The sequence below is a fragment of the Vibrio harveyi NBRC 15634 = ATCC 14126 = KCTC 12724 genome (assembly GCF_001591145.1).
GTDB classification, from domain to species: domain Bacteria; phylum Pseudomonadota; class Gammaproteobacteria; order Enterobacterales; family Vibrionaceae; genus Vibrio; species Vibrio harveyi.
On sequence record NZ_BCUF01000013.1, the window covers coordinates 1 to 57,671 of the forward strand.

At 45.3% G+C, this 57,671-nt stretch carries 46 protein-coding genes and 1 other annotated feature (1 of these 47 running past the window's edge); of the genes, 26 read left to right on the forward strand and 20 right to left on the reverse strand.

Annotated elements, in window-relative coordinates; all coding sequences use genetic code 11:
- The first annotated feature begins 20 nt into the window (after positions 1–20).
- From mutT to carB, 4 genes are all read left to right on the forward strand, one after another.
- On the forward strand, positions 21–419 hold the full coding sequence (mutT, locus tag VHA02S_RS08850) for an 8-oxo-dGTP diphosphatase MutT (RefSeq protein ID WP_009697612.1): 399 nt from the start codon (positions 21–23) through the stop codon (positions 417–419).
- A 113-nt stretch (positions 420–532) separates the two neighbouring features.
- Positions 533–1,342, forward strand: a complete 810-nt coding sequence (dapB, locus tag VHA02S_RS08855; RefSeq protein WP_009702641.1) for a 4-hydroxy-tetrahydrodipicolinate reductase — start codon at positions 533–535, stop codon at positions 1,340–1,342.
- 481 nt (positions 1,343–1,823) lie between these two features.
- Positions 1,824–2,978 carry a glutamine-hydrolyzing carbamoyl-phosphate synthase small subunit gene (gene carA / locus VHA02S_RS08860; protein ID WP_005447811.1) on the forward strand — a complete coding sequence of 385 codons (1,155 nt, stop codon included), beginning with the start codon at positions 1,824–1,826 and terminating at the stop codon, positions 2,976–2,978.
- Positions 2,979–2,994: 16 nt separating this feature from the next.
- Complete coding sequence (carB, locus tag VHA02S_RS08865) at positions 2,995–6,228, forward strand: carbamoyl-phosphate synthase large subunit (protein ID WP_005447814.1); 3,234 nt, start codon at positions 2,995–2,997, stop codon at positions 6,226–6,228.
- A gap of 80 nt (positions 6,229–6,308) precedes the next feature.
- On the opposite strand, the gene VHA02S_RS25785 is transcribed toward carB, so the two are convergent.
- Positions 6,309–6,701: a hypothetical protein gene (locus tag VHA02S_RS25785; protein WP_169786522.1), complete on the reverse strand. Its 393-nt coding sequence runs from the start codon at positions 6,699–6,701 to the stop codon at positions 6,309–6,311.
- A gap of 622 nt (positions 6,702–7,323) precedes the next feature.
- Positions 7,324–7,752: a DUF1240 domain-containing protein gene (locus VHA02S_RS08880; RefSeq protein ID WP_038899019.1), complete on the reverse strand. Its 429-nt coding sequence runs from the start codon at positions 7,750–7,752 to the stop codon at positions 7,324–7,326.
- Positions 7,753–8,176: 424 nt separating this feature from the next.
- On the opposite strand from VHA02S_RS08880, the gene VHA02S_RS08885 reads away from it, so the two are divergent.
- Positions 8,177–8,956 (forward strand): TSUP family transporter, encoded by a 780-nt coding sequence (locus tag VHA02S_RS08885; RefSeq protein WP_009697613.1) that lies wholly within the window; start codon positions 8,177–8,179, stop codon positions 8,954–8,956.
- On the opposite strand, the gene VHA02S_RS08890 is transcribed toward VHA02S_RS08885, so the two are convergent.
- From VHA02S_RS08890 to gltB (VHA02S_RS08935), 10 genes are all read right to left on the reverse strand, one after another.
- Positions 8,892–9,752, reverse strand: a complete 861-nt coding sequence (locus tag VHA02S_RS08890) for a LysR family transcriptional regulator (RefSeq protein WP_017190088.1) — start codon at positions 9,750–9,752, stop codon at positions 8,892–8,894. The genes VHA02S_RS08885 and VHA02S_RS08890 overlap by 65 nt on opposite strands.
- A 125-nt stretch (positions 9,753–9,877) precedes the next feature.
- On the reverse strand, positions 9,878–10,498 hold the full coding sequence (locus VHA02S_RS08895; RefSeq protein WP_017190089.1) for a TRIC cation channel family protein: 621 nt from the start codon (positions 10,496–10,498) through the stop codon (positions 9,878–9,880).
- A gap of 77 nt (positions 10,499–10,575) precedes the next feature.
- Positions 10,576–11,400 (reverse strand): vitamin B12 ABC transporter substrate-binding protein BtuF, encoded by an 825-nt coding sequence (gene btuF, locus VHA02S_RS08900; RefSeq protein WP_038899018.1) that lies wholly within the window; start codon positions 11,398–11,400, stop codon positions 10,576–10,578.
- Positions 11,400–12,353, reverse strand: a complete 954-nt coding sequence (locus tag VHA02S_RS08905; RefSeq protein WP_009697615.1) for a cobalamin biosynthesis family protein — start codon at positions 12,351–12,353, stop codon at positions 11,400–11,402. The genes btuF and VHA02S_RS08905 overlap by 1 nt, the downstream gene beginning before the upstream one ends.
- 14 nt (positions 12,354–12,367) lie before the next feature.
- Complete coding sequence (gene mtnN / locus VHA02S_RS08910) at positions 12,368–13,063, reverse strand: 5'-methylthioadenosine/S-adenosylhomocysteine nucleosidase (RefSeq protein ID WP_005447825.1); 696 nt, start codon at positions 13,061–13,063, stop codon at positions 12,368–12,370.
- A gap of 65 nt (positions 13,064–13,128) precedes the next feature.
- Complete coding sequence (locus VHA02S_RS08915) at positions 13,129–13,557, reverse strand: DUF1499 domain-containing protein (RefSeq protein WP_038899017.1); 429 nt, start codon at positions 13,555–13,557, stop codon at positions 13,129–13,131.
- A gap of 91 nt (positions 13,558–13,648) precedes the next feature.
- Positions 13,649–15,061, reverse strand: coding sequence for a glutamate synthase small subunit GltD family protein (locus VHA02S_RS08920; protein ID WP_009697616.1), 1,413 nt, complete (start codon positions 15,059–15,061; stop codon positions 13,649–13,651).
- A gap of 20 nt (positions 15,062–15,081) precedes the next feature.
- Complete coding sequence (gltB, locus tag VHA02S_RS08925; protein ID WP_038899016.1) at positions 15,082–19,545, reverse strand: glutamate synthase large subunit; 4,464 nt, start codon at positions 19,543–19,545, stop codon at positions 15,082–15,084.
- 452 nt (positions 19,546–19,997) lie between these two features.
- Complete coding sequence (locus VHA02S_RS08930) at positions 19,998–21,467, reverse strand: glutamate synthase subunit beta (RefSeq protein ID WP_038899015.1); 1,470 nt, start codon at positions 21,465–21,467, stop codon at positions 19,998–20,000.
- Positions 21,467–26,017 (reverse strand): glutamate synthase large subunit, encoded by a 4,551-nt coding sequence (gene gltB, locus VHA02S_RS08935; RefSeq protein ID WP_038899014.1) that lies wholly within the window; start codon positions 26,015–26,017, stop codon positions 21,467–21,469. Before gltB (VHA02S_RS08935) ends, VHA02S_RS08930 begins: the two co-directional genes overlap by 1 nt.
- A 554-nt stretch (positions 26,018–26,571) precedes the next feature.
- On the opposite strand from gltB (VHA02S_RS08935), the gene mnmL reads away from it, so the two are divergent.
- Both mnmL and VHA02S_RS08945 read left to right on the forward strand, forming a co-directional pair.
- A complete protein-coding gene (mnmL, locus tag VHA02S_RS08940) occupies positions 26,572–27,516 on the forward strand; it encodes a tRNA modification radical SAM protein MnmL/YtqA (RefSeq protein ID WP_038899013.1) in 945 nt (314 codons plus the stop codon).
- A 50-nt stretch (positions 27,517–27,566) separates the two neighbouring features.
- Positions 27,567–29,312, forward strand: coding sequence for a sensor domain-containing diguanylate cyclase (locus VHA02S_RS08945; protein ID WP_009697620.1), 1,746 nt, complete (start codon positions 27,567–27,569; stop codon positions 29,310–29,312).
- 39 nt (positions 29,313–29,351) lie between these two features.
- Here VHA02S_RS08945 and VHA02S_RS08950 read toward each other — a convergent pair whose 3' ends face one another.
- Positions 29,352–29,546, reverse strand: a complete 195-nt coding sequence (locus VHA02S_RS08950) for a hypothetical protein (RefSeq protein ID WP_005447847.1) — start codon at positions 29,544–29,546, stop codon at positions 29,352–29,354.
- On the opposite strand from VHA02S_RS08950, the gene arcB reads away from it, so the two are divergent.
- Both arcB and VHA02S_RS08960 read left to right on the forward strand, forming a co-directional pair.
- On the forward strand, positions 29,536–31,905 hold the full coding sequence (gene arcB / locus VHA02S_RS08955) for an aerobic respiration two-component sensor histidine kinase ArcB (RefSeq protein ID WP_038899012.1): 2,370 nt from the start codon (positions 29,536–29,538) through the stop codon (positions 31,903–31,905). The two genes, VHA02S_RS08950 and arcB, sit on opposite strands and share 11 nt — an antisense overlap.
- Before the next feature lies 1 nt (position 31,906).
- Positions 31,907–32,356, forward strand: coding sequence for a hypothetical protein (locus VHA02S_RS08960; RefSeq protein WP_005447850.1), 450 nt, complete (start codon positions 31,907–31,909; stop codon positions 32,354–32,356).
- Positions 32,357–32,460: 104 nt separating this feature from the next.
- Here the strand turns inward: VHA02S_RS08960 and arcA are convergent, their stop codons facing one another.
- Entirely contained in the window at positions 32,461–33,177 is a 717-nt protein-coding gene (gene arcA, locus VHA02S_RS08965; protein ID WP_005447851.1) for a two-component system response regulator ArcA, read from the reverse strand.
- Positions 33,178–33,538: 361 nt separating this feature from the next.
- On the opposite strand from arcA, the gene VHA02S_RS08970 reads away from it, so the two are divergent.
- Both VHA02S_RS08970 and VHA02S_RS08975 read left to right on the forward strand, forming a co-directional pair.
- Complete coding sequence (locus VHA02S_RS08970; RefSeq protein WP_005447853.1) at positions 33,539–33,946, forward strand: DUF3293 domain-containing protein; 408 nt, start codon at positions 33,539–33,541, stop codon at positions 33,944–33,946.
- Between the two features lie 54 nt (positions 33,947–34,000).
- The gene (locus VHA02S_RS08975; RefSeq protein WP_005447855.1) at positions 34,001–34,483 is read left to right on the forward strand and encodes a putative 4-hydroxy-4-methyl-2-oxoglutarate aldolase; all 483 of its coding nucleotides are present in this window, start codon (positions 34,001–34,003) and stop codon (positions 34,481–34,483) included.
- On the opposite strand, the gene VHA02S_RS08980 is transcribed toward VHA02S_RS08975, so the two are convergent.
- A complete protein-coding gene (locus VHA02S_RS08980; protein ID WP_005447857.1) occupies positions 34,480–34,950 on the reverse strand; it encodes a hypothetical protein in 471 nt (156 codons plus the stop codon). The two genes, VHA02S_RS08975 and VHA02S_RS08980, sit on opposite strands and share 4 nt — an antisense overlap.
- 441 nt (positions 34,951–35,391) lie before the next feature.
- Positions 35,392–35,508: a sequence feature (Thr leader region), on the forward strand.
- 53 nt (positions 35,509–35,561) lie between these two features.
- Here VHA02S_RS08980 and thrA point away from each other — a divergent pair.
- From thrA to VHA02S_RS09000, 4 genes are all read left to right on the forward strand, one after another.
- Positions 35,562–38,021, forward strand: a complete 2,460-nt coding sequence (gene thrA / locus VHA02S_RS08985) for a bifunctional aspartate kinase/homoserine dehydrogenase I (RefSeq protein ID WP_005447860.1) — start codon at positions 35,562–35,564, stop codon at positions 38,019–38,021.
- Positions 38,022–38,041: 20 nt separating this feature from the next.
- A complete protein-coding gene (thrB, locus tag VHA02S_RS08990; protein WP_009702445.1) occupies positions 38,042–38,998 on the forward strand; it encodes a homoserine kinase in 957 nt (318 codons plus the stop codon).
- Positions 38,995–40,275, forward strand: a complete 1,281-nt coding sequence (thrC, locus tag VHA02S_RS08995; protein WP_038899011.1) for a threonine synthase — start codon at positions 38,995–38,997, stop codon at positions 40,273–40,275. The genes thrB and thrC overlap by 4 nt, the downstream gene beginning before the upstream one ends.
- Positions 40,276–40,414: 139 nt before the next feature.
- Positions 40,415–41,074: an NADPH-dependent FMN reductase gene (locus VHA02S_RS09000; protein ID WP_038899010.1), complete on the forward strand. Its 660-nt coding sequence runs from the start codon at positions 40,415–40,417 to the stop codon at positions 41,072–41,074.
- 111 nt (positions 41,075–41,185) lie between these two features.
- On the opposite strand, the gene grcA is transcribed toward VHA02S_RS09000, so the two are convergent.
- A complete protein-coding gene (gene grcA / locus VHA02S_RS09005; protein WP_005434930.1) occupies positions 41,186–41,563 on the reverse strand; it encodes an autonomous glycyl radical cofactor GrcA in 378 nt (125 codons plus the stop codon).
- A gap of 326 nt (positions 41,564–41,889) precedes the next feature.
- On the opposite strand from grcA, the gene nfo reads away from it, so the two are divergent.
- The 3 genes from nfo (at position 41,890) to VHA02S_RS09020 (ending at position 44,551) form a co-directional block, all read left to right on the forward strand.
- Positions 41,890–42,777 carry a deoxyribonuclease IV gene (nfo, locus tag VHA02S_RS09010; RefSeq protein ID WP_005447864.1) on the forward strand — a complete coding sequence of 296 codons (888 nt, stop codon included), beginning with the start codon at positions 41,890–41,892 and terminating at the stop codon, positions 42,775–42,777.
- A 399-nt stretch (positions 42,778–43,176) separates the two neighbouring features.
- Complete coding sequence (gene ung, locus VHA02S_RS09015; RefSeq protein ID WP_038899376.1) at positions 43,177–43,857, forward strand: uracil-DNA glycosylase; 681 nt, start codon at positions 43,177–43,179, stop codon at positions 43,855–43,857.
- A 142-nt stretch (positions 43,858–43,999) separates the two neighbouring features.
- Positions 44,000–44,551 carry a hemerythrin domain-containing protein gene (locus tag VHA02S_RS09020; protein WP_005447874.1) on the forward strand — a complete coding sequence of 184 codons (552 nt, stop codon included), beginning with the start codon at positions 44,000–44,002 and terminating at the stop codon, positions 44,549–44,551.
- A gap of 229 nt (positions 44,552–44,780) precedes the next feature.
- On the opposite strand, the gene VHA02S_RS09025 is transcribed toward VHA02S_RS09020, so the two are convergent.
- The gene (locus VHA02S_RS09025; RefSeq protein ID WP_005447876.1) at positions 44,781–44,966 is read right to left on the reverse strand and encodes a DUF3545 family protein; all 186 of its coding nucleotides are present in this window, start codon (positions 44,964–44,966) and stop codon (positions 44,781–44,783) included.
- 722 nt (positions 44,967–45,688) lie between these two features.
- Between VHA02S_RS09025 and VHA02S_RS09030 the strand changes: the two genes are divergently transcribed.
- The 3 genes from VHA02S_RS09030 to VHA02S_RS09040 all read left to right on the forward strand — a co-directional run bounded on the left by VHA02S_RS09030 (position 45,689) and on the right by VHA02S_RS09040 (position 48,855).
- Positions 45,689–47,125: an alanine/glycine:cation symporter family protein gene (locus VHA02S_RS09030; protein WP_005447878.1), complete on the forward strand. Its 1,437-nt coding sequence runs from the start codon at positions 45,689–45,691 to the stop codon at positions 47,123–47,125.
- Positions 47,126–47,241: 116 nt separating this feature from the next.
- Entirely contained in the window at positions 47,242–48,018 is a 777-nt protein-coding gene (gene yaaA, locus VHA02S_RS09035) for a peroxide stress protein YaaA (RefSeq protein ID WP_005447880.1), read from the forward strand.
- Positions 48,019–48,219: 201 nt separating this feature from the next.
- The gene (locus tag VHA02S_RS09040) at positions 48,220–48,855 is read left to right on the forward strand and encodes an alternative oxidase (RefSeq protein ID WP_005447882.1); all 636 of its coding nucleotides are present in this window, start codon (positions 48,220–48,222) and stop codon (positions 48,853–48,855) included.
- A gap of 60 nt (positions 48,856–48,915) precedes the next feature.
- On the opposite strand, the gene srmB is transcribed toward VHA02S_RS09040, so the two are convergent.
- Both srmB and VHA02S_RS09050 read right to left on the reverse strand, forming a co-directional pair.
- Positions 48,916–50,139, reverse strand: a complete 1,224-nt coding sequence (gene srmB, locus VHA02S_RS09045; protein ID WP_005447883.1) for an ATP-dependent RNA helicase SrmB — start codon at positions 50,137–50,139, stop codon at positions 48,916–48,918.
- Between the two features lie 107 nt (positions 50,140–50,246).
- Positions 50,247–50,966, reverse strand: a complete 720-nt coding sequence (locus VHA02S_RS09050) for a tRNA1(Val) (adenine(37)-N6)-methyltransferase (protein WP_005447885.1) — start codon at positions 50,964–50,966, stop codon at positions 50,247–50,249.
- Between the two features lie 330 nt (positions 50,967–51,296).
- On the opposite strand from VHA02S_RS09050, the gene brnQ reads away from it, so the two are divergent.
- Positions 51,297–52,610: a branched-chain amino acid transport system II carrier protein gene (brnQ, locus tag VHA02S_RS09055; protein ID WP_009697628.1), complete on the forward strand. Its 1,314-nt coding sequence runs from the start codon at positions 51,297–51,299 to the stop codon at positions 52,608–52,610.
- A gap of 92 nt (positions 52,611–52,702) precedes the next feature.
- Here brnQ and fldB read toward each other — a convergent pair whose 3' ends face one another.
- Positions 52,703–53,221: a flavodoxin FldB gene (gene fldB / locus VHA02S_RS09060; protein WP_005447890.1), complete on the reverse strand. Its 519-nt coding sequence runs from the start codon at positions 53,219–53,221 to the stop codon at positions 52,703–52,705.
- Between the two features lie 158 nt (positions 53,222–53,379).
- Between fldB and xerD the strand changes: the two genes are divergently transcribed.
- From xerD to prfB, 4 genes are all read left to right on the forward strand, one after another.
- Positions 53,380–54,297, forward strand: a complete 918-nt coding sequence (gene xerD / locus VHA02S_RS09065; protein WP_005447892.1) for a site-specific tyrosine recombinase XerD — start codon at positions 53,380–53,382, stop codon at positions 54,295–54,297.
- A gap of 61 nt (positions 54,298–54,358) precedes the next feature.
- Positions 54,359–55,147, forward strand: coding sequence for a bifunctional protein-disulfide isomerase/oxidoreductase DsbC (dsbC, locus tag VHA02S_RS09070; RefSeq protein WP_026000319.1), 789 nt, complete (start codon positions 54,359–54,361; stop codon positions 55,145–55,147).
- 46 nt (positions 55,148–55,193) lie between these two features.
- On the forward strand, positions 55,194–56,933 hold the full coding sequence (gene recJ, locus VHA02S_RS09075; RefSeq protein ID WP_005447894.1) for a single-stranded-DNA-specific exonuclease RecJ: 1,740 nt from the start codon (positions 55,194–55,196) through the stop codon (positions 56,931–56,933).
- Positions 56,934–57,106: 173 nt separating this feature from the next.
- Positions 57,107–57,671, forward strand: a protein-coding gene (gene prfB, locus VHA02S_RS09080; RefSeq protein ID WP_100208484.1) for a peptide chain release factor 2 whose coding sequence is annotated in 2 segments (ribosomal slippage) — positions 57,107–57,181 and positions 57,183–57,671 — 1,098 coding nt in all; it runs 534 nt beyond the window's last position. Because the reading frame shifts where the segments join, the coding sequence is not laid out codon by codon here.

Consider the following 57,671-nt stretch of genomic DNA (forward strand, 5'->3'; position numbering starts at 1 on the left):
TAGAGCTAGGAACGAATCTAATGAAAAGAATTCATATTGTTGCGGCAATCATCTTTAACCAAGATAAATCGCAAATCTTCATCACTAAACGTCCAGATGACAAACACAAAGGAGGATTCTGGGAGTTCCCTGGTGGCAAAGTAGAGCAAGGTGAAAGTGTTGAGCAAGCGATGATTCGTGAGCTGGAAGAAGAGATTGGTATCACAGTGACAGAGCAATCCCTATTTGAACACTTGGAATATGACTATCCAGAAAAGTCTTTGAAGTTTGATTTCATGACAGTATCTCAGTTCGATAACCAACCTTATGGTCGCGAAGGTCAAGAAGGACGTTGGGTTGATGTTGCTGCATTACTTGATTACACCTTCCCAGAGGCAAACGTACCGATTCTAGAGCGAGTGATTAAAGAGTTTTCTTAACTCGCTGCGAACTATCTTGTGGTTAACACGGGATATTGTTAGTTTAAAAAGATTCGGCGAAACGAAAGAGGACGAGGCAAGCCTCGTTTATCCAGAGAAGGAGAGAAAGCGCAATGGTTCGTATTGCAATTGCAGGAGCTGCTGGCCGCATGGGTCGCAACCTAGTTAAAGCATCACATTTAAACTCAGAAGCATCCGTGACTGCGGGATCTGAACGTCCAGAGTCTTCGCTAGTTGGCGTAGATGTTGGTGAGTTGTGCGGTGAAGGTAAGTTTGATGTCTTTCTGACGGATGATTTAGCAAAAGAGGTCGACAACTTCGATGTTGTTATCGACTTTACGGCTCCAGTGAGCACGCTAGCGAATCTAGAGCTTTGCAAACAACATGGCAAGAGTATCGTCATTGGCACGACTGGCTTTAGCGAAGAAGAGCGTGAATTGATCGATGCTGCTGCGAAGCAAGTGCCAGTTGTGATGGCTCCTAACTATTCAGTCGGTGTGAACCTTGTCTTTAAGCTTCTCGAGAAAGCGGCCAAAGTGATGGGGGATTACTGTGATATTGAGATTGTTGAAGCGCATCACCGCCACAAAGTTGATGCTCCGTCTGGTACCGCGATTGGTATGGGGGAAGCGATCGCAGGAGCGATGGGCAATAAGCTAAGCGATGTTGCCGTTTACGCTCGTGAAGGTATTACGGGTGAGCGAACAAAAGATGAAATTGGTTTTGCTACGATCCGTGCTGGGGATATTGTAGGTGAACATACGGCTATGTTTGCTGACATTGGTGAACGCGTTGAGATTACTCATAAAGCGACCGACCGAATGACCTTTGCTAATGGGGCGGTAAAAGCCGCAGTTTGGTTGCATGCTAAGCCAGCAGGTTTTTATACCATGACTGATGTTCTCGGGCTTAATGAACTGTAAATACATAATTATTCGCCGGCGTAAGCCGGCTTTTTTGTTTTTGGAGAAAATTATGTAAACAAAATGGTTCCATAAGGTCGCAAGATTTCTCATAGTTTTATTATTGTTTTGTGTGCTTGGTGTGTAAAAATAGCTGTAAGCTCTAAAAGTTGTAGTTGAATTTGCGGGATGAACGTTTGCGCAAAAATCTCACAAAATTTTGTGATCTTCAATAAGTTCAAATTTGTAAAATTCACAAAAAAGTCATGGTAAGTGATCTGTAGATAGCTAAAACTTACTTTTTTAGGGCTTTTTCTGTTGAAACGTCATTACTCGCTAGAAAGTACCAATTTATTTTTCAATGTGTGTTGACAGTTTCAAAGTCCGTCTTTAGAATACCGCCAATTTGTCAAAAATACCTGTTTATGTAAATTATCAAGGTAAAGGAAGGCAAATTTGCAGCTTAATTTATTTTTTATGCATTTTTATTCTGGAGGTTGTCTTGGGTAAATTAGCACTGTTAGTCCTAGAAGATGGGACAGTGTTCCGCGGTGTTTCCATTGGAGCAGATGGTATTTCCGTTGGTGAAGTTGTTTTTAATACCTCGATGACGGGGTACCAAGAAATTCTCACTGATCCTTCCTATTCTCAACAAATCGTTACTCTTACTTATCCTCACATTGGCAATACCGGAACCAATTCCGAAGACGAAGAATCTTCTTCAATCCACGCACAAGGCCTTGTGATTCGCGATCTCCCTCTTATCGCTTCTAACTTCCGTAATGAACAATCCCTTTCTGATTACCTTAAGTCGCAAAACATCGTCGGCATTGCAGACATCGACACGCGTAAGCTAACTCGTATCCTGCGTGAAAAAGGTGCTCAAAACGGTTGTATCGTAGCTGGCTCTTCTATAAACGGAGAGAATCTAGACGAAGCTTTGGCACTAGCGAAAGCAAAAGAATTCCCTGGTTTGAAAGGAATGGATCTTGCGAAAGAGGTTACAACAAAAGAAGCGTATCAATGGAAACAAGGTTCGTGGACGCTTGAGGGTGGACTTCCAGAAGCGAAAGACGACAGCGAATTGCCATATCACGTTGTTGCCTACGACTTCGGCGCAAAACGTAACATCCTGCGCATGTTGGTTGACCGAGGCTGCCGCCTAACGGTTGTTCCTGCTGAAACTTCAGCAGAAGAAGTTCTGGCTCTAAACCCAGATGGCGTTTTTCTATCAAACGGCCCTGGTGACCCAGAACCATGTACTTACGCGATTGAAGCGACAAAAGTATTCCTAGAAAAAGGCCTGCCAATCTTTGGTATCTGTCTAGGCCACCAAATCCTTGCGCTAGCATCGGGTGCACAAACAGTGAAAATGAAGTTTGGTCACCACGGCGCAAACCACCCAGTAAAAGATTTGGAGCGTAATGTTGTGATGATTACGTCGCAGAACCACGGTTTTGCCGCAGACGAAGCAACACTACCTGAAAATCTACGTGCTACTCACGTATCGCTATTTGATGGCTCTCTACAAGGTATTCACCGTACAGACAAGCCAGCATTTAGCTTCCAAGGTCACCCTGAAGCGAGCCCAGGTCCACACGACGCGGCACCGCTATTTGACCACTTTATCGAACTAATCAAAAAACACAGCGCTTAATTCGGAGTAGTAGATAATGCCAAAACGTACTGACATTCAAAGTATTCTTATTCTTGGTGCTGGTCCGATTGTTATCGGTCAGGCATGTGAGTTTGACTACTCTGGCGCACAAGCGTGTAAAGCACTGCGTGAAGAGGGTTACCGAGTTATCCTAGTGAACTCTAACCCTGCAACCATCATGACTGACCCAGACATGGCGGATGCAACTTACATCGAGCCAATCCAATGGGAAGTGGTTCGTAACATCATCGCGAAAGAAAAACCGGATGCAGTACTACCTACAATGGGTGGTCAAACTGCATTGAACTGTGCTCTAGACCTAGAGAAATACGGCGTTCTAGAAGAGTTCGGTGTTGAGATGATTGGCGCAACGGCTGATGCAATCGACAAAGCGGAAGACCGCTCTCGTTTCGATAAAGCGATGAAGTCTATCGGCCTTGAGTGTCCACGTGCGGATACTGCTAAAACGATGGAAGAAGCTTACGCTGTACTCGATATGGTTGGCTTCCCTTGTATCATCCGTCCATCATTTACTATGGGGGGTACTGGTGGCGGTATCGCATACAACAAAGAAGAGTTCGAAGAAATCTGTCGTCGCGGTCTAGACCTGTCGCCAACTAACGAACTTCTAATCGATGAGTCTCTTATTGGTTGGAAAGAGTACGAGATGGAAGTGGTTCGCGACAAAGCGGACAACTGTATCATCGTATGTGCGATTGAAAACTTCGATCCAATGGGCATCCACACGGGTGACTCAATCACGGTTGCACCAGCGCAAACACTAACAGACAAAGAATACCAGCTAATGCGTAACGCATCTCTAGCGGTACTGCGTGAGATCGGTGTTGAAACTGGTGGTTCTAACGTACAGTTTGGTATCAACCCGAAAGATGGCCGCATGGTTATCATCGAGATGAACCCACGTGTATCTCGCTCTTCTGCTCTAGCTTCAAAAGCAACAGGTTTCCCAATCGCTAAGATTGCAGCGAAACTGGCTGTTGGCTTTACACTAGACGAGCTAATGAACGACATTACTGGTGGCGCTACACCAGCATCATTCGAACCAACCATCGACTACGTAGTAACTAAGATTCCTCGCTTTAACTTCGAGAAATTTGCAGGTGCTAATGACCGTCTAACGACGCAAATGAAGTCAGTTGGTGAGGTAATGGCAATTGGTCGTAACCAACAAGAGTCACTACAAAAAGCACTTCGCGGTTTAGAAGTTGGCGCGACTGGTTTTGACGAGATGGTTGACCTAGATGCACCAGACGCACTGACGAAAATTCGTCATGAGCTGAAAGAAGCAGGCGCAGAGCGTATTTGGTACATCGCGGATGCATTCCGTGCGGGTATGTCAGTCGATGGCGTATTCAACCTAACGCAAATCGACCGCTGGTTCCTAGTTCAAATCGAAGACATTGTGAAGCTTGAGCAAGAGCTAAAAGCAAAAGGTTTCGCTGGTCTAAACAAAGAAGAACTTAACAAGCTGAAGCGTAAAGGTTTTGCTGATGCGCGCCTATCTAAGATTCTAGGTGTTGCGGAAAGCGAAATCCGTCGTCTACGTGACCAGTACGATATTCACCCAGTGTACAAGCGTGTTGATACGTGTGCGGCTGAGTTCTCATCTGATACAGCTTACATGTACTCATCTTACGATGACGAGTGTGAAGCTAACCCAACAGACAAAGACAAGATCATGATTCTAGGCGGTGGTCCAAACCGTATCGGTCAAGGTATTGAATTTGACTACTGTTGTGTACACGCATCGCTAGCACTACGTGAAGATGGCTACGAAACTATCATGGTTAACTGTAACCCTGAGACTGTTTCAACAGACTACGATACATCTGACCGTTTGTACTTCGAACCAGTAACACTGGAAGACGTCTTAGCAATCGCACGTGTTGAGAAACCAAAAGGCGTTATCGTTCAGTACGGTGGTCAAACACCACTTAAACTGGCTCGTGCACTTGAAGCAGCTGGCGTGCCAATCATCGGTACTAGCCCTGATGCAATCGACCGTGCAGAAGACCGTGAGCGTTTCCAAGTTGCTGTCGACCGTCTAGGTCTTCTACAGCCAGAGAACGCGACAGTAACGACGATGGAGCAAGCAGTAGAGAAATCTCGTGAAATCGGTTACCCACTGGTTGTACGTCCTTCTTACGTGCTTGGTGGTCGTGCGATGGAAATCGTATACGACGAGCAAGATCTACGTCGCTACTTCAACGAAGCAGTAAGCGTATCAAACGAATCTCCAGTACTACTAGATAGCTTCCTAGACGACGCAGTTGAAGTCGATATCGATGCTATCTGTGACGGTGAGCGTGTGGTTATCGGCGGTATCATGGAGCACATCGAGCAAGCGGGTGTTCACTCAGGTGACTCAGCATGTTCTCTTCCTGCATACACGCTAAGCCAAGAAATCCAAGACGTAATGCGTGAGCAAGTTGAAAAGCTAGCGTTTGAATTGGGTGTTCGTGGTCTGATGAACACGCAGTTCGCGGTTAAGAACAACCAAGTATACCTAATCGAGGTTAACCCTCGTGCAGCGCGTACGGTACCGTTCGTATCTAAAGCAACTGGTGCGCCAATCGCTAAGATTGCTGCGCGTGTAATGGCGGGTCAATCGCTAGAGTCTCAAGGCTTTACGAAAGAAATCATCCCACCGTACTACTCTGTAAAAGAAGTTGTACTGCCATTCAACAAGTTCCCAGGTGTTGATCCACTGTTGGGTCCTGAAATGCGCTCTACTGGTGAAGTTATGGGTGTTGGTGCGACGTTTGCAGAAGCTTACGCGAAAGCAGAATTGGGTTGTGGCAACATTTACCCAGAAGGTGGTCGTGCACTTCTTTCTGTTCGTGCAGGTGACAAAGAGCGCGTTGTGGACCTAGCGTCTAAGTTGACAAAACTTGGTTACCAGTTGGATGCAACACACGGTACAGCTGTCATTCTTGGTGAAGCGGGCATTAACCCACGTCTAGTAAACAAAGTACACGAAGGTCGCCCTCACATTCTTGACCGTATTAAGAACAACGAGTACACCTACATCGTAAACACGGCTGCTGGTCGTCAAGCGATTGAAGACTCTAAAGTTCTGCGTCGCGGTGCACTAGCTGAGAAAGTGAACTACACGACAACGCTAAACGCTGCATTCGCGACTTGTATGGCACACACGGCAGATGCGAAGAGCACAGTAACTTCGGTTCAAGAGCTACACGCAAAAGTGAAAGCTAGCCTAGAAGCGTAATAGATAAAAATCAGTAAGCCGAAAAATAGGGCTTATATGACAACCTCATTGCCCGCTCATTTGAGCGGGCTTTTTTGTCTTTAAGGTTGCTTAAAATGGAGAGAATTGAAGTGCGCTAAGAAAGCCTGATAGAGCGGACTTTTGTACAGCATCAAACTAATGGCTGAAAGTAACGTCCCTAAAGATGAAGAAATAGCACTGCCATTTGCAATAACAAAATTAGAGCTACAAGTAACCAGAATAAATGCAATAGTGATCAAATTTACCTTAGCTGCAATACTCAAGCCTTTGCTAATCGTTAGAATGTTTGGAACACATATTACTATTGCAGTTATTGTACCGAAGAGAATTAAGTAAATATCAACCCCAATTCTTCGCTTGATAGAAAACCATTCATTCCAGATGTTTAGGCTTATTGCTAGACCTGCAGTCAAGCATAGATATAAAGCAATAGGGAGAAACCATTTAGTCATGCGACCCTCTTTAATTCTTAAGTTGAAACTTGATATGTATCCGATTTCGAGAGTAATTTATAAGGAGTCGCGCTCCATACATTAAACTCTATTTTTTATTTTGTATGATCTTTTCTCCAATAAAAAATTGTAAGTTGATTCGTCTTTGCTAAATATATAGTTATTAGACTTAGCAAATACATCAGCTAAGATAATTGCAGGGTATAATGATAAAAAAGTAGTTATGGAGAGTGCTAAAAAAATCTCACTTGATTTTTTGAATTGGCCCTTAGTCAAAAAGTTGTTTGATATAATTGAGATAACTAGTATTCTCAAGCATTCAAAAAGAATGAAACTCGCTCCAAACATATATACATATACTTGATCAAAGGTTGCTATTTCACTTTTGGTGACTATATTGTCATAGAAGTCGACGATACCTTTAAATGAGTATACAAATAGAGAGATTGATGATGTGAGTAAGAGTATCAAGTAGAATAATGCTTGCGTTCTATCGTAGTTACCATGCTTCATCATAATACCCATTTACTCATGTGTTAATATTCCATTTCTAGTATCACAACCTATTCTTATCGAATGTAGAGGATGATTACTCCAAATAATATTGGTTTTCTAATTCTTATCACTTTATATAAACGTAGTTCTTATCATACAGCCAGGATTGACTTAATTTTTCTGAGTATTTATATCCATTTTCTAGTGCTACTTTTTCTAAATAGTAGCTAACAGGGTATGGTGATATTATAGATGTGAAGAATATTATAAAAAATATTTTTAATGTCACTTCATTTGTTTCTTTGGAGAATTTTTTATCTCTAATTAATGCAACTAAAGAGTAGCAGGAGAAAAATATAAATAATATTGACCCAGAAGTTAAGGCTATGGATGAACGTGAAAAGTTCACACTTCTCTCTTCAGTCTCTATGTTTCTGATGAAATTAAATATTTCATTAAATGACATGTGTATCATTGAAACTCCTAACGTGGAGAAAATTATAGCGGATAGAAATATATATGTTTTGTTTTCTAACCTTTTTTTGTTGTTATTCATTTTAAAGACATCTCCTCATCCAGTTTTGATTTTTATAAATTATTTAATTTAAATTTCCAATGTCCTCATTAAGGTTTGAGCTTTGTCATATTTTGAATGGTTTCTTAACTTAGAGATTAAAATTCATATAAGAATATATTTTTCTAGATAATTTATCTTGAGAAGTTACTATGATACATAGCGTTTTATTTTTATGGATTAATAATTATTTTGCATCAATTAATTGATGGGGATAAGGCATATTTGTTATTTAATGGGCGGAGTTAAAAGTCTTTGTGTAATAATCTATTTTGTTATTTATTGTTTTTTAAGTTAAATGATGAAAATGTGGAATAGGTTAGTGTCTTGAGTTTCCTTTTGTGCGTTTGCTTGGCAGTGCTATCGTTGCTCCATCTTGGTTACAAATATTTACAAGGACGCACAAGTGGAAGTTACGTTCGAAATCTTAATTGCATTGTTTTTTGTCGCATCTGCTGCGGGATTTATTGATGCGATGGCTGGTGGCGGTGGTCTCTTGACGCTCCCTGCTTTGTTGGCCGCAGGGTTAAGTCCTACTCAGGCATTGGCGACCAACAAACTCCAAAGCTCGTTTGGAAGCTTTTCTGCCAGTTGGTACTTTGTGCGTAATGGTATTGTTAGCCTGAAAGAGATGCGCTTAGCGATTCTATGTACCTTTATTGGTTCTGCCATTGGTGCAGAGGCTGTGCAGTTTATCGATGCCGGTGTGCTCACTAGTCTTATCCCAGTCTTGCTGATCGCGATTTCTCTCTACTTTTTGCTTTCTTCAACCTCGAAAGCGGCTGAAGGTGAACCCAAGCTTTCTGAAGCGATGTTTGCTTTGTGTGTTGGTGGGGGTGTAGGCTTCTACGATGGTTTCTTTGGACCAGGCACTGGCTCTATCTTTGCTCTTTGTTTTGTCGCACTAGGTCACTTTTCATTGGTTGATGCGACTGCCCGCACTAAGATTCTTAACTTCACCTCAAACATTGCGGCGCTATTGTTCTTTATTCTTGCTGGTTTACCTGTGTGGGAAATCGGCCTTACCATGGCCGTAGGTGGCTTTATTGGTGCTCAGCTTGGTGCCAAAGTTGTCGTCACCAAAGGTCAAAAATGGATTCGACCTTTAGTCATTACCATGTCTATGTTGATGGCGACAAAACTTCTTTGGCAACAACATCACCAATGGTTTCTATCACTGTTTTAACTCTTGGCGACTGGTACACGTTCTGCCTAACGCAGATATGAATTGGTCGAATCAAAGAGGTCAGTGGCTCAAACATAAAGCAGTTATCGCCAGGAATCTTCAACGCTCTGACGATTGATAGCGGGATTAATGCAGGAGCTGCTCCTCCCAGTGCGAGTTGGGCTGCCGCTGTGTAGGCATCCATTTCCATCAATGGCTTAATACCGATTTTCTCTAATGCTGGCAGTTGGTAGCTATTGGATGGATTGGTTAAATCATTTGTGATTACTTTTTTCGGGAGCGTATACAGTGGTTGATCACTAACGAGGAAAAAAGGCTCATCACATAAGTGGAAAGCCATCAAACCATGATGCGGTGGCAATAGCCCTGCACAAAGCCCAACGGTCGCTTTACCGGATTGAACTCGCTCAACGATTCTAGGGCTGTGGTTAGTGGTTATGGTTAAGTACTGGTCTTGTTTGAGGTAATCACCAATCGTTTTCCCGAGATAACCTGCAATGAGAGACTTTGAGCTATCGAGGGTGATTAAAGACGTATCTTCTAGTTCTTGCTGTTCATAGATAAGACCACGTAACTCATTAAAAGAGGGACCAATATTTTCGATCAAAGCCATGCCATCAGGTGTGAGTTTTATGGTTCTACCCGATGGTTCGACAAGTTTCTTTCCCAGTTTTTTCTCTAGATTCGCGATACGTTTACTCACCGCAGATTGGCTGATATACAGCAAACTCCCTGTGCGGCTCATGGTTTTCGCTTTGCTTAAAACTAATAGTGTTTCGATGCCTTCCAGTAACATGTCTATCCATGAATGTTGGGAATAATAGCCTTAATATAACTAAGCTCAGAATCAGAAGCGACTGACGTTTACCAAAAAAAAGAGCCGTCGGTTATGACGGCTCTTTTCAATCAATAAGTTGAACATTATCGATTTATGGCGAAGGTTGGCAGTGATAAGTGCCAGCGAATCGCCCCAAGGCGAATAATCAATGTTGAAACGACGCCTGCAAGTAGGGCGAAAGAGTGGTCATGACCCATGCTCAATGCGGTCGTGTGAAAAATACCACCGATGATGCATGCTGTTGCATATACTTCGCTTCTCAAAACCATCGGCACTTCACGTGCTAGCACATCGCGAATGATGCCGCCGCCACAGCCAGTAATGACGCCCATGATAACTGCCACCATGCCGGATGCATTGTAAGCTAGGGCTTTTTCAACACCGATACCAACAAATACTGCCAAACCAATTGCGTCACATACAGGGAGGACCCACCAAGGTAGACGTTTAGGGCGACGAACTAAAATCATGGTTAATAAACAGGTAATGAAAATTACCCATAGATAGGTCGTGTCAGTAATCCAGAATACAGGAGTAGCGCCAAGCGCCATATCACGAATAGTGCCACCGCCAATAGCAGTCACACTACCGAGCACGATTACACCGAAAGGATCCATCTTTAATCGGCCTGCGAGTAAAACTCCAGAAACCGCAAAGACAGCAGTACCGAATAAATCGATCATATAAAGCAGCATGGAGTCCATGTTACTTGGTACCTTATAAACAAATTGTGGGGGAACAGAAATGGGACGGAAATTGTACGGGATTTCCAACGAAAACGTTAGCGTTTTTGCCGAACGCTTTCAAAGTGTTCACACACCTCTGTGATCGCGTTTAAGGTTCTTGGGGTCGGGCGGTTGATCCAATCGGAATTAAGTGACCAAACATGACCATTTTTTAATGCAGGGATGTCGCTCTTCCATTCTGCCCACATTCCATCATTACTCATGGCATGGCGAGAGGTAAACAGTACTTCAGGCTGGCGAGTAATCACTTGCTCGATGCTGACTTGTGGGTAAGGGGCACTGCCTTTGGCAAAGATATTTTCACCACCACAGAAGGTGAAGACTTCACTTGGCCAGTTCTTGCCCGCAACGGTGATGATCGGTTTTTCACTCAACTGATAGAAGTAGCTAACTTTATCTTCGGTATTGTACTTTTCTTTTAACGCTTCTAACTGTGCACGAAAATCTTCAGCGGCTTTTTGTCCTACTTCCGGCTTCTCACTGTATCGGCTGAGTTGTTCAATATTCTTGGCAATATCCTCTAACGTTCCTGTTGTTGAGTAGTAAATCGGAATGCCAAACTGCTTGAGTTTATCAAGTTCTTTGGCTGGATTACCTGCAGGCCAAGCGATAACTAAATCGGGTTGAAGGGCGATGATGCGTTCGAGTTTAATGCCTTGATAGTTTGATACTTTTTCTAGGTCTTTGGCTTGCTCGGGGTAGTCACTCATCTCACTGACCGCAATCAGCTTGTCTCCAAGACCAGCTGCATAGGCGATTTCTGTTGCATGTGGCGCTAAGCTGATGACTCGTTGAACAGGTTCATTGGCAAAAGAAACAGCAGAGAAGATAAGAGGAAGGGCAAAGCAAAGTTTTTTCATCATAGTCCTTGATAAATGAATCCGAGAATTAGGCTTTGGATAACTATCCAAGCAAAGATACGCCAAACTATCAGTGTTTGGATTTGCGCTAGATGAATGGCTGATGGTGCAATACGCCCCCCAAGTTTTGCACGTTCGGCTCGCAGTCCTTGATACAAAGCTGGACCACCAAGTGACAATTGAAGCTTGTTACCAATCGAGCACAACAACCATGCCGGTCCAGGAAGCGGCCAAGATTTCGCTTGTTGAAGCATAGCAGTTGAAACGCTTGATACGTTTTTACCCGCACCAATAAACATCGCGAATAAGCGTAATGGAATGATTTCTAGGACCGCCGTTAATTGAATAACTGGTTTGCCAAATGGTGAATATTGACGTCGACTAGGAGACCATGCTCGAGCTAACTCAGCAGTAAGACGATACATCAACGCGCCAATTCCACCAGTTACTCCATACCAAAACAGCACACACACTACGTTACGTCCGTAACCCATGATGATGGTTTCTGCTCCAGCTTTACCAATGCCTAGTAGCGATAAGCTCTCTGTATCGCGGTTCAGGTAAGGCTTGAGTAGTGCTCGGCATTGTACTTTATTCTCATTCGACATTGCGGTGACGAGTTGTTTAGCAAGTGATTCATTGTTTCGCCAGTCAAGAGCAATCAGCAGTAATGCCAGCTCAAATAGCGGCGCTTGCCAAACTAAAGGCTTCATCGCGAGCAGTAATATCAAGCAAGGCACAAGCATAAGAAGAAGAGCGAGTCCGCCAGAGATGATACTTTGCGAGTAGTTGTGGTTGTTATTGACCTTGTTAGCCAGTTGCTCGGCGAATTTATGCCAAAGCGTCACTGGATGCGCAGCGTGCGGTATGGGGAGCAGGAGATGGAATAATAATGCGCCCCACATGACGAGGAGCGCACCATTGGCATAAAACTGCTGAAAGGTTTCTTCCATGAAATTCGACAGACTTACTTAGTCAGTTCCAACATTTTGAATACCATTTCTGAAGAGCTTTTCGCCGCTAGCGGTAAGAACTCTTCGAAGCTCATTGGTGATTCTTTGTCTGCTACGTCAGAGATAGCGCGCACAACAACAAACGGCGTGTTGAATTGGTGACAAGTTTGAGCGATAGCAGATGCTTCCATTTCTACAGCGATAACTGAAGGGAAGTGTTTACGGATAAACTCTTGGCGTTCTGCCGTGCAAACAAACGCATCACCAGTACAGATCAGACCGCGAACTGCGTGAGTGTTTTCCATTTGAGCCAGTGCTTTTTCAGCAAGGTCCATTAGCTTCTCATCTGCTTTGAATGCCGCTGGTTGACCTGCCATTTGCCCCATTTCGTAGCCAAACGCGGTTACGTCTGCATCGTGGTGACGAACTTCTGTTGAGATAACAACGTCGCCTAGGTTTAGGCTTGAGTCGAAACCGCCCGCAGAGCCAGTGTTGATAACCACATCTGGTTGGTATTCGTCTAGCAGAATGGTTGTACCAACTGCTGCTGCTACTTTACCGATGCCAGATTGAAGCAGTACCACATCAACGTCGTTAATCTGACCAGAGAAAAACGTGCAACCTGCTTTGTTCACTGTTTGGCAGTTTGTCATTGCTTCTTTCAGGATGGTGACTTCTTGTTCCATCGCACCGATGATACCAACTTTCATAACACTCTCTTTCGATAAAAATTTAAGTTGGCGAGAGTATACCACTCTGCACCAATATGTGGTCGTTATTTGATTAACTCAGCATTCACCAGCAGTGAACGTAATTGTTCAGCACGCTTACGGTTCACGCCAAAGTCTGAATAGCCAACACGAGATTCTGAGCGAACAATTAGCTGATCGCCTTCTACCTTAAGTTCTAAATCGTCCACAAAGCGCATGATTTTAGATGTGCACTCTACGCGTATGTAGTTGCCTTCTTTCACCGCTGTTTTCGCACCTGGCAGTTCAAGCGCAATTTGCTCAATAGCATCGATGTTCGCTGAATCAGTCAGGGTGAATGGCGTTAGGTTGTATTCTGCACGCGTATCTTGAGTGGAGACGCAGTTTGGTTTGTCACCACAAGGTGATTGAGAACGATCCGTCATGGTTGTGACTCCTTGGCTACAAGCGGTTAAGCCGAGCAAAGTGATGGAAAGGAGAGCGGCTTTTTTCATTGTATTTACTCTTATAATTTTGCTTCTAATTATATGGATACAAAAGAAAAAGGATCCAATAATAGGATCCTTTTTGTGATGTTAGCTGTGATTAAACTTCGAGGTAATCGAGAATGCCTTCTGCTGCTTTTCGTCCTTCATCAATTGCAGTGACGACTAGATCAGAGCCTCGCACCGCATCGCCACCCGCGAAGATCTTTTCATTGCTGGTCTGGAATTGGAACTCTTGTTTCGCAGGGGCTTTGATACGACCCCATTGATCCAAATCGACATCAAACGGAGCTAACCAGTCCATTTTGTGTGGCTGGAAACCAAACGCCATGATCACGACGTCTGCCGGTAGAACGTGTTCGCTGCCTTCGACGGGCTCTGGACGGCGACGACCCGCTTCATCAGGCTCACCAAGAGCGGTTTTCACCACTTTGACACCCGAGACCTTACCTGACGCATCGACTTCAATTCCTAAAGGCTGAAGGTTGAACATAAACTTCACTCCTTCTTCTTTGGCGTTTTTCACCTCGCGGCGAGAGCCGGGCATATTGGCTTCATCACGACGGTAAGCACATACCACGTTTGACGCGCCTTGGCGAATAGAGGTACGAACACAGTCCATCGCGGTATCACCACCGCCGAGTACAACTACGCGCTGCTTTGCCATGTCGATAAAAGGTTGGTCGTGCTCCAAGCCCATGACCTTGTAAGTATTTGAAATCAAGAATGGCAGAGCGTCGTAAACACCCGGCGCACCTTCATTTTCTAGTCCCGCACGCATGTACTTGTAAGTACCAACCCCCAAAAAGACGGCATCGTACTCATCAAGCAGCTCTTGCATCTGCACATCTTTACCTACTTCGACATTCATCTGGAACTCTACGCCCATCTCGGTGAAGACGCGGCGGCGGTTTTCCATCACGCCTTTTTCAAGTTTGAACGAAGGGATACCGAAGGTCAGTAGGCCGCCAATTTCAGGGTAGCGGTCAAACACCACAGGTTTCACGCCATTGCGCACTAAGATATCAGCAGCAGCCAAGCCTGCTGGACCTGCACCAATGATGGCAACCTTTTTATCGGTCCACTCCACCTTAGACATGTCAGGCTTCCAGCCCATTTCGAAGGCTTTGTCGGTAATGTATTTTTCAACGTTACCTATAGTGACGGCGCCAAAGTCCTCATTGAGAGTACAAGAGCCCTCACATAGACGATCTTGTGGACACACTCGACCACAAACTTCAGGCAAGCTGTTAGTTTGGTGCGATAGCTCTACGGCTTCGAGGATACGCCCTTCATTGGCAAGCTTTAGCCATTGTGGGATGTAGTTGTGTACTGGGCACTTCCATTCACAATATGGGTTACCACAATCCAAGCAGCGATCCGCCTGCGCAGTCGCTTGTTGCTTGGTAAACGGTTCATAGATTTCAACGAATTCGATCTTACGAACTTTGATAGGCTTCTTCGCAGGATCTACGCGTTGAACATCGATAAATTGATAAACGTTCTGACTCATGATTCAAACATCCTCCATGATTACTGGGCTTGAACGCGCAGTTCTGCGGCACTGCGACTCTGGTGACCAAGTAGCGTGCGCAAGTCCGCCGCTTGTGGTTTCACCAAGTAGAACTTTGGAATCCATTCATCAAAGTTCGCCAAGATATCTTCTGCGTGGCTAGAGCCGGTTTCTTCGAGATGTTCGGCAATCAGACCACGCAAGTGCTCTTGGTGGATGTAGAGATCTGACAGAGATATCGCTTCAACCGATTCGTTGTTCACGCGACCTTGGAAGTCTTGGTTCTCATCCAATACGTATGCAAACCCGCCGGTCATGCCTGCGCCGAAGTTCACGCCAGTCGCGCCTAGAATGGCAACAATACCACCGGTCATGTACTCACAAGCGTTATCACCTGCGCCTTCAATGACGGCAATCGTACCTGAGTTACGTACGCCGAAACGCTCACCTGCTTTACCTGCCGCAAACAGTTTACCGCCGGTCGCACCGTACAGACAGGTGTTACCAATGATGGTTGCTTCATTACACTTAAATGCAGTGCCAAGGTGAGGTTTGATAACCACCTTACCGCCAGCCATGCCTTTACCTACGTAGTCGTTGGCATCACCAGTGAGGTAAAGCTCTACGCCACCTGCGTTCCAAACGCCAAATGACTGACCAGCGGTGCCATCCAAATGCAGTTTGATTGGCGTTGCCGCCATGCCTTGGTTGCCGTAACGCTGAGCGATTTCACCCGATAGGCGAGCACCCACTGAACGGTCGGTGTTGATCACGTTATAGAAGAAGCTAGCAGATTGACGTTTCTCAACCGCTTGCAGCGCGTCTTCAATGATCTTGTTGTTTAGCTCTGCTTTATCAAATGGTGTATTTGGCTGTGTCCAGTAAAGAGGGTGTCCTTCTGGAGAGACTGGTGCCTCAAGGATATTCGATAAATCCAGCTTGGTTTGTTTTGCTGTCAGACCTTCAACGGTCTCCAATAAATCGGTACGACCGATCAAGTCAGTTAGTTTTTCAACACCAAGTTCAGAGAGTAATCCGCGTACTTCGTCCGCCAGACCAATGAAGTAGTTCATCACCATTTCCGGAAGACCTTTGAAGTACTCTTTACGCAGCGTCTCGTCTTGAGTTGCAACGCCAGTAGCACAGTTGTTGAGGTGACAAATACGTAGGAACTTACAACCCATTGCCACCATTGGCGCAGTACCAAAACCGAAGCTTTCGGCACCGAGAATTGCCGCTTTCACCACGTCCAGACCGGTTTTTAGACCACCATCTACCTGTAGACGAATCTTATGACGTAGACCATTAGCAACCAGTGCTTGTTGTGTCTCTGCCAGTCCTAATTCCCAAGGGCTACCTGCGTATTTCACTGAGGTTAGTGGGCTTGCTGCAGTACCACCGTCGTAGCCCGAGATGGTAATGAGATCAGCGTAAGCTTTCGCGACACCTGTTGCGATGGTGCCGACACCTGGCTCAGAAACTAACTTCACCGAAACCAATGCGTTTGGATTGACTTGTTTTAGGTCGAAGATCAGCTGGGCTAAGTCTTCAATCGAATAAATATCGTGGTGTGGAGGAGGGGAGATCAGAGTCACCCCCTGTACCGAATAACGCAGTTTTGCGATTTCTGCGGTGACTTTGTGTCCCGGTAACTGACCACCTTCACCCGGCTTCGCACCCTGTGCGACCTTGATCTGCAGTACGTCCGCATTGGTTAGATAGTGAGGCGTAACCCCAAATCGCCCGGAAGCAATCTGCTTGATGCGTGAGTTACGCTCTGTACCGAAGCGACGTGGATCTTCACCACCTTCACCTGAGTTAGAGTAGCCTCCGAGACGGTTCATCGCTGTTGCAAGTGCTTCGTGTGCTTCTGGGCTAAGTGCACCAATGGACATTGCCGCCGAGTCAAAACGTTTGAAGAGTTCTGTGCTTGGCTCGATTTGCTCAAGTGGTAATGGGGAATCTGATTTTTTCAGCGCCATTAAGTCACGTAGCATGGCAACAGGACGTTGGTTCACCTGTTTAGCAAAGCTCTGATAATCGTTGCTTTCGCCTGATTTCACCGCAGTTTGCAGTGTGCCAACCACGTCTGGATTGTAGGCGTGATATTCACCACCGTGGACATATTTCAATAAACCACCATGCTCGATGGCTTTACGTTTCGCCCAAGCTTTGCGAGAAAGGTTGTACAAGTCTTGTTGGAAGTCGTCGAAATTTGCGCCTTCAATACGAGTTGTTACACCTTTAAAGCACAAATCGACCACTTCTTGGCTCAAGCCAACTGCTTCAAACAGTTGCGAGCAACGGTAAGAGGCGATGGTAGAAATACCCATTTTCGACATGATCTTGTACAGACCTTTATTAATGCCGTATTGGTAGTTTTGCATCACATCGCGATAGTCTTTTTCTAGCGCTTTATCATCAATGAGTTTACCTAGCGCTTCATAAGCAAGGTATGGGTAAACGGCAGTGGCACCAAATCCAAGCAAGACGGCAAATTGGTGTGGGTCACGTGCCGTGGCTGTTTCAACAACAATGTTGGCATCACAACGTAAGTTCGCATCGATCAGGCGAGTTTGAACGGCACCGACCGCCATTGCCGCAGGAATTGGCAGTTTGCCTTTGACTAAAGCACGATCCGAAAGCACCACTAGCACAGTGCCTTCACGCACCACGTGTTCTGCTTGCTCACACAGATCATTAATGGCTTGTTTAAGATCTTTCTGTTGTGGATCGTAGTTGATATCGAGAATGGTATTACGATAGTAATTGTCTCCAAGTTCGAGTAATTGCTGCATGTCTGAGTAAAGTAACACTGGTGAATCGAAGGTTACTCGGTGCGCGTGTCCATCAGTTTCACAGAAGACATTCATCTCTTGACCGATGCTGGTTGCTAGTGACATCACGTGTTTTTCACGCAGTGGATCGATCGGCGGGTTGGTTACCTGCGCGAACTTCTGACGGAAATAGTCAGTCACCAAGCGCTCTTTAGAGGATAAGACGGCCATCGGGGTGTCATCACCCATAGAGCCGACCGCTTCTTGTCCCATGTCACCGAGAACGCGCAACACCTGATCGACTTCTTCGTTGCTCATGGCGAATTGCTTTTGGTAAGTCTTAAGCAAGTCTTCATCAAAGCTGCGCTCGCCAACTTGCTCTTCTGGTAATTGAGCAAAAGGCGTGAGTTTGCGAACGTTGTTTTCCATCCATTCGCGATAAGGGTGGCGAGATTTCAGATCGTTATCGATCTCACTTGATTGCCATAGTTTGCCTTTGCGAGTATCGACAACCAGCAGTTCGCCAGGACCAACACGCCCTTTTTCGGCAACCTCATCCGGAGCGTAATCCCAAATACCGATCTCTGATGCTAGAGTGATCAGCCTGTCTTTAGTTATCACATAACGTGCAGGACGCAGACCATTACGATCTAAGTTACATGCGGCGTATCGACCATCGGACAGAACAATACCTGCCGGGCCATCCCATGGTTCCATGTGTTTGGAGTTGAAGTCGTAAAATGCTCGCAGATCTGGGTCCATATCTGGGTGGTTTTGCCATGCTGGTGGCACAAGCATGCGCATGGCACGGAAGATATCCATACCGCCTGCTAAAAAGAGATCCAACATATTATCCAAGCTGGAAGAGTCAGAGCCTGTCTCGTTCACAAATGGTGCGGCAGTTTGAAGATCTGGCAACAGTGGCGATGAAAACTTGTAAGCACGAGCTCGCGCCCATTGGCGGTTACCTTCAATGGTATTGATCTCACCATTATGAGCGAGGTAACGGAACGGTTGAGCCAGAGGCCAACGAGGTTGAGTATTGGTTGAAAAACGCTGGTGGAACAGGCAGATAGCAGATTCCATGCGTAGATCAGCAAGATCAAGATAGAAGCGCGGTAAGTCCGCAGGCATGCACAAACCTTTGTACACCAGAACTTGCGTTGACAAGCTACAGATGTAGAAGTCAGGATCTTCTGTAATTTGTTTCTCGATGCGACGGCGTGCGATATAGAGGCGACGTTCGATGTCACGCTCGCGCCAACCTGCTGGTGCAGAGATAAAGACTTGTTGAATGTCTGGAAGTGAATCAGCAGCGATCGGACCGAGTACTTCTGAATTAGTTGGAACTTCACGCCAGCCTGCTACGGTTAAGGTCTCTTGAGCCAGTTCTTTGTTTACGATGTCTTTGGTGAGTTGAGCTTTCACCGGATCTTGGTTAAAGAAAATCATCCCCACGGCGTATTGCTTGCCAAGGTTGAATCCATTTTCTTCGGCGATAAGGCGTAAATAGGAATCGGGCTTTTGTAGAAGAAGACCACAACCATCACCGGTTTTTCCATCGGCGGCGATGCCACCACGGTGGGTCATGCGATCAAGTGCAGAAATTGCTGTACGTACCAGCTTGTGACTTTGCTCGCCTTCCATGTGCGCGATTAAGCCAAATCCACAGTTGTCTTTCTCAAGACTTGGATCATAAAGAGCCATTGCAATTCTCCCTTTGCTTATCTGTCATCCCGACAGATATATCAACACTGCTCAAGTTGATAATGATGACTAACTATGCGTCACTTTCTAAGTTTTATGTATATCTATTCAATAAAATTCGTCAAATATCTTAACAAAAATTGTGTGTTTTATTTTCACCAACTTCACAAGCTATAGCTTATTGTAAAAAAGGTCAAGTTATTAGTGAATAATCACGTGAATATGCGATTTACCATTTAATTGGCTGAAATAATCTAATAAATTCAGTTAGATAGAAAAACGATTGTTACAAAAAAGTAACATTTGATTCTGGCAGGAATAAAAAAGACCAGCACAAAATGCTGGTCAAAATAAAAAGGTTGGAAGGAACTGTTTTCTTTCTTTGCTACCAGCCATCGATACTACTGATGGCTGGGTTTAATGCTCAGAAAGAGGAAGTGAGAACACTCCCTTTACGCAGAAAGCATCAGTGAATCTGCTTTTGCTTCTAGGTTTGTGCCACCCATTAAATAGTCATCGATAGCACGGGCACATTCACGACCTTCGTTGATACAACGAACAACCAGAGATTGTCCTGTTCGCATATCACCAGCTGCAAATACGCCTTCTTGGTTTGTAGCAAAACCTTGGGTTGCTACATTACCGCGATCATCGAGTGCAATATCCAATTGAGCAAGTACACCTGTTGGTTCTGGGTGCAGGAAGCCCATCGCTAGGAATGCCATATCACATGGGATCACTCGCTCACTGCCTTCTACTTCTTTGAAGCTCGGACGTTCGCCTGATTTCGCATCTTGCCAAACGATGTCAGCTAAACGAAGACCTGTAACTTCACCCTTGTCATTGCCAATGAACTCTTTGGTCAGGATGTTCCAGTGACGATCAACACCTTCTTCATGAGAGGTCGAAGTGCGTAGAATCATTGGGTACTGTGGCCATGGCATGTTAGCAGGGCGCTTCTCTGGTGGAATCGGCATGATTTCAACCTGAGTGATGCTTGCTGCGCCATGACGGTTAGATGTACCCACACAGTCAGAGCCGGTATCACCACCACCGATCACCACAACATGCTTACCCGCAGCGTGAAGTTCTTCACCCTTAAGATCCATATCATTGGCACGACGGTTGTTTTGACCTAGGAACTCCATTGCAAAATGGACGCCTTTTAGTTCACGACCCGGAACGGGCAAATCACGTGGAACAGTTGAGCCACCAGTCAGCAGAACCACATCGAATTCTTGACGTAGTTGCTGAGCATTCACATTGACACCAACGTGTTGATTTACTTTGAATTCGATACCCGCTTCTGCCATCAAGTTGATTTTGCGGTCAATCACATCCATACCCAGTTTGAAGTCTGGGATACCAAAACGCAGTAGACCACCCACTTTCTCGTCTCGCTCGAATACAGTCACAGTATGACCAGCGCTATTTAGCTGCTCGGCAGCCGCAAGACCTGCAGGGCCTGAACCGATGATCGCAACAGTTTTGCCTGTGCGAGAGCGTGGTATTTTTGGTTTGGCGTACCCTTCTCGATATGCCGTTTCTACGATGGTTTTCTCGATATTACAGATAGTGATCGGGTCTTGGTTGATGCCAAGTACACAAGCACTTTCACATGGTGCTGGGCAAACACGACCAGTAAACTCAGGGAAGTTATTAGTCGAGCTTAGAATGTTCCATGCTTCTTCCCAGCTATCACGATAAACTGCGTCATTAAACTCTGGGATGATGTTACCGATAGGGCAGCCGTTATGACAAAACGGCACACCACAATCCATACAACGAGAAGCCTGAGTATTGATCTTGTCACCAAACTCCTCGTTCAGAACAAACTCTTTGTTGTTCTTGATGCGTTCAGTTGGGTCGATCTTCTGTGGTAGTTCACGACCATGCTCTAAAAATCCAGTAGGCTTACCCATTATACGGCCTCCGCTTGAGTTTCGTTTCCTTGAGACTGTGCTTCAGCTTTACGCTTTTGAAGAACCGCTTTGTAATCACGCGGCATCACTTTAACCATAGAGGCTAGGCTAGCTTCAAAATTGTCTAGGAAAGACTGAGCGACTTCACTTCCTGTGAATTGAACATGCTTAGTTAGCATGTCGAGTAATAGATCTCTGTCTTCTTGCTCGATCGGATCTAGGTCTACTAGCTCTGGGTTCAGTTTTGGCTCAAAGTCACCTGATTTATCCCATACGTAAGCCACACCGCCGCTCATACCTGCAGCAAAGTTACGACCTGTTGAGCCAAGGATAATTGCAGCACCACCAGTCATGTATTCACAACCGTGATCACCAACGCCTTCTACTACTACTTTTGCGCCTGAGTTACGAACACAGAAACGTTCGCCAGCCATACCGCGAATGAAAGACTCACCCGAAGTTGCACCGTAGAAACACACGTTACCAACCACGATGTTGTCTTCCGCGACAATGCTTGATTTTGCATCTGGGTAAAGTACTAAGGTACCGCCAGATAAGCCTTTACCCCAGTAGTCGTTCGCATCGCCTTCTACTTCGAACTTCACGCCCTTAGCTAGGAATGCACCGAATGATTGACCCGCGGAACCTTTGAACTTCACGTTCATTGGCTGAGGTAGACCGGCATCTTTATACACTTTCGAGATTTCGTTCGACAACATGGTACCTGCAGAGCGGTCCGTGTTGACGATAGGGAACTCGGCATTCACCGCTTCGCCTTTCTCGAGTGCAGGAATCGCTGCTTGAATCAGCTTACGGTCTAGTACTTCTTCTAGGTTGTGGTTCTGCTGAGCTTGGTTGAATACACCATCAGCTTCACGTGGTTGCTCAACGTGAAGAACAGGAGACAGATCTAGGTTCTTATATTTCCAGTGAGAAACGTCTTGGCGAATCTTCAGTTTCTGACCTTGACCGACCATCTCATCGATAGTGCGGAAGCCAAGTTCAGCCATGATTTCACGCAGACCTTGTGCCATGTACTGGAAGAAGGTTACGACGTCTTCTACGCGACCATCAAAGCGCTCGCGAAGTGTCTTGTTTTGAGTCGCGATACCAACAGGACAGGTGTTCTTATGACACTTACGCATCATGATACAACCTTCAACCACCAATGCTGCGGTTGCCACGCCCCATTCTTCTGCACCGAGTAGTGTTGCCACTGCAAGGTCGCGAGGTGTCTTCATCTGACCATCCGCTTGAACCACGATACGGTTACGTAGACCGTTCTTCAGTAGTGTTTGGTGCGTTTCTGCCAAGCCAAGTTCCCAAGGAAGACCTGTATGACGGATTGAAGACATTGGGGATGCACCTGTACCACCGTCGAAACCTGCGATAAGTACAACGTCCGCTTTCGCTTTCGCTACACCAGAAGCGATCGTACCTACGCCAGCTTCTGATACTAGTTTCACGTTTACACGACCTGCGCGGTTCGCATTCTTCAAGTCGTAGATCAGCTGAGCCAAATCTTCGATTGAGTAGATATCGTGGTGTGGCGGTGGTGAGATAAGACCGACGCCCGGAGTTGAGTGACGTGTTGCACCGATCCAGTCGTCTACTTTATCACCTGGTAGCTGACCACCTTCACCTGGTTTCGCACCTTGAGCCATCTTGATTTGCAGCTCATCAGCGTTGGTTAGGTAGTAAGAGGTAACGCCGAAACGACCTGAAGCCACCTGCTTGATCGCAGAGCGTTCCCAATCGCCGTTGTCTTTGCGCTCGAAACGCATTGGGTCTTCACCACCTTCACCAGAGTTCGATTTCGCGCCAAGGCGGTTCATAGCAACAGCCAGTGTGGAGTGTGCTTCGTAAGAAATAGAACCGAATGACATAGCACCGGTCGCGAAGCGTTTCACGATGCTTTCAATTGGCTCGACGTCGTCGATAGAGATAGAACCTGCTGGGTTCTTAATGAATTCTAGCTGGCTGCGCAGGGTTACCGCGTTGTCGCCTTGCTTATCTACGGCTGTCGCATATTGCTTGAACTGATCGTAGTTCTTGTTGCGCGTAGACTCTTGCAGTAGAGAAATGGTTTCTGGGTTGAAGAGGTGCTTCTCGCCACGCTGTTTCCATTGGTAAACACCGCCTACATCCAGCATTTGAATTGGGATTTCGCGTTGTGGGTAACCGATGCGGTGACGGATAAGTACTTCTTTGGCGATATCATCAAGGGTTAGACCTTGGATACGAGAAACCGTACCTGTGAAGTACTTGTCGACCACTGATTTGTGGATACCCAAGGCTTCGAAGATTTGCGCACCGTGGTATGACTGTAGCGTAGAGATACCCATCTTCGAGAAGATCTTCAGAAGACCGCCATTGATCGCTTTACGGTAGTTGTTGAACAGATCGCGAGGGTTCGCTTCTGGATCCAACTTCTTCGTACGTTGAAGTTCAATGATGGTTTCAATCACTAGGTAAGGGTTAACCGCATTCGCACCGTAACCAAGTAGTGTTGCAAAGTGGTGCGTTTCACGCGCATCACCGGTTTCAACCACGATGTCACACTTCGCACGTAGACCCTTGCGGATCAAGTGGTGGTGCACTGCGCCAACTGCTAGCATTGCTGGGATCGCCGCGTGGTTTGAATTTACTGCACGGTCAGTTAATAGGATGATTGAGTAACCATCGATAACCGCGTCTTCTGCGTATTGGCAGATACGTTTGAGTGCGCGCTCAAGTTTGCCTTGATCTTCATTGGCTTGGAACACGATATCCAGTGTCTTCGCTTGTAGGTGCTCGTTATCGATCGCACGCAATTTCTCAAGCTCAGAGTTCGCCAGAACAGGCGATTCCAATTCTACTTTCTGACAGTGAAGTGGTGTTTCAGTCAGAAGGTTTTGGTCTTTACCCAAGTAAGTGTTCAGTGACATAACCATACGCTCACGGATCGGGTCGATCGGTGGGTTGGTTACCTGTGCGAACAGTTGCTTGAAGTAGTTTGAAAGATGTTGAGACTGATGAGATAGAACCGCAAGAGGCCAGTCTGCACCCATGGCTGATAATGGCTCTTTCGCATCATTCGCCATTGGAACGATGATTTCGTTCACTTCTTCAGTGCTCACACCGAAAGCTTGTTGACGGTGCAACAAACGCTCAGGAGAAGGTTGGCTGAACTGGTTGCTTGCATCTGGCAGCTTCTTCAAGCTCAGTAGGTTTTCTTCTACCCACCTCTCGTAAGGCTGCGCCGTTGCAATGGTGTCTTTCACTTCTTCATCAGAGATGATGCGACCTTGCTCTAGGTCTGCAACGAAGATACGACCTGGTTGTAGACGACCGCGGAACTCTACGTTCTCTGGTTCAATATCCACAACACCAGATTCTGATGCCATCACTAGGAAGTTGTCTTTGGTCACTGTGTAGCGAGAAGGGCGCAAACCGTTACGGTCGAGTGTCGCACCAACTTGAACACCGTCAGTAAAACATACTGAAGCTGGACCATCCCATGGTTCCATGATGTTCGCGTGGTACTGATAGAACGCGCGACGTTTAGGATCCATGTTTTTGTTTTCTTGCCATGCTTCCGGGATCATCATCATCAATGCGTGTGGCAGGCTACGACCAGAAAGAACTAGGAGCTCAAGTGCCATATCGAAGTTAGATGAATCCGAGCTGCCTTCCTGACAGATTGGAAGAAGCATGTCGATTTCAGCCTGAGTAAATAGGTCTGATTCTAAGATTGCTTCACGGGCTTTCATCCAGTTCAAGTTACCGCGAACTGTATTAATTTCACCGTTGTGGGCAATGTAACGGAAAGGCTGTGCAAGACGCCATTTCGGGAAGGTATTGGTAGAGAAACGAGAGTGTACCAGTGCCAGTGCAGTCACCATGGTTGGGTTTTGCAGATCAAGGAAATACTGAGGTACTTGCTCGGTTGTTAACTGACCTTTGTACACCAATGTCTTGTAAGACATTGAGTTAATGTAGAAGTCGTCACCAATGTTCGAAACGCTTTCTAGGCAAACTCGCACTGTGTAGTTACGAAGTACGTACAGTTTGCGTTCTAGCTCTTCAGGTGTGATGCCTGGACCACCAGAGATAAACACATGCTCAAACTGAGGCTCTGTGCTTAGCGGGTCGGCACCGATCATTGAGTTGTCGGTTGGCAAAACGCGGTAGCCGATAACTTCAAGGTCTAGACGCTGTGCGTTGCGTTCTAGAATATCTCGGCATTGTTCGCGTTTGTATTCGTCTTTCGGGAAAAGAACGACACCAACACCATACTTTTCAAATGAAGGCAGTTTAATGCCTAGCTTAACGGCTTCTTCTAATAGGAATTCATGAGGTTTTTGTAGCAAGATACCCGCACCATCACCGCTGCATGGGTCACAACCTTGACCACCACGGTGTTCCATGCGAGCCAGCATATCCAATGCTTGAGTCACTACTTCATGAGATTTACGGTTTTTAAGGTGAGCAACAAAACCGATACCACAAGCGTCATGCTCCAGTTCCGGAGTGTACAGACCCTGTGAATTTTGCTCTCTATCTACCATAGATACATCCTTCCAGTTCAATGTCGACGCAAGAACCCCGGACAGATCTCGACTGTCTTAGGTACGCTCTGTACGTCTTGTCCTTTATATTTATGATTCGCCACTGATCGAGGTTGACCAGTCTTGATTCCTTTCCGTATCTCGCAGGAAAAATTTTGCGAGAAAAACAATCCTTGGTGATATCCCTTTATTTATTGCCACAATTTAGTGACTTATATAGGTGGGAGCGGGATAACGCCGACAATTCCCGCAGTTGATGTTGTAATAAAAGTCACAAAAACGACGGGGTTGTGTAAGTATCCTACAATTTTGTGACTTCGAAATGCAACGAAAAGTCGTCTTTGTGACCCAATTTTTTCGTTTAAATATTCACTTTTTGTTTAACATTTACGCAACATTGCAGGTTTTAAGTTGGTTTTATGCAGTTTTATTGATTTCGCACCGCCACCTGTTTGTTTGAATTGACTAGAATTATTTGTTTTTTCTTGCAGGGATGTAATTTAGTTACATAAATCGTAGTGAGATTTATTACGGTTTACTATTGGTGAGAATCTATGCAGTTACATGAGTTGGTCAACACATTAGGTCAAGACCTTCAGCGCCGTTATGGCGAAAAAGTCCATAAACTGACTTTGCACGGTGGTTTCAGTTGTCCAAACCGCGATGGCACTATTGGTCGAGGTGGATGCACATTTTGTAATGTGGCTTCATTTGCGGATGAAGAAGTACAGATCAAAAGTATCCACGATCAATTGAAAGATCGTGCTGGAGAGATCCACAGGGCGAAGAAGTATCTGGCATATTTTCAGGCGTACACCAGTACCTATGCAGAAGTGCAAGTTCTTAAAAACATGTACGAGGAAGCACTCAAGGCTGCAGATATTGTTGGTTTGTGTGTTGGGACTCGCCCTGATTGCGTTCCTGACGCAGTACTGGATCTATTGTCGGACTACGTGAATCAAGGTTATGAGATTTGGTTAGAACTGGGTCTTCAAACTGCCAACAATGACACCCTCAAGCGTATCAACCGTGGTCATGGTTTTGAGTGTTATGCAGAAATCACCAAGCGCGCTCGGGCACTAGGTATTAGAGTTTGTACTCATCTGATCGTCGGTTTGCCTAGAGAAACACGCGATGACAACATCGACACATTGCGTAAAGTTTTGGACGTCGGCACAGATGGTATCAAACTGCATGGTTTACATATCGTAGAAGGCAGTACAATGGCGAAAGCGTGGCGTGCCGGAAAGCTAGAAGCCCCAGAATTGGAGGATTACGTTGCTATCGCCAGTGAAATGATCCGCATGACTCCTAAAGAAGTGATCTTCCATCGCGTTTCCTCAGCTGCTCGCCGTCCTACTCTTTTGTCGCCGTTGTGGTGTGAAAACCGCTGGTTAGCGATGACTGAAATTGGTCGAGCATTGGATCGAGAAGGCCCACAAGGCAGCTTAACTGGTGATGCCTTCATCTATATCAAACCAGAATTAAAGGCAGAATGATCGATTAATAACTGTTATATTTCCTCCGATTTGCTTGAAAGGTCGGAAAAATGGATCAGTTACTCAATTGGCTCTGGGATGGGCAGGGCGACTACGGATTTGTGGTCCTGCTCTCTGTTGTATGTGTAATCACAGTTACGCTGATCTATATACGATTTCAATCTGCTTTAAAACTTATCGTTACTGACTCTCCTTACCCTGTTCTCGTGTTAGATGCGGGCAGTGGTCAATTGTTGCTCTCCAATGATTCTGCCATGCAATTGCTTGGTATCCGCCGTTTAGGTTCTGGCTTTCTCTATCCTGCTTCTTTTAATACTGACGAGATAATTGCATTACTTGATAGCTTTTCCAGCCGACATTTTGGGCAGCAGCTGTTTGATTGGCGGTTGTCTGAAACAGAGAATATTAAGATTGAGTTATCTGGTCGAAAGAGCTTACTTCGTGGGCATCGCGTATGGATTATTTACGCTCAGCCTTACCAGTTTACTCGCCAAGAGCAGCAACAAGAATTAGAGCAGTTAGGTATTGCTCGTTCCGCTCTCGACTCGTTATCTGAATTGATATGTCTGCAAGATAAGCAAGGTAAAGTACTGACAACCAACCGTGCGTTTGACCTGTTTTGGGAAGGGCGCAGAGAAGAAGCTTGCTCCTCCAAGATGAACCCAATAGCTACACGTAAAACTGAGAGGCGTTGGACAACCGATCAGCAAGGTCGAAGTTGTTTGTTGGAAGTAAACCAAAGTTCTTTGGTTTCTCAGTCCGGAGAGATGATTGGTACTTTATCTATCAGCCATGATGTTACTGAATGGCACAAGATGCAGCAGAATTTGCGCGACGAAATGGAACGTCGTAAAGATACCGAAGTCGCCTTGGCACAGCGCGATACCATCTTACAAACCATTTTGGATGCCAGCCCAGACTCTATCGGTATCTTCAATGAAAACATGGTTTACCAGGCTTGTAATAAACCATTTGTGAATGCGTTAGGCATTTCTGATGTAGGGGATTTGATTGGTAAGCGACTACAAGACGTAGTGCCTGATGATATTTACCTTCGTTTGGAAGCTAGTGACATGCAAGCATTGCAGCAAACACAACCTGTACGCTACATCGATAAAGTGAGCAGCACTGATGGGTATCATACTTGGTTTGATGTGGTGAAATCGCCGTTTAAAGACCGAGCATCGGGTACTAACGGTGTATTGATTATGGCGCGTGATATCTCTGAGCGTTATCTTGCAGAGCAAAAGCTTGAGGAAGCGAATCTGGAGTTAGAAAAATTAAGCTTCTCTGACAGCCTGACAAAAGTCGCTAATCGTCGCCGCTTCGATGAACAACTTCATACTCTTTGGTATCACCATATTCGTGAGAAATTGCCGCTGACGATCATGTTGTGTGATATTGATTTCTTTAAAGACTACAACGACTGCTATGGTCACCAAAAAGGTGATGATGCTTTAGTCCAAGTCGCTGCGGCGTTTCAACAGGTGGTGAGTCGGTCATCGGACTGCGTAGCACGATATGGTGGGGAAGAGTTTGGCTTTATCTTGCCAAACACCACAACGGAAGGTGCACACAAAGTTGCCAAACGCATCCATGAACAAATCCACGAACTTGCTGTGGAACATAGTAACTCAACGACTTCGGATCGGTTGACGGTGAGTATCGGCTTTGTTTCTTACATTCCGCATCATGGTGACGAACCAGAAATGGGCGTTGCAATGGCAGACAGCGCACTCTATCAAGCTAAGGCTGATGGGCGTGACTGCACTCGAGTTCATCCTGGTTCTTATTAACGCTTTGTGACCGCTTGCTCTAAGTTGAGAGCAGGCGGTTTAAATCACCGTATCAAACACGTTAAACTGCGAATACACAGCATGAGGCGTTGATGAGCCCTGAAGCGTCGCCATTTCAGTTGTGTGTCTTTCAAACATTGATGCTGTTGAGTAACTGCGCTTAACGGTTTTGCTTTTCAAACTGATCAGGGTTCGATGTCTAGCTTGTTCCATGGAGTAGTGAATGAAGCCCATGAAAAATCTCGCCCAGTACTATGTTGACCTATTGGTTAAGCTGGGGATTGTCCGTTTCTCGATACTACTGGCGTTGGCGCTGGTTGCACTGGCTGTTGTTGTGCAAGTTGGTATCACGTTGGCGCTTAAGGGTAACGTTGACGATATAGATATCGTTCGTTCGGTATTCTTTGGTCTACTTATTACCCCTTGGGCGGTGTATTTCCTATCTGTCGTGGTGGATCAGCTTGAAGAGTCTCGTCAAAGACTGACCAAGTTAGTATCTAAGCTTAAGGACATGCGTTCGCGTGACCAAGAGCTGAACTTTCAACTGCAGCAGAACATTGAAAAGCTCAACCAAGAAATTGAAGAGCGTATTAAAGCAGAAGAAGCACGTGAAGAAGCGATGCAAGACTTGGAGAATGAGGTGTTCCAACGTGAGCGTACTCAGCTTGAGCTTGCCGAGCGTACGGCGCTGTTACGTTCTTTTATCGATGCATCTCCAGATTTGATTTACTACCGCAACGCTGATGGTGTTTTTTCTGGCTGTAACCGCGCGATGGAAGAGTTAACTGGTAAGAAAGAACACCAATTAGTGGGCTTGAGCCCTTGGGATGTCTACAGCAAAGAAGTGGCTGAGCATATCGTCGATACCGACCAAAAAGTCTTTGCTGATAACCAAGCAATTACCTACGAGCAATGGCTAGAATACCCTGATGGTCGCAAACATTACTTTGAATTGCGCAAAGTACCGTTCTACAGCAAAGATGGTCGCCACCTTGGTCTGGTTGGTTTCGGTCGCGATATCACCGAGCGTAAGCGCCATGAAGAATCATTAGAAAAAGCCAGCCGTGATAAAACCACCTTTATCTCCACTATCAGTCATGAGCTGCGCACACCGTTAAACGGCATTGTAGGCTTGAGTCGTATGTTGCTTGATAGTCAGTTGACTGAAGAGCAACGTAAACACATGCAAACCATCAATGTTAGTGCCATTACTTTGGGCAACATCTTTAACGACATTATCGACATGGACAAATTTGACCGTCGTAAGTTGGAGTTGTTACCTGCACCATTGAACTTTGAAGACTTCGTCGCTGAAATTGAAAGTATCTCGGCTCTGATGGCTGAACAGAAAGGGCTACGCTTCGATCTAGAGCGTTTGAGCTCGCTACCAAAAGCGATAGAAGTGGATGCGACACGTCTACGCCAGGTTATCTGGAACTTGGTTAGCAACGCCATGAAGTTCACCAAAGAAGGTGGCGTCGTAATGACGGTGAGCGCCGATGTTGAAGAAGATTACGCAACCATCATTATGGAAGTGGAAGACACCGGTATTGGTATTCCAGACGAAGAGCTCGATAAGATCTTTGCGATGTACTACCAAGTGAAATCAGGCAAAGATAACCTCCATGCGGTGGGTACTGGTATCGGTTTGGCGGTTTCTAAGCAGCTGATCAACATGATGGACGGTGACATTACCGTAGCAAGTGAGGAAGGATTCGGTAGTACCTTTACCGTATCGATTCACGTGCCAGTGGTTGAGTTAGAAGCACCTGTTATCGATGCAAAACGCGACAATGTACATCTTAATATCTTTATGGTCGAAGACATCGAACTTAATGTCACTGTTGCGAAATCTCTGCTCGAAAGCTTGGGGCACTCTGTTACTGTCGCAATGACGGGTGAGGAAGCGCTGGTGAACTTCGTACCGGATGAATACGACTTAGCTTTGCTTGATATTCAGCTTCCGGACATGACTGGGTTTGACGTGGCTAAGTACTACCGTGAACACTACGATAATCTACCGCCGCTGGTGGCATTGACTGCGAATGTCATGAAAGATCGTCGTGAATATCTCGATAACGGTATGGATGATGCCATAAGCAAACCACTTGCAGTTCAAGCGTTACAAGCGGTGATCGATAAGTTCTTCGTTGAGCGCGTTGAGAACAATGAGAGTGTGATGGAAGAGATCGCAGAAGCTGAAGTCATCGAAGAGGCGACACCGATGCCATCTCCAGTCATCAATACCCACTTGCTGGATCTTGATATGCTAGAGTCTTACGTGGATATCGTTGGCGTGAAGCCTGTGTATGACAGTATTAAGATGTTTGAAGACATGATGCCTGATTATATCGAGGTGTTGGACTCAAACATGACGGCAAAAGACCAAGACGGTATTGTTTCTGAAGCACATAAAATTAAAGGTGCAGCAGGCTCGATTGGTTTAAAACACATCCAAAGCGTCGCACAGAAAGCACAATCTCCTGATATGCCTGCTTGGTGGGAGAACATATCGGATTGGGTCGAAGAAATTAAAAACGAATATCAAAATGATATTCAAGTATTGAAGAGTTGGTTGGAACAGAGGAAATAAAATGAAGAAATTTGCATCGGCAGCACTGGCAATTGCGCTACTGGCGGGTTGTAGTTCTGCTCCTCAAGTTGGATGGCAACAAGGCAGCCAAGTCACGATGAATACAGTGAACGTTGAGCTAAAGAGCAACCTATGGGTAAACCTGATGCCAACCATTGGTGAAGTTCAAGAGCAGAACGTTCATGGCGCATTGTACCTAAAAGCAGATAATGAGCTGCCTGCAAACTTAACGGTTGATGCTCTGATTATTAAGCAAGGTGATTCAGAGTGGGAAATTGATGGTGACTTATTAGAGTTACGTACCCACAGTGAAAATCAGTGGGAAGTGGCGTTTGTATGGCAAATCGAAGCGGATATGGAGAAGTCGGTCGATTTGGCGTTATTGTTAGATGACGCAGGCAAGAAAGAGTGGTTAGTCGAGAAAGGCATCAAGATCGACAAAGTGTATTAGCCACTAAGCTTGTATTAACCATTAAGTTTGCATTCATTGCTAAGTGACAGATAGCAAAAGGGCTTGCTCATTGAGCAAGCCCTTATTGTTTATGCTGGGGCAAATTAGTCTTCTAGATCGCCACAGAAGCGGTAGCCTTCACCGTGAATAGTCGCGATGATTTCAGGTGTACCTGATACTGATTCGAAGTGCTTACGAATGCGACGGATAGTTACGTCTACAGTACGGTCATGTGGCTTAAGCTCACGACCTGTCATCTTCTTAAGAAGGTCAGCACGAGTTTGAATCTTACCTGGGTTCTCACAGAAGTGCAGTAGGGCACGGAACTCAGAGCGTGGCAGTTTGTAGCTGTCACCAGATGGGCTCACTAGAGAGCGGCTGTTGATGTCTAACACCCAACCGTTGAACTCGTATTTTTCTACCGAGCGTTTCTCTTCCTGTACAGCGTTAGTGCTCATTGAGCGGCTTAGCAGGTTGCGAGCACGGATAGTTAGTTCACGCGGGTTGAATGGTTTAGTGATGTAGTCATCAGCACCGATTTCAAGACCTAGGATCTTGTCTACTTCATTGTCACGACCAGTCAGGAACATCAGTGCGATGTTCGCTTGCTCGCGAAGTTCACGTGCTAGAAGGAGACCATTCTTGCCTGGAAGATTAATGTCCATAATAACCAAGTTGATTGAATTTTCAGACAACACTTGGTGCATTTCTTCACCGTCACTGGCTTCAAAAACAGCGTATCCCTCTGCTTCAAAAATACTCTTAAGAGTGTTACGAGTTACTTGCTCATCTTCTACGATAAGAATCTGCGGGGTTTGCATTGGCGGTACCTAAATTTGTGACAAAATTGTGCTAATAGAATAAATTCTAGGCAAAAATATAACATACAGGTAATGTGATTTTGATAATAAATCAAGTTGATCAAAAAAACACTTCTTTCAGTTATCCGCCTTCCTTGGAATTTTGCCAACTCACCAGTATCCGATGGCGACGTTTATTCTATAGGGCTTGTTTACCTTTCAATTCCCTGTAATTACGGAGCCTGAAACGTAAACACCCTAAGATATGGAGCGGATTTTATATTGTTAACAGCATGCTAACAATGCTCAAATGTTAATTCCATTCAGTTTGTTGATTTACATCAATTGATGAAATGTAACTGTTATTAATCGTTTAAGAGTTATGATAGAAAAAAGTAATACGAACATAGACGCATCGTTATGGAATGCTTATTCAGAGTCTTTCTTCCGTTTTCACGCTGAATGGGAGGTAACCAACTACGCGGTGATAACTGCTTGGAACCCTTACAGTAATCTGCGGTCAAAAGAAGAGAACTGCATAAGTAATCATAAACTCGAACAACAATTAAACCACGTTAAATACGTGCCTGTCACGGTTGGCGATCAGACATTTGAATGGTTTGAAGAGAGCTATGCTGCTGAGTTAACACCGCAAGCCGCAATAGACCTGGCGAATCAATTTCAACAAAACGCGATTTATTACGTCATTGATGACGAGCTTTACTTGATTGCTTGTTCAGAGCCTGAAGTTTTGCACAAGCTAGGAACAATACAGCCGCGACTCGTCTAGAAGGATACTACTTATCTGAGCTTCAGCTTAGGTGAGACAATTCACGGAGGAAATATGAGAGACATAACACCAGACATTTGTGACCAGTTTGAGGACCAAGTCATCCTGCTTAGCTTACCATTGCAGAACTTTGGTCAACGCACGGCCTTTCATGGCGAGATTGTCACTGTACGTTGTTACCACGATAACTCCAAAGTACGCGAAGTACTGAACGAAGATGGCACTGGAAAAGTGCTGATTGTTGATGGACACGGCTCATGTCAAAAAGCGTTGCTAGGTGATCAGCTCGCGATTCTCGGTATCGAAAATGGTTGGGAAGGCATTATTGTTTACGGTGCGATTCGCGATGTGGCACAAATGTCACAAATGGATATTGGTGTTCAAGCTTTGGGTACATGCCCGTTTAAAACAGAGAAACGTGGTGTGGGAGAAGTCAACGTGACATTGACGATGCAAAACCAAATCGTGCAGCCAAAACACTATGTTTACGCAGACTGGAATGGGGTTTTGATTTCGAAAGAAGCGCTGGACTTCTAGAAGCGGAACCCCAATCCTACTTCGAAGCCTTGTTGCCAATCTTGGTAATCTAGAGTGGCGTGAAGATCCAAATTCTCGGTGATTTTCACGCGACTTGAGACTTCAGCAGCAAGGCTACTGTCTTCTTCTCGGATACCTTCCGCCGTTTCAGCTTTATAAGATCGAACAGTACTTTTCACTGTTACTCGATCATTAAAGTGATAACTGATCCCACTAAGAAAACCGCTTTGGTTTTTTGTTGGCGAGTTGTTGACTCGCGCACCAACGTAAAGATCAACGGAATCAAACAGCTCGTATGAGTAACCACCATCTATGTTCCATACATCGAAGCTATCTGTTTGATAGTTTTCACTAGAGATGAAAAGCTTGTGTGGAGACGAAGAAGTTTTGCCTGGAAGAGGCGGAAGATCGTTAGCAAGACAAACGCTAGGCACGGCGAATAGCAACAGAAAAATCCATTTTTTCATGTGACCACTCCTTGTGTCTAACTTTGTTATTAGTATGTGCTAAAAGCTTCTCACTATTAAAGCATAGAATATGAAAGTCAGCTTATTTATTTTCCACTTAATTCGATCCTAGGAACCTTGATCACAGTTAAGTTGTTGTTAAATAGAACCTGCAAAGATCAGTTTTCGATTGTGCATATTTGCATCAAGATCTTACATAGGATCTTCATCCTAATAGATCTGTAAGAACCATGAGCGAATGACTGAAAAAAAAGAATAAAATCGTAAGCAGACTAACTCATTGTAATTGCACTTAAATATCAACGACATTGCGCAGCAGAAATCTCTACAAGGCCGGAAAATACACAATTTTTTGTTGACTCTGTTTCGGAAACTCGGTAAACGTAGAGTTAAGAAAACACACAACTATCGTTGAATATTTATTTATGACATCTCACAGCCAAGTAGTAATGACCACAACCATTATTATTACCGACACGACCAATGTTGGGGCAGGCTGCTGAGCGAAAGAAATTCACAAGAAAGGCCTGTATCCAACAAGATACAGGCCTTTTTTTATGCTTTTTTATAAAGAATTTAGACAGATCTAAGAAGATACATCGGAGGAAGGGATGCGAGTATTAAAGTTTGGCGGCTCATCATTAGCGGATGCAGATCGCTTTCTAAGAGCGGCGGATATCATCGCCAACAATGCGCAGCAAGAAGAAGTCGCAGTGGTACTTTCAGCACCAGGTAAAACGACCAATAAACTGGTCGCGGTGATTGAAGGTGCACTTCGCAATGGTGAAGCTGAGTTGCAAATCAATGAACTTGAAGCTTCGTTCAAAGCATTATTTTCAGATATCCAAAATGTATTGCCAAACATCGATGGTGCTGCATTTGATAACCAAGTAAAAACTTCACTTTCTCAGCTTCGCCAATTCGTTCATGGCATCAATCTTCTTGGTATGTGCCCAAACAATGTCAACGCACGCATCATTAGTAAAGGTGAGCGCGTCTCGATTCAGTTGATGAAAGCGGTATTAGAAGCGAAAGGGCAACCTGCGCATCTTATCGACCCAGTCGAGTATCTATACGCAAAAGGCGATCACCTAGAAGCGATGGTCGATGTTGAAGTCTCTACTCAGAACTTCCGCCAAAATCCTCTTCCTCAAGGTCACGTAAATATCATGCCTGGTTTTACCGCAGGTAATGAGAAAGGTGAGTTAGTAACACTTGGTCGTAATGGCTCTGACTACTCTGCTGCGGTTCTTGCTGCGTGTCTGCGCGCAGATTGCTGTGAAATTTGGACTGACGTTGATGGTGTTTACAACTGTGACCCTCGTTTGGTGGAAGATGCTCGTCTTCTTAAATCACTGAGCTACCAAGAAGCGATGGAGCTTTCTTACTTTGGTGCATCCGTTCTGCATCCGAAAACCATCGCACCAATCGCACAATTCCATATTCCTTGTCTGATCAAAAACAGCTTTAACCCACAAGGGGCAGGTACGCTGATTGGTCAAGACACTGGCGAAGATAACCTCGCAATCAAAGGCATCACGACGCTGAACGACCTAACGATGGTTAACGTGTCTGGTCCTGGTATGAAGGGTATGGTTGGCATGGCAAGCCGAGTATTTGGTGCAATGTCATCAGCCGGTGTGTCTATCGTTCTGATCACTCAATCTTCTTCTGAGTACAGCATCAGCTTCTGTATCGAAGCGCAAGACAAAGCAAAAGCACAACAAGTATTGGCGGATGCGTTTGAACTTGAACTAAAAGACGGTCTACTTGAACCAGTCGAGTTCATTGATGATGTTTCTATTGTGACACTTGTGGGTGACGGTATGCGTACATCACGCGGTGTTGCATCTCGTTTCTTCTCATCTCTTGCTGAAGTGAACGTAAACATTGTCGCCATTGCACAGGGCTCATCTGAGCGTGCAATCTCAGCTGTGATTCCTGAAGATAAAATCTCTGAAGCGATCAAAGCCTGTCACGAGAACCTATTCAACTCTAAGCACTTCCTAGATGTATTCGTGGTTGGTATTGGCGGCGTTGGTGGTGAACTGGTGGATCAGATCGAGCGTCAACAAGCGAAGCTTGCGGAAAAAGGCATTGTGATTCGCGTATGCGGCTTAGCAAACAGCAAAGGTCTTCTACTTGATAGTGAAGGGCTGCCACTGGAGCATTGGCGTGACCGTATGTCGGCAGCGACAGAAGAGTTCAGCCTAGCGCGTCTGATTTCTTTAGTGCAACGCAACCACATCATCAACCCAGTATTGGTTGACTGTACTTCAAGTGAAGATATCGCGAATCAATACGCAGACTTCCTAGCAGCAGGTTTCCACGTAGTCACGCCAAACAAGAAAGCAAACACAGCAAGCATGGCCTACTACCATCAACTTCGCGATGTTGCGCGCAGCTCTCGTCGTAAGCTGATGTATGAAACAACCGTAGGTGCAGGTCTACCGGTAATCGAAAACCTACAAAACTTAATCTCAGCAGGTGATGAACTAGAGCGCTTCAGCGGCATCCTTTCTGGCTCTCTTTCTTACATCTTCGGCAAGTTAGACGAAGGCATGAGCCTAAGTGAAGCAACCAACATCGCCAAGCAAAACGGCTTTACCGAACCTGACCCTCGTGATGATCTATCGGGTATGGACGTTGCGCGTAAGCTACTTATCCTTGCTCGTGAAGCTGGTATGTCCCTAGAACTAGAAGACGTTGTGGTTGATCAAGCTCTGCCACCAGGTTTTGATGACTCAGGCAGCGTTGAAGAGTTCATGGAACGTTTACCAGAGGCGGACGCGTACTTTAAAGAGCTGTCAGCTAAAGCGGCGGAAGAGGGCAAAGTGCTGCGTTATGTGGGTGAAATTGTTGATGGTAAATGCACGGTAAGCATTGCTGCCGTAGATGAAAATGATCCGATGTTTAAGATCAAAGATGGTGAAAACGCACTGGCATTCTACAGCCGCTACTACCAACCAATTCCACTGGTATTGCGTGGTTACGGTGCGGGTACTGAGGTTACGGCAGCGGGCGTATTCTCGGATGTGATGCGTACTTTAGGTTGGAAGCTAGGGGTATAACGACAATGAGTTCAAGTGATATGGATGTAGTGGTCTACGCCCCAGCATCAATTGGTAATGTAAGCGTTGGTTTTGATGTTCTGGGGGCGGCGGTGTCCCCAGTTGATGGCACACTATTGGGTGACCGTGTATTGGTTAAGTCTGGGGCTGAGCCGTTCAGCCTAAAGACGGTTGGTGATTTTGTTGAAAAGCTACCAACTGAGCCAAAAGAGAACATCGTTTACGATTGTTGGGTAGTGTTTGCTCGCGAGCTAGACAAGAAAGGCGTCGAGCTAAAGCCACTTGAAATGACACTAGAAAAGAACATGCCAATCGGCTCTGGATTAGGCTCAAGTGCATGTTCTATCGTTGCTGCATTAGATGCATTGAACCGATTCCATGGTCAGCCGCTTAACGAGACAGAGTTACTGGCGCTGATGGGAGAAATGGAAGGCAAGATCTCTGGTGGTATTCACTACGATAACGTCGCACCGTGTTACCTTGGTGGTGTGCAATTGATGCTTGAAGAGTTGGGTATCATCAGTCAAGAAGTGCCTTGCTTTGATGATTGGTTCTGGGTGATGGCGTATCCGGGTATCAAAGTATCAACAGCAGAAGCACGTGAGATCCTACCATCTCAATATCGCCGACAAGATATCATTGCTCATGGTCGCCATCTTGCGGGCTTTATTCATGCGTGTCATTCTGGTCAGCCAGAACTTGCTGCAAAAATGATCAAAGACGTGATCGCAGAACCGTATCGTGAGAAACTGCTCCCGGGTTTTGCAAATGCACGTCAATACGCAGCGTCTGCGGGTGCATTGGCAACCGGTATTTCTGGCAGTGGTCCGACACTGTTCAGTATTTGCAAAGAGAAAGATGTCGCTGAGCGAGTTGCTCGCTGGTTAGAACAGAACTACGTACAAAACGAAGAAGGATTCGTCCACGTTTGTCGTTTAGATAAGCAGGGTTCGAAAGTAACAGGAAGTGAGCTATGAAGCTTTACAATATAAAAGAAAATGATGAACAAGTTTCCTTTGGTCAAGCCGTTCGCCAAGGGTTAGGTCGTAACCAAGGTCTATTTTTCCCATCGGAATTACCAAAATTTGAAGACGTTGATGCGCTACTGGCAGAAGACTTCGTCTCTCGTAGCACGAAAATCCTATCTGCACTGATTGGTGATGAGCTGGCGGAAGAGCAAGTTAACGTATTGGTTGACGCTGCATTCCAATTCCCTGCGCCAATTAATCAAGTGAAAGACGGTGTTTACGCTCTGGAACTGTTCCATGGTCCAACGCTTGCATTTAAAGACTTTGGTGGTCGCTTTATGGCGCAATCTCTTGCAGCCGTTTCGGACGGCGGCAAGATCACCATTCTGACTGCAACTTCTGGCGATACTGGCGCAGCCGTTGCGCATGCTTTCTACGGCATGGAAGACATCAACGTTGTGATTCTTTACCCGAAAGGCAAGATCAGCCCACTGCAAGAAAAGCTATTCTGTACGCTTGGTAAAAACATTCACACTGTCGCGATCGATGGTGACTTCGACGCGTGTCAGGCTCTGGTTAAGCAAGCTTTTGATGATTCGGCATTGCGTGAAGAGATCGGTCTGAACTCTGCAAACTCAATCAACATCAGCCGCTTGATGGCACAAATCTGTTACTACTTTGAAGCTGCCGCGCAAATGAGTAAGCAAGAGCGTGAAAACCTAGTCGTGTCTGTACCAAGTGGTAACTTTGGTAACCTAACTGCTGGTCTACTGGCAAAAGCGCTGGGTCTGCCTATCAAACGTTTTATCGCTGCAACTAATGCTAATGACACGGTACCGCGTTACCTACAAACGGGTAAGTGGGAGCCAAAACCAACGGTCGCAACGACATCGAACGCGATGGACGTGAGTCAACCAAACAACTGGCCTCGTATCGAAGAGTTGTGTCGCGTGAAAGAGTGGGGCTTGGAGACGCTAGGAAAAGGTGCTGTATCTGATGAGCAAAGCGCTCAGTCAGTGAAAGACTTACATGCTTTAGGTTACCTGTGTGAACCGCACGGTGCGATTGCTTACCGTGTTCTTGAAGAGCAACTGCAAGATGGTGAGACCGGTCTGTTCCTATGTACTGCACACCCTGCGAAGTTCAAAGAAGTGGTGGATGACATTCTGCAATCTGACATTGACCTTCCTGCACCGCTAGCGAAGCACGCTGCGATGGAACTGTTATCAGAAGATCTCGACGCAGACTTTGACGCATTGAAACAAGTACTGCGCCGCGTGCAGTAAGCTTCAAAAGCACAGCAAGCACCAAAACAGAAATAGCGAGAGGTGGATGAGTAGTCATTCACCTTTTTTATTGCCGGTAAGTTTTAACTCTCTTTATGCTTGAGAAACGAACTTAACCGAATGAGATGGAAAGAGAAGCATGCATTTTTTGATTTTTCTTGGCTCAGTGAGAGACAGCACACCACCACGACCAGCCCGTTTAGGGATGCAAGTCAGTTTAGCGTGTGAAAAACTCATCGTGAGTCAGCATTCGCAACATACTGTCGAAATCATCGACCCATTGAACTATGACTTTGGCGATGTGTTTAAGCCCGAGTTTGCTTATCACCGCTCTAAAGTGCCGCAGCACCTAAGTGAGTTGGCAGACAAAATCAAACAGGCCGATGGGTATGTGATGGTTAGCCCGGAATACAACCATTCGATGAGCCCAGCTTTGGCAAACATGCTTAATCACTTTGGCAGTTCGCTGTTTTCCTATAAGCCAAGTGCTATCGTGACCTACTCTGCCGGGCAATGGGGTGGTGCTCGTGCTGCAGTGTCGATGCGTACTTTCTTATCCGAGTTGGGGTGCTTGCCTGTGTCGGCAATGATCCACATTCCGAAAGCACAAGAGGTATTTGATGAGCACGGTGTGGCTGCGAATGAGTCGGAGCAGGCGCAGTGGGACAGTTATATGAATCGCACCCTGCATCAACTGATTTGGTGGGCAGAAGGGGCGTCACTGCAAAGAGATAGGCTTGATCCAACCTCGTTGGCACAAGCGTTTCAGAAAGATCCTTCGCAAAGAAATGCACCTTGAAGGCGAGTTGCTTTTTACTATCGGAAGGGTCTCGAAGGATCCAGAAACAAAAAAAGCTTGGTCATTGCTGACCAAGCTTTTTAAATTCTAGCAAACTAGTTTACTGAGAGATTATAGAGACTCAGTAAAAGTACGAGCGATTACGTCACGTTGCTGTTCTGGAGTTAGCGAGTTGAAACGTACTGCGTAACCAGAAACACGGATAGTTAGCTGTGGGTAGTTCTCTGGGTGTGCAACTGCATCTTCTAGAGTTTCACGTTTAAGAACGTTCACGTTTAGGTGTTGACCACCTTCGATGCGAGGAGCTGTTTCGATTGCTACTTCACGGCTTTCGTATTCACCTAGGTCGCTGATTGCGATAACTTGGTCTGCTTCGTAAGTTGATGCTGCAGCAACACAACGCGCTTCGTTCTTCTCGCTATCTAGTAGCCAGATTGAGTTTAGTAGTTCGTCGTTAGCTGCTTTAGTAATTTGGATACCTTGGATCATCACTATCTCCTAGACCACTTACGTGGTGATTATTGGTGTTAATTTTCGAATTTTTGTCGAGCTAAGTATTATATAGCCAATATCCATTATTTTAATATTGATTTAAGTCAAAAAACAACCAAAAACCTTAATTTTTTGAAGGTAATTTTCTTGAGTTAAATCAATAAAACGTTTGAAAACATACTATTTACAATTTATTTGATAATATAAAAAATATTTAAAAGTTAATTTTGTTGTAAATTTACTACAAAACGAGCTCAAAAATTAACCTTGGTAACGCAACTGCCTGTATTTAGGTAGTCATCCTGAAAGTCTAAAGTGATTAAATGACAAACATGAAAAACAAGTTTGGAAACAAATTTATTGGTGCTCACGTGTCCGCGGCTGGAGGAGTCGATCAAGCGCCTCTTCGTGCTCGTGAGATTGGTGCGAATGCGTTTGCTCTGTTTACTAAGAACCAGCGTCAATGGGTTGCTAAACCACTCGAAGAAAAAACCATTAGTGCATTCAAAGCAAACTGCAAAATGCTTGGCTTCGGCGCCGAACACATTCTGCCCCATGACTCTTATCTGATTAACTTGGGGGCGCCGGAAGAAGAAAAGCTGAATAAATCCCGCGCGGCATTTATTGACGAGATGGAGCGTTGTAACCAGTTAGGTTTAACCTTGCTCAACTTCCACCCTGGTAGCCACTTAAAGAAAGTGTCAGAACAGGCGTGTTTGTCGACGATCGCTGAGTCGATCAACCTGGCGCACAAAGCAGTGCCGAATGTGATCGCAGTGATTGAGAACACTGCAGGTCAGGGCACTAACTTGGGTTGGAAGTTTGAGCATCTTGCTGAAATCATCGATCAAGTAGAAGACAAAGAACGCGTTGGCGTGTGTCTTGATACTTGCCACACGTTTACTGCCGGTTACGATCTGCGTACCAAAGAGGATTGTGAGCATACCTTTGCCGAGTTCGATCGTATCGTAGGCATGCACTATTTGAGAGCAATGCATCTAAATGATTCAAAAGTCGAATTCGCTAGCAAGGTTGACCGTCACCACTCATTAGGCAAAGGCGAGATCGGTTGGAGCTGTTTTGAGTACATCGCTAAAGATCCACGTTTTGATGGTATCCCTTTGATTTTAGAAACAATTGACCCAGATATTTGGCAGCAAGAAATCAACACCTTACGTCAATTCCACATTGAAGAAATGGTTAATTCCTAACGGGATGGCAAAGTTGGCATCCTTCTTTCTTAGCTAAAACCATTGAGCGGTTATGCGCTTGTTTTAAACGCCTGAACTCAACGTTGTAGTTAGGCGAAGCTAGTTAGGAGGATGACAATATGTCTCGACCAGTTTCTTTTATCCCAGCGACACACTCTCGACGAGTATTACGTTTACCAGCCCCAAACCGCCATATCTCAGGGCAAGGGCACTTTCGAACGCCGCAGCGCAATTAGCATTATCATTGTGCGTTATTCTGGTTTCAGCCAAACCTGCATGGATTAACACTAGCTGTCTGCGCATCAGTTCTTGAAAAGCCGTCTCAAGCTGGTGGTAAGTTTTTGTTTGTTTGGGTTTCGCTCGTTAGAATAGAGGGAAACTTTAGGACAGGAACTTTCCATGAATCAGTTACCCACTTGGCACGATGTGATCGGCGAAGAAAAACAGCAGAGCTACTTTGTCGATACTTTGAATTTTGTTGAAGCAGAACGAGCGGCAGGCAAAGCCATTTATCCGCCAGCCAAAGACGTATTTAACGCTTTTTGTTTTACCGAATTCAAAGACGTTAAGGTAGTGATTCTGGGGCAAGATCCTTACCACGGTCCTAATCAAGCGCATGGTTTGTGTTTCTCTGTGTTGCCCGGCATTAAAACGCCACCGTCTTTGGTGAATATGTACAAAGAGTTGGCGCAAGATATCGAAGGTTTTCAAATTCCTCAACATGGCTTTTTGCAAAGCTGGGCAGAGCAAGGTGTGTTGCTACTAAATACCGTATTGACGGTAGAGCAGGGCAAAGCACACTCGCACTCAAAAACGGGCTGGGAAACCTTTACTGACCGCGTAATTGAAGCGATTAACCAGCATCAACAAGGAGTGGTGTTCCTGCTGTGGGGCTCACACGCGCAGAAGAAAGGTCGCTTTATCGATCGTAACAAACACTATGTGTTAACGGCACCGCATCCATCACCGTTGTCTGCTCACCGAGGTTTCTTTGGTAGCAAACCATTTTCACAAGCGAACCAGATCCTCTCTCAGCAAGGCAAAGAGGTCATCAATTGGCACCTACCAATGGTGGTGTAAAGTGCACTTTCCTCTTATATAAGGAGAGAGCAATCAGTACAGCGATCGTGACATCACGATCGCTGTTTTTTTGAACACCGTCGAGTCAGGTTTTCGCTTTCTCATATACACTTATTAAAAGTAGGTGTTAAGGAGAGACGCTATGATGATCGAAAGAATTCGACGCGAACACGGCTATATGGTCCGTCTGCTGGCAATACTGCGCCACAAATTGAATGAGATTAAACAAGAACGCGCCATCAACTATGCGTTGGTGAGTGAGATCGTGGATTATCTTTCTAACCATTCAGAAAAAATTCACCATCCTAAAGAAGACATTCTCTATCGCTACTTCCTAGAGCATTATGGTCAGCAAAAGACCATGGAAAACTTGGAACAGGAACATCAAGATCTGGCGGACAAAACCAAAGCGTTTTCAATGTTGATTGAGATGATTTTGCAGGATGCTGTTGTCCCTCAAGATATGTTCGTTGCTCAGCTTGAAGACTTCATCGTGACGCAAAAGCGCCATCTGGAGCTAGAAGAGCGCCAAATCTTACCTCTAATTGAAGAGTTGTTCACTTCGCAAGACTGGCAATATGTTGAAAGCCTATGGCATGAGAACGAGGACGATCCTGTGTTTGGTAATACTATTGCAGATCGCTACAAGCAACTTGCTGATCGAGTGCGTCAGAACGACGCTGAGTTTGTCTAAAACATAAAAATGACGAAGTAATCGATTGCGTGTGCGTGGTTTGTTTCGTCATTTTCTTGTCTGATGGGAATTGTTTAGAAATTGTCTCGTTTAAAATATGAGTGAAAACTGAGGGAAATTCTCAATAGATAAGAATGGGCGTCATGCCAATAAAATCAGCATGAAAATCACCCACTTTTGTCCTCTCTATAAATGACAAAAGGCACCATTGAGGTGCCTTTTGTGCGAATTATAGTTTGATGTCATCCAGAGTGATGTCGTTGCAGACATCGAGTTCGCGCAGCTCTTTGAGCAAATTGCGTCTATCGTTCATTTCTTCGATTTCTCGCCACTTACGCTTCACTGGTTTTGAGCGAGACTTGGTTGTTGAGGTAGTATCCAGACCAAATAGGTCATCGAGTTGAAAGCCTTCCATAAGCCACCTTTACCTTTTTCTATCTAAACTGTTATATCCAGTCCTTGTGGAGCTTTTTAAGTACCACAATAGGCGTGAGAATAACCATGATATATTTCGCATTTGTGTCGGTAACATGACATTTTCGCGTAAAAATACTCACAGAATCACATTTTGCACATATCTGAAGTGGACAAAAAATAAGCGAACGAACTCACGAAAACGATTAAATGAAGAGATTTGGTATGTTAATTCGAAGGGCTCATTTTACTCAATTTTTGAATACTAAGGTTGCATAGCATCGCTTTGATTAAAATGTATCCAATCGTAACAAAGCGGAGTAAGAAATTTTTCTCAGATACCTTGTGATAACTAGCCTCATCAAAAATAAATGGTATTGCGTTTTGTTAATGATGAAAGGGCTATTTATGTTGAGATTTGATAAACAAGATGTTGCTGTTTGTGAGCGTTAAGTTTTCCTTTTATGTTAACTTTTGGTGACTTTCTAGTGAAAAATAACAATGTTATTTTACTTGTTGCATATTGATTTTTGCTTTTCGAGGCTGCATTATCCGCCCGTCAAAAAATACGCTGGTACGTAAAATGGATGCATGAAGCGACGTTTACGATTCTAGATTGCGCAATAAACATTACTCAAAAAGCTAAGCACACTTTGACACTTAGCAGGCAATCTGGTGGATGGCTTGGAAGCAAAGACCGGCGCAACTCACTTTGAGGTACACATGACAGACTTAATCAATTTGATGAACGATCTCCTTTGGGGTTCGATTCTGGTTTATCTTCTTGTTGGTGTAGGAATCTACTTCACCGTTCGATTGGGATTCATTCAATTCCGTCATTTCGGCCACATGTTCTCTGTTCTGAAGAACAGCCGTAAAGCAGACAAAGCTGGTATTTCTTCTTTCCAAGCGCTTTGTACTAGTCTTGCTGCACGTGTAGGTACAGGTAACATGGCGGGTGTTGCTGTTGCTTTGACAGCAGGTGGTCCTGGTGCAATCTTCTGGATGTGGTTGATTGCAATGCTTGGTATGGCGACGTCGTTTGCGGAAAGTACGCTAGCGCAGCTATACAAAACCAAAGATGATGATGGCAACTACCGCGGTGGTCCTGCTTACTACATGGAAAAAGGTTTGGGCATGCGCTGGATGGGCGTGCTGTTCTCGATTTTCCTAATCATCGCTTTTGGTTTGGTATTCAATGCCGTTCAAGCAAACTCAATTGCAAACGCAATGAGCACTGCATTTGGTTGGAATGACCTTTATGTTGGTATTGCTGTTGTAGCACTGTCAGCCGTCGTTATCTTTGGTGGTATTAAGCGTATTGCGAAAGTAGCTGAACTGATTGTTCCAGTGATGGCACTAGCATACTTACTACTAGCGTTGTTTGTGATGTTCTCTAACCTAGACAAACTACCAGATGTGCTAATGCTTATCTTCAAGAGCGCATTTGGTCTGCAAGAAGCAGCTGCGGGTGGTCTTGGTTACGCAATCGCACAAGCGATGATCAACGGTATCAAACGCGGTCTGTTCTCGAACGAAGCTGGTATGGGTTCTGCACCAAATGCAGCAGCATCTGCAACCCCTTATCCACCGCACCCTGCATCTCAAGGTTACGTTCAGATGCTAGGCGTATTCATGGATACGATTGTTATCTGTTCTGCGACAGTGGCTATCATCCTTATGTCAGGTGAGTACGTTGGTCAAGCAACGGAAGTGACCGGTATTGAGCTAACTCAGCGTGCATTGAGCTCACAAGTTGGTGATTGGGGCAGCATCTTTGTTGCTGTTGCGATCTTCTTCTTCGCATTTACTTCGATTATTGCGAACTACTCATACGCTGAAACGAACCTAATCTTCCTAGAGCACAACCACAAAGCAGGTCTAGGCATCTTCCGTATCATTGTATTGGGTATGGTTATGTTCGGTGCGCTAGCATCACTACCTGTGGTTTGGTCACTGGCTGACGTATCAATGGGTTTGATGGCGATAGTGAACTTGGTGGCTATTCTATTGCTATCTGGTATCGTGATTAAACTGGCGAAAGACTACAACCGCCAGCTAAGCGAAGGTAAAGTGCCGACGTTTGATGCAAATGACTTCCCTGAGCTGAAGTCTCAGCTAGAAGATGGCATTTGGGACAACACGAAAAAAGAAGACTAAGTGATGTTCACTGCCAATCATTGTTGAAAGCTATCAACACGATTCAAAAAGCCATGCAGACAATGCATGGCTTTTTTTGTACTCTAATGGAAAATAAAATTAGGGAAGTTAAAGTCATGCTCATCGTAGTTTCTCCAGCTAAAACGCTCGATTACGAATCACCACTCGCGACCGAGAAGTTTACTCAACCTGACTTGGTTAGCTATTCAAAAGCGCTGATCGAGGTATGCCGTAAATTAACACCTGCCGATGTTGCATCACTGATGAAAGTGAGCGACAAAATCGCTGATTTGAACGTTGGCCGTTTCCAAGAGTGGAGTGAAACTTTCACCACAGATAATGCACGCCAAGCCATTTTGGCATTTAAAGGCGATGTGTACACAGGTCTTGAAGCGGAAACCCTTTCTGACGCTGATTTTGACTACGCTCAAGATCACCTAAGAATGCTATCTGGTCTATACGGTCTGCTTAAGCCACTCGATTTAATGCAGCCATACCGTCTTGAGATGGGCACTAAGCTGGCGAACGACAAGGGATCTAACCTTTACCAGTTCTGGGGTAATGTCATTACCGATAAGCTGAATGAAGCGATTGCTGCGCAAGGCGACAACGTATTGATTAACCTTGCATCAAATGAATATTTCAAAGCGGTGAAGCCAAAGAACTTGGATGCACAAGTGATCACGCCTATCTTCAAAGACTGTAAGAATGGTCAATATAAGGTGATCAGCTTTTACGCGAAGAAAGCACGCGGCATGATGGCTCGCTACATCATCGAAAACCGTATCGAAAGTGTTGCTGACCTCACTAAGTTTGATGTTGCGGGTTACTACTTCGTTGAAGAAGAGTCGACACCAACAGACTTAGTGTTCAAACGAGAAGAGCAAAACTGATTGAAGTCAGTCAATCGCGAGTTGATGATTCAGTGAAATAAAGTACGCCAAAAAGCCGGATAGTTATCCGGCTTTTTTATGCCTATTCGATCTGATCTTAATCGAATTTTTTACATAAAAAGTTTATATCTTAAAAAATAGTTGAGTAATAAAGTTTAAAGTTGTATTTTAAATGCAACTTTAAAAATAAGGAGTTCTCCTATGTCAGACTTCAAGCTCACACACAAAAAAGCCTCTAAGTTATCGGAGTACGTTGCACTGCGTATTACCAAATTGCTGAAATTCACTCTGAACATCTTTTATGGCAAGAAATATGCGAAACGAGCGGTAATTCTCGAAACCATCGCAGCCGTGCCGGGCATGGTAGCTGGGATGTTCAATCACTTGAAAGCGCTACGCCGAATGAAAGATGATGAAGGCTGGATCCGAGAACTTCTCGATGAGGCTGAGAACGAGCGCATGCACCTGATGATTTTCCTCGATATTGCCAAGCCAAGTTTGGTTGAGCGTTTGTTGGTGTTGCTGGGACAAGGTGTTTTCATTGTTGTGTACAGCTTCATCTATCTGCTGTCTTCTAAAATCGCTCACCGTGTTGTTGGTTACTTCGAAGAAGAAGCGTGTAACAGCTACACTGAGTACCTAGAGAAAATTGATAGCGGGGAAGTGGAGAACGTACCAGCCCCGACTCTGGCGATTGATTACTACAAGCTGCCAACTGATGCGATGCTAAGAGATGTGATTTTGCGTATTCGAGAGGATGAAGCGGGGCACCGTGACCGTAACCATGGCTTCGCTGATGCCTATGAAGACAAAACCTTGCCTGCTCATCAACTATAGATGAAAAACAAAAAGAGCCGCGATTGCGGCTCTTTTAGATTTGAAATCAATCAGACGTGATTACTTCTTCTTAGCGGTTTTCTTTTTCGCTACTTTCTTCTTGTCGTCTTTTTTCTTTTTCTTCTTAAACACAGGCTTTTTGTGTTTAGGGCGCATCTCTTTCACGAAACGTTCTTTGATGTCTTCTTTCACGTAACGAGCAACGCGATCCATCATTGGTTGGTCGTGCGCTTCTACGATTGAGATAGCATTACCTTTTTTACCTGCACGAGCCGTACGACCAATGCGGTGAAGGTACACGTCTGCCGTGCGTGGCATATCGTAGTTGATTACGTGTGATACGTCAGGAAGGTCGATACCGCGTGCCGCTACGTCTGTCGCTAATAGCACGTTTACAGTGCCTTCACGGAAGCGAGAAATCGCGTTGTTACGACGATCTTGAGGCATTTCGCCTTGAATCCAAGAACATGGAATCTGTGCGCTCTCTAACTGGGCACGAAGCTCTGCTAAACGCTCGCGAGTCTTCAAGAATACGATAGTGCGTTCTGCTTGCTCTGTGATGATGTGTTTTAGTAGGGCAAGTTTATGCTCTGCGTCATCAGCACGATGGTACCACTGTGCGATCTTCTTACGCTCACGTAGTGGTGATTTTGCGTCGATCTCTGCTGGTTCGTTCAGTAGGTCTGCTGTGAAACCCTCTACGCCTTTGCCTTCTAGTGTTGCTGAGAACAGAAGGGTTTGTTTGCGCCAGCGACATTCGTTAGACAGACGGTCAACAGTTGGAGCAAAGCCCATGTCTAGCATGCGGTCTGCTTCATCAAGGATTAGCCATTCAATCGCACGACAGTCAAAACGTTCTGCGTCAATGTATTCACGTAGACGACCTGGTGTTGCTACCACGATATCTTGCGTCGTTGCTAGGATATCTGCGTGCTCTTGGTATTGAACACCACCAGTGATGGTGAAGATGTTTAGCTTGGTGTTTTTCGCTAAAGCACGAGCTTGATCCGCTACCTGCATCGCAAGTTCACGAGTTGGGGTTAGGATCAGAATACGTGCAGGTCCCGGTTTACGACGTGGGAAATCTTGCAGGTATTGCAGTGCTGGCAGGACGAATGCTGCCGTTTTACCAGTACCAGTTGGTGCTGACGCTAGAATGTCACGACCATCTAACGCTTGTGGAATCGCTTCTGCCTGAATTTTAGTTGGGCGTTCGTAGCCCATCTCGTCAATGGCTTCAAGTAGGTTTTGGTCTAGATCAAGTTCAGCAAAGGTTCTGATCACAATGAGTTCTCCACAAGCAAAGCTTGGTTAATGGTTCGCCACAGCAGCATAGAATATAAAAAGGTCGCACATTATAAAGTGATTGGTGACAAGGATCACATGTTATTTCACATCTTAAGATAAAACTCGCGAGTTAGCTGAGTAAAGTCGTCGCTATAACCCTCGTTTGAGTGAATGATCAAGTGCGTTTCTTGAGTATCACAAGCTTGTTTGGCTAATTCAAACAGTAAACGGTGGACTGGCTTTTTCTGTGATGGTTGCACGCGACAGATGCGCGATAAGAACCATCCTTGCTGTTTAGCCATGGCAATAAACAATTCGCCTTCTGTAATCGGCAGAACAAAACTGGCAGTACCGTCTTCTTCGAGTAGTTCATTACAGCGTTTAAGTAATGAAGCGTGTTGCAAAGTATCCGTGTGTCGAGCAGTTGCACGTTGGCTTTGCTTCGATTGCTCACCACTGTTGAAGTAGGGCGGATTACAGATGATGTGCTCGAAGCGATGTGTTAGTTCAAACTGCAATACATCAGCGTGGTGGATGTGAAGCCTGTCGGACCAAGAGGATAGGGTGAAGTTTTGCTGCGCTGCTTCTACCGCCGATGTTTCAATATCAAGAGCGGTGATCTGTGCGGCAGGAAATCGCTGTGCACACATTAGTGCTAGCAAGCCCGTGCCTGTACCAATGTCCAAAATTTTACTCTGTGGTGAGCAATTTGCCCAAGCGCCAAGCATCACACCATCAGTGCTGACGGGCATGCCACTTTCACCGCCGTGAATCGAAAACTGCTTGAACTTGAAGTCCTTAGTCTGAAATTTTTCGCTCTTCATGATTGTTTTATTTTTACTCAATAATAGAGTTAATTTCTCTATTGTTTCTTAATTGTATAGATTGTTATCTTGTTGGTTATTAAATTGTATTTCAATTTGATCGAGATAATGAACTGGTCTCAAATCTATAGGTAGTGATATTCACTGCTTTTAAGTTGGCGAACTAAATTAATATGGTGTTTTTTTCTTAAAGGTTGCCAAATGATGGGTACTTCGTCATTATGCGGCGGAAATTTATAGATTGAACCACAGGTACTCATTAACTTTGGGTATACAAAAAAGTGGTCGATGCATACACAACATTCATCAATTAGAGAAAAAGGGTTATCTGTGAAGCAGACGTTAAAACTAACAGATATTATCGCAGTAGGCTTTATGCTATTTGCGTTCTTTTTGGGTGCTGGCAACATCATTTTCCCACCACTAGCGGGTCAGCTAGCCGGTGATCACCTGATGCCAGCAATGTTCGGTTTCTTGCTAACAGCGGTAGGTCTACCTCTTATTACTATCGTTGCTATTGCTGTGGCAGGCGGCTCTTGGGATCACTTGACTCAAGATCTTCCTAAGAAAGCAGCAGTGCTGATGGCGGCGTTGATCTTCATCATCATTGGTCCTGCATTTGCTGCACCTCGTACAGGTCTTGTAGCATATGAAATGGCAGTGAAACCATTCTTCCTAGATGCCTCTCAAGCGCATCTAACATCATTCTCAATCTTGTTCTTTGCGGTGGCTATGATCTTCGCTTGGTTCCAAGGTCGTTTGATTGATTTGATTGGTAAAGTGCTAACGCCAGTTCTGTTCCTTGGTCTTATCGTTCTTGCTATTGCGGTATTCATTGACCCACAAGGCGAAATGATGGGCGCGCACGGCGAGTACCTAACTCAACCATTGACTAAGGGCTTCCTTGAAGGCTACAACACCATGGATACGTTCGCATCGTTGATGTTCGGTATGCTAATGGTGGACGCACTTCGCAGTAAAGGCATCACTGAGCGTGCAGCAACGACAAAATACCTAATCTGTGCTGGCTGTATTGCCGCTGCAGGTCTTGCGTTCGTATACATCTCATTGTTCTACCTAGGTGCGACGAGTTCAACTATTGCAGCAGGCGCAGACAACGGTGGTGCTGTGCTGAGCCAATACGTTCAGGCGCTATTTGGTCCTTACGGTCAGATTGTACTTTCAATCATCGTATTGCTTGCATGTTTGACGACGGCTATCGGTCTTATCTCTGCATGTTCAGATTTCTTCAGCTCTAAAACGAAACTGACTTACAAGCAGTGGGTTATTATCAACGGTGCGGCTTGTGCACTGATTGCAAACGTTGGTCTGTCTCAGCTAATTTCTCTATCAGTTCCGGTTCTGTTTGCGCTATACCCAGTAGCAGTAGCATTGGTTGCGCTAACGTTTGTACGTAGCAAGCTTCCAAACCCACGAGTGGCTTACCGCTCTGTACTGCTAGTATCACTGTTATTTGCATTGATTGATGCTGCGAAAGTTGCGGGTCTAGACGTGTCTGCATTCAATATGCTGCCGCTATTTGAAGTGGGCATGGGTTGGGTTCTACCAACATTTGCAGCGATTGTTTGCATGTTCTTTATTGCTAAGTCCTCACAACCAGAGTTGACTGAAGAAACTGCATAATTGCTGACTAGCAAAACAAAAAAAGCCCGGTGAAGTGATTCGCCGGGCTTTTTGTTTATCTGTTGTCTAGCAAGTGCTGGATGCCGTATGACTTAAAGTGTGTCGTGGAACTCTACTAAGACTTGCTCACACCATTTCTCGATGCGCTCATCACTGAGTTCGTACTGGGAATCTTCATCCAACGCTAAGCCGACAAATTGGCTGCCATCTTCTGTCAGTGCTTTTGATGCTTCGAACTCATAGCCTTCGTTTGGCCAGTAACCAATAAACTGCGCGCCCGTTGCTTTTAGCTCGTCATGCAGTAGACCCATCGCATCAAGGTACCACTCGCCATAGCCTTCTTGGTCTCCTAAGCCGAATAAAGCTACGACTTTGCCTTTTAGTGGTGTGGTTGCAATATCTTCCCAGATAGCGCTCCAGTCTTCTTGGATTTCACCGAAGTCCCAAGTAGAGATACCAATTAGCAGTAAATCGTAATCTGCCATCAGCGACAGCGGTGTCTCTTTCACGTTGTGAATGTCGACAAGGTCTTCACCAATGATATTGCGAATTTTCTCTGCTGCCATTTCTGTGTAGCAGGTTGTTGAGCCGTAAAAGAGTCCGATTTTCATTATATTCGTCGTTTTTTATGTTGCTGTTGTGGCAGATTCTAACCATAAATCGGGGAAGATTGCAGCGAATATCCCGCGGGAGATGATTTTTTTATGGTATTGGTTGAGCAGTTGCCTTACTCTCAATACTGTAAATATAAACAGATAAGGAAGCGTTCATGACGGCACAACAGCCTGTCAATCAACAAGATTTTGGTCTGGTTGAACAATTCTTAGATGCAATGTGGATGGAGCGTGGTCTATCGGAGAACACGTTGGCTTCCTACCGAAATGATTTAATGAAATTGCTCGCGTGGATGGAGCAACATAGCTACCGTCTAGATTTCATCAGTTTGTCTGGTCTGCAAGAGTATCAAAGTTACCTCGTTGATTTAGATTACAAGCAGACATCCCGTGCGCGTATGTTGTCAGCGATTCGTCGCTTGTTCCAATACATTCACCGTGAAAAAGTACGCGGCGATGATCCGAGTGCGCTATTGGTCAGCCCAAAGTTGCCTCAGCGTCTGCCTAAAGACATCAGTGAAGAGCAAGTGGACGCACTGCTTGATGCGCCAGATCCTAATGATCCCGTTGAGCTGCGAGACAAAGCCATGCTTGAGCTACTCTACGCGACTGGGTTGCGTGTGACAGAGTTGGTCAGTCTGACAATGGAAAACGTCAGTTTGCGTCAAGGGGTAGTGCGCGTGACCGGTAAAGGTGGTAAAGAACGCCTCGTTCCTATGGGAGAAAACGCGGTCGATTGGATTGAAACTTTTATCCAGCAAGGTCGGTCTGCTCTATTGGGAGAGACTACGTCGGATGTGGTATTCCCAAGTAAACGTGCGAGACAAATGACCCGTCAGACCTTTTGGCACCGTATCAAGTACTACGCTGTGATAGCGGGTATTGATACCGACCAACTGTCTCCACACGTATTGCGCCATGCTTTTGCGACACACTTATTGAACTATGGCGCAGATCTCAGGGTCGTACAGATGCTGTTGGGGCATAGTGACTTATCGACAACGCAAATTTATACTCACGTGGCGACTGAACGATTGAAACAGATCCACAGTCAACACCACCCAAGAGCATAATGATGGTTTGGTTCATCCTTTGTCTCATTGGATGAAAAGATTTTATTTTAAGGTGAATTTAATGAGCGTATTACGCCGACTAACTCTGCTGACTTTACCGTTTTTCGTAACCGCTTGTGGTGCTGAAGAAAGTCAGGCAAAAACGGAAACTCCTGCACAACAAGTCGCGCCAGCGGCAAAACAGAACTTTGATGAAGCTGCGCTAAAAGCGAAGTTCTCTAAGCTGGGTGTGTCTATTCTTGATATCCAACCATCAGACGTTGCTGGACTATTAGAAATCCAAACCAATGGTGGTGTGTTGTTCGCATCAAACGATGGCAACCACTTTATTGCCGGTACACTTTACGCCATTGATGATAACGGCGGCTACAAAGACGTGATTGCTGAGCGTCAAGCACCATTGAACGCAGAGAAAATCGCGAAGTTATCTGATAGCGTGATTGAATACAAAGCGGACAACGAGAAGTATGTGGTGACGGTATTTACCGATATCACGTGTGGTTACTGCGTACGTCTACACAGCCAGATGCAAGGTTACAACGACTTGGGTATTACTGTTCGTTACATGGCGTACCCTCGTCAAGGTGCAACAGGTCCAGTTGCTGAACAAATGGCGACAATTTGGTGTGCAGAAGATCCGAAATCAGCAATGCACAATGCAAAAGTTGAGCGCACTTTCGACAATCCAGCGAAAGATCTAAAACAGTGCAAAGAAACCATTCAAGCGCACTACAACCTAGGTCGTGAACTTGGTATTTCTGGTACGCCAGCAATCTTCCTACCAAGTGGTGAACTCGTAGGCGGTTACCTTCCACCGGCTGAACTACTAAAACGCTTAGAGCAACAATAATCCTTTAAGGAGCAGAGCCAGCGGTATTCGTTGGCTCTTTTCAAACATGATAGAAATTCAACGACGTCCTGAACCGGATCTTTCTCTTCTTCCCGATTCCATTCCACCTATTCTCAAGCGCATCTACATTAACCGTGGTATCACAGATGTAGCACAGTTAGAGACTTCTGCTCGTGGCTTACATTCTTACCAACAGTTGGGTGGCATTGACCAGGCGGTTGAGTTGTTGTTCCAAGCCATTAATGAGCAAAAGCGTATTATTGTCGTTGGTGATTTTGATGCCGATGGCGCGACTAGCTCGGCGTTGTCAGTGCTTGCCCTACGTATGCTTGGCAGTAATAACGTGGACTACTTGGTGCCGAACCGCTTTGAAGATGGCTACGGCCTCAGTCCTGAAGTCGTGGACCAGGCGTTAGAGCTGGGTGCTGAGATGATTATGACGGTAGACAACGGTGTGTCGTCGATTGAAGGGGTTCGCTACGCCAAAGAAAACGGCATTACTGTACTGGTTACTGACCATCACTTACCAGGGCAAGAGCTGCCGAATGTGGATGCCATGGTGAACCCGAACCTCGACAGCTGTGCTTTCCCATCGAAAGCATTGGCAGGGGTTGGCGTTGCTTTCTATTTGATGATGGCGCTTTGTGTGTATATGCGTAAACAAAATTGGTTCGCGCAGCAAGGCATGCAAGAGCCTAAGTTGATGGAGTTGATCGACTTGGTTGCTCTCGGCACCGTCGCCGACGTTGTGCCGCTGGATGAAAATAACCGCATTCTTGTACACCAAGGCTTACAGCGTATTCGTGCAGGCAAAGCACGCCCGGGAATTCAAGCTCTGATTGAAGTCGCGAAGCGAGATGCTCGTCGTTTGGTTGCATCTGATTTTGGCTTTGCACTTGGTCCTCGTATTAATGCCGCAGGTCGTTTGGATGACATGTCTTTCGGTGTTGAACTACTGATGTGTAACAACATCCATGCGGCGCGTCGTATGGCGAGTGAGTTGGATGGTTTGAACCAAACCCGTAAAGAGATTGAAGAAGGGATGAAGCAAGAAGCGATGGCTTTTTGTGAGCGTCTTCAATTTGGTGAAAACAGTGAATTGCCTTACGGTTTAGCACTGTTCCAACGTGATTGGCACCAAGGCGTTATCGGTATTCTTGCTTCGCGCATTAAAGAGAAGTTCCATCGTCCTGTTATCGCCTTTGCCGATGGCGGAGAGGGGACAATTAAAGGTTCTTGTCGCTCTATTCCGGGGCTACACATGCGTGACGCGCTGGATTTCATCGATACGCAAAACCCAGGCTTGATCATCAAATTTGGTGGACACGCGATGGCGGCAGGCTTGACCATCAAAGAACAAGACTTCGAGCGCTTTAGCCGTTTGTTTGATGAAGTCGTGAAGAAAGAACTGGACGAAGCGGCGCTGAAAGGTGTGGTAATGTCGGACGGCGAGCTTAAACCCGAAGAGTTCTCGATGAATGTTGCTGAACAATTGCGCTCAGGTGGTCCTTTTGGGCAAGCGTTCCCAGAACCTATCTTTGATGGTGAGTTCAAAGTATTGCACCAGAAACTGGTCGGTGAGAAGCACCTTAAGCTGATGCTAGAACCACTTTTCAAAGGCCATCCAACAAACGTCATGATCGATGGTATTGCATTTAATGTTGACTTGCGTCGTTGGCCGGATGCATCAGTGAAAACAGTACGCCTCGCGTATAAGTTGGATGTGAATGAGTTTCGCGGCAATCAATCATTACAGTTAATGATTGATCACATTGAAGCTAAGTAGGACCTAGAAAGTCACTTCTTTTAGAGTACGGTCGCCTTTTTGTGGGGCAAAAATTTTATGACCGTGCTCTCTCTAATTGCAATCTGATTTCCCAGCCGAAATTTTCCTGTATCTCGGTCACATTTTTGAGTAGAATTTCTCGGTTAAATTCTATTCTAAAATGTTGAGCCAACATGTTTGAAATCAATCCAATTAAAAACCGTCTACAGGACGTGTCTGAGCGCACGAATGTCCTGAGGGGGTATCTTTGACTATGACGCTAAGAAAGAGCGTCTAGAAGAAGTCAACGCAGAACTTGAACAACCAGATGTATGGAACGAACCAGAACGTGCACAAGCACTAGGTAAAGAGCGTGCATCTCTTGAAGCGGTTGTTGAAACTATCGATCAACTAGAGCAAGGTGTAGAGGACGTTGAAGGTCTTCTTGAGCTTGCGGTTGAAGAAGAAGATCAAGAAACGTTTGACGAGATCGAACCAGAACTTGCTGAGTTGGAAGAGAAGCTAGAACAGCTTGAATTCCGTCGTATGTTCTCTGGTGACCATGACAGCTCTGATTGCTACATTGATTTGCAAGCTGGCTCCGGTGGTACAGAGGCACAAGACTGGACCAACATGATGCTACGTATGTACCTACGTTGGGCTGAAGCAAAAGGCTTCAAGTCTGAGGTGATCGAAGTATCGGAAGGCGAAGTTGCGGGTCTTAAGGGCGCAACAGTGAAGATCTCTGGTGAGTACGCT

Excerpts from the sequence above, each read along its gene's own strand:
- VHA02S_RS08920 (WP_009697616.1), bottom strand. The coding sequence starts at position 15,061 with ATGAGTCAGAACGTTTATCAATTTATCGATGTTCAACGCGTAGATCCT.
- nfo (WP_005447864.1), top strand. The coding sequence starts at position 41,890 with ATGACAAACATGAAAAACAAGTTTGGAAACAAATTTATTGGTGCTCAC.
- mnmL (WP_038899013.1), top strand. The coding sequence starts at position 26,572 with ATGCAGTTACATGAGTTGGTCAACACATTAGGTCAAGACCTTCAGCGC.
- dapB (WP_009702641.1), top strand. The coding sequence starts at position 533 with ATGGTTCGTATTGCAATTGCAGGAGCTGCTGGCCGCATGGGTCGCAAC.
- VHA02S_RS25785 (WP_169786522.1), bottom strand. The coding sequence starts at position 6,701 with ATGACTAAATGGTTTCTCCCTATTGCTTTATATCTATGCTTGACTGCA.
- arcA (WP_005447851.1), bottom strand. The coding sequence starts at position 33,177 with ATGCAAACCCCGCAGATTCTTATCGTAGAAGATGAGCAAGTAACTCGT.
- ung (WP_038899376.1), top strand. The coding sequence starts at position 43,177 with ATGAATCAGTTACCCACTTGGCACGATGTGATCGGCGAAGAAAAACAG.
- VHA02S_RS08970 (WP_005447853.1), top strand. The coding sequence starts at position 33,539 with ATGATAGAAAAAAGTAATACGAACATAGACGCATCGTTATGGAATGCT.
- recJ (WP_005447894.1), top strand. The coding sequence starts at position 55,194 with ATGATAGAAATTCAACGACGTCCTGAACCGGATCTTTCTCTTCTTCCC.
- VHA02S_RS09030 (WP_005447878.1), top strand. The coding sequence starts at position 45,689 with ATGACAGACTTAATCAATTTGATGAACGATCTCCTTTGGGGTTCGATT.
- VHA02S_RS08945 (WP_009697620.1), top strand. The coding sequence starts at position 27,567 with ATGGATCAGTTACTCAATTGGCTCTGGGATGGGCAGGGCGACTACGGA.
- arcB (WP_038899012.1), top strand. The coding sequence starts at position 29,536 with ATGAAGCCCATGAAAAATCTCGCCCAGTACTATGTTGACCTATTGGTT.
- VHA02S_RS08975 (WP_005447855.1), top strand. The coding sequence starts at position 34,001 with ATGAGAGACATAACACCAGACATTTGTGACCAGTTTGAGGACCAAGTC.
- mtnN (WP_005447825.1), bottom strand. The coding sequence starts at position 13,063 with ATGAAAGTTGGTATCATCGGTGCGATGGAACAAGAAGTCACCATCCTG.
- VHA02S_RS08930 (WP_038899015.1), bottom strand. The coding sequence starts at position 21,467 with ATGGGTAAGCCTACTGGATTTTTAGAGCATGGTCGTGAACTACCACAG.
- carB (WP_005447814.1), top strand. The coding sequence starts at position 2,995 with ATGCCAAAACGTACTGACATTCAAAGTATTCTTATTCTTGGTGCTGGT.
- VHA02S_RS09025 (WP_005447876.1), bottom strand. The coding sequence starts at position 44,966 with ATGGAAGGCTTTCAACTCGATGACCTATTTGGTCTGGATACTACCTCA.
- VHA02S_RS08890 (WP_017190088.1), bottom strand. The coding sequence starts at position 9,752 with ATGTTACTGGAAGGCATCGAAACACTATTAGTTTTAAGCAAAGCGAAA.
- thrB (WP_009702445.1), top strand. The coding sequence starts at position 38,042 with ATGGATGTAGTGGTCTACGCCCCAGCATCAATTGGTAATGTAAGCGTT.
- xerD (WP_005447892.1), top strand. The coding sequence starts at position 53,380 with ATGACGGCACAACAGCCTGTCAATCAACAAGATTTTGGTCTGGTTGAA.
- btuF (WP_038899018.1), bottom strand. The coding sequence starts at position 11,400 with ATGAAAAAACTTTGCTTTGCCCTTCCTCTTATCTTCTCTGCTGTTTCT.
- VHA02S_RS08895 (WP_017190089.1), bottom strand. The coding sequence starts at position 10,498 with ATGGACTCCATGCTGCTTTATATGATCGATTTATTCGGTACTGCTGTC.
- VHA02S_RS08980 (WP_005447857.1), bottom strand. The coding sequence starts at position 34,950 with ATGAAAAAATGGATTTTTCTGTTGCTATTCGCCGTGCCTAGCGTTTGT.
- yaaA (WP_005447880.1), top strand. The coding sequence starts at position 47,242 with ATGCTCATCGTAGTTTCTCCAGCTAAAACGCTCGATTACGAATCACCA.
- VHA02S_RS08950 (WP_005447847.1), bottom strand. The coding sequence starts at position 29,546 with ATGGGCTTCATTCACTACTCCATGGAACAAGCTAGACATCGAACCCTG.
- VHA02S_RS08880 (WP_038899019.1), bottom strand. The coding sequence starts at position 7,752 with ATGAATAACAACAAAAAAAGGTTAGAAAACAAAACATATATATTTCTA.
- grcA (WP_005434930.1), bottom strand. The coding sequence starts at position 41,563 with ATGATCCAAGGTATCCAAATTACTAAAGCAGCTAACGACGAACTACTA.
- VHA02S_RS08915 (WP_038899017.1), bottom strand. The coding sequence starts at position 13,557 with ATGAAAAAAGCCGCTCTCCTTTCCATCACTTTGCTCGGCTTAACCGCT.
- fldB (WP_005447890.1), bottom strand. The coding sequence starts at position 53,221 with ATGAAAATCGGACTCTTTTACGGCTCAACAACCTGCTACACAGAAATG.
- VHA02S_RS08960 (WP_005447850.1), top strand. The coding sequence starts at position 31,907 with ATGAAGAAATTTGCATCGGCAGCACTGGCAATTGCGCTACTGGCGGGT.
- mutT (WP_009697612.1), top strand. The coding sequence starts at position 21 with ATGAAAAGAATTCATATTGTTGCGGCAATCATCTTTAACCAAGATAAA.
- dsbC (WP_026000319.1), top strand. The coding sequence starts at position 54,359 with ATGAGCGTATTACGCCGACTAACTCTGCTGACTTTACCGTTTTTCGTA.
- VHA02S_RS09040 (WP_005447882.1), top strand. The coding sequence starts at position 48,220 with ATGTCAGACTTCAAGCTCACACACAAAAAAGCCTCTAAGTTATCGGAG.
- VHA02S_RS09020 (WP_005447874.1), top strand. The coding sequence starts at position 44,000 with ATGATGATCGAAAGAATTCGACGCGAACACGGCTATATGGTCCGTCTG.
- thrC (WP_038899011.1), top strand. The coding sequence starts at position 38,995 with ATGAAGCTTTACAATATAAAAGAAAATGATGAACAAGTTTCCTTTGGT.
- gltB (WP_038899014.1), bottom strand. The coding sequence starts at position 26,017 with ATGGTAGATAGAGAGCAAAATTCACAGGGTCTGTACACTCCGGAACTG.
- VHA02S_RS09050 (WP_005447885.1), bottom strand. The coding sequence starts at position 50,966 with ATGAAGAGCGAAAAATTTCAGACTAAGGACTTCAAGTTCAAGCAGTTT.
- VHA02S_RS08905 (WP_009697615.1), bottom strand. The coding sequence starts at position 12,353 with ATGGAAGAAACCTTTCAGCAGTTTTATGCCAATGGTGCGCTCCTCGTC.
- thrA (WP_005447860.1), top strand. The coding sequence starts at position 35,562 with ATGCGAGTATTAAAGTTTGGCGGCTCATCATTAGCGGATGCAGATCGC.
- gltB (WP_038899016.1), bottom strand. The coding sequence starts at position 19,545 with ATGGCTCTTTATGATCCAAGTCTTGAGAAAGACAACTGTGGATTTGGC.
- VHA02S_RS09000 (WP_038899010.1), top strand. The coding sequence starts at position 40,415 with ATGCATTTTTTGATTTTTCTTGGCTCAGTGAGAGACAGCACACCACCA.